We start from the raw sequence: 57,671 nt of genomic DNA, 5'->3' as shown, positions 1-57,671 counted from the left end.
GCGCGCCGAGGGAACCGAATTGCGCACGACTCTGGATCATCTGCGGAATGCCCATCTGTGGGCCTTGCGCCGAGTGCAGCGCCATAAGCACACCGCCGACCAGATGGCCGACCAGAATGGCGACGATGCCCCACACCAGATTCAGGTGAAACAGCTGCACGCCGAGTGCGCCGGTGACGATGGGCAGCGGCGCGATGTTGCCGCCGAACCAGAGGGTGAACAGATCCCGAACCTTTCCGTGGCGATCTTCGGGCGGCACATAGCCGATCGTGTGTTTTTCAATGAGCGGTGCGGACGTTGTTGCAGAGGTGGCCATGACGAACTCCAAGGCAAGGACGAGTACGTGGACGTACTTCAGTGAGCGCCGGCACGGACGGCGCATTTCTTGTTGGGGTCGATCATGGGCAAGGAAAGGGGAGAGATAAATTAGTAGTTTTGTTGCTTCAGGCGTTAAAAAAACGAGGTTCTCCGGTCAGCTGAAAGCGCTCTGTTTCGGGTGTTTCAGCGCCATGAGCGACAACGCAGCTGACCTCCATCGGAGCAGCTGTCTGTCGGTGAACCTGCGGCTTGGCTGCGGACTTGAATCCAGCAGCCAGACCGTTTTTTCAAAGGCGAATCGAAGCCAGCATCCGTTGCAGCATCTCATCGCAGGCCTTGAGCTGATCGCGGCTGACAAACTCGTCCGGCTTGTGACCCTGGTCCATGCTGCCGGGCCCGCACACCACCGTGGGAATCCCCACCGCGTCGAACAAGCCGCCTTCGGTCCCAAACGCAACAGTGCCGAAATCGTCCGAGCCACAGAACGTGGCGATCAATTCGGCAGCCTGGCTCCGGGCATCCGTCGCCAGTCCCGGATACGCCGACAGTTCGCTGAACCGGATATCGCTCTGCTCGCTGACGGCCCGCATGCGCGGCAGCATTTGCTGTTCGGCATAGGTCTTGAGTTGCTGCGCGACGATAACCGGATCCAGCGAGGGCAGGGCGCGGATTTCGAAATCAAAACGGCAATCGGCAGGGACGATGTTCAACGCCTTGCCGCCGCTGATCACGCCGGTTTGCACCGTTGAATACGGCGGGTCAAAGCGCGGGTCGAGGTGTTCATCCTTGAGCTGGCGGCCGATGCGTCCCAACTCGCCGATCAACTCGGCGGCGCATTCGATGGCATTGACCCCGAGTGGCGCGTAGGCCGAATGACAGGCGTGACCCTGGACATCGCAGCGCATCGCCAGTTTGCCCTTGTGCCCGAGCACCGGTTTGAGTTCGGTCGGCTCGCCGATGATGCACAGCAACGGTTTGACCGGACGTTGCTCCAGCACCTTGAGCAGCGAACGCACACCGAGGCAACCGACCTCTTCGTCGTAGGACAGCGCAATGTGTACCGGCATGCGCAGCGGTACTTTGACCAACGACGGCACCAACGCCAGCACGCAGGCGATGTAGCCCTTCATGTCCGCCGTGCCGCGACCGTACAACTTGCCGTCGCGCTCGCTGAGTTCGAACGGTGGCACGGTCCATGGCTGACCATCAGCAGGCACCACATCGGTGTGCCCCGACAACACAATCCCCGGCCGATCTGCCGGGCCAATGGTGGCGAACAGGTTGGCCTTGCTGCGGTCTTCGTTGTAGATCAGCTCGCATGGCACATCGAAACTTTCGAGGTAGCTACGCACGAAGTCGATCAATTGCAGGTTGGACTCACGGCTGGTGGTGTCGAACCCCACCAGCGTCTTGAGCAACGCGACGCTGTCGCTCATCGGTTGTCTCCGGCAACCCCATAGCCCGGCGCCTTGGCCGGATCCAGGGCACGGTCGATATAGTCCTGAAGCTGCGGGCAATAGGCGTCCCAGAGCTTTTGCAATTGACCGATCGGGTCTTCATCGGCCCAGTCCACCCGAAGGTTGACGATGGGCCAGGTCAACTCGCCGACCACGACCACGGCTGCCGAATGCACCGGACCTGCTTCACCGCCCAGGGCCTGGGCGGCGTGCAGGGCCTTGATCAGACGGTCGGCCAATTGGCCTTCGCCTTCTTCGAACGCGCTGACCATGGCTTCGATCACCGAGCGCCCGGCGAGCATGTTGCCCGCCGCTACGCACTGTTCGCCCGACACGGCGTTGTGCACGCCCAGGGTTTGTGCGCCGCTGAAATGCGCGGTCTGCCCGAGGTGGTTGATTGCCGTGATCTGCCGGTACTGACTGTAGCCGTTGCGGGTGAGCACCTTGTCCAGCGCTGCCTCGGGCGCCAGGCCTTGCTCCATCAAGGCGAGCACTTCCGGGCCGAGGGACGGCAGGGTGATGTTCTGGCTCGACACCGCGCCGACACCCGGCAACAGCCATGGACAACGGGCGCCGACGGCAATGCTGGAGGAACTGATGGCGATGCCGAACTGGCCGGTTTCGGGGCAGCGGGCGACGATGGAAAATGTCATGTGTGGCCTCCTTTCGCTAAGGTCGAATTACTCGGGAATCACCGCAACCACATCAATCTCCATCAGCCACTGCGGCTGGCCCAGCGCCGACACCACCAGCCCGGTGGAGATCGGGAAAACACCCTTCAGCCATTTGCCGACTTCCTGATACACCGGCTCGCGGTAGCGCGGGTCGATCAGGTAAGTGGTGGTCTTGACGATATGGCTCAGGTCGCTGCCGGCCTCTTCCAGCAGTTGCTTGACGTTGCGCATCGCCTGTTCGGTCTGCGCGCGCGGGTCGCCGAGGCCGATCAACTCGCCATCAAAATTGGTGCCGACCTGACCACGGACATACACGGTATTGCCGGCGCGCACGGCCTGGCACAGGTCGTTGTCCAGCGTCTGGTTCGGGTAAGTGTCCTTGGTGTTGAACATGCGAATGCGGGTGTGGGTTGGCTGACTCATGTGAAACTCCTGACGAATTCGGGCCCGGCGCGATGGGCGCCGGAGCGGTAATGGGGGATCAAGCGTCGACGGTGTCGACAGCGTTGCTATGCAGCACGGCTTCGCGTTGTTCGGCATCGCGATAGGCCAGGTATTTGCGCTGGGTGGCGATGTGATCGGCCACGTGCTTGGCGTCGTGCCACACGCCCCAGATGAACGACGAACCGCGTCGTGACTGCCATGGCAGCCCAAGGAAATACACACCCGATTCGCTGGACACACCGCGCTGATGTTGCGGCTTGCCGTTGTCGTCGAACGCCGCGACTTTCAGCCAGGAATAGTCCACGGCAAACCCGGTGGCCCAGATGATCGACGTGATGCCGGCGGCGGCGAGATCGAGATCGGCCAGCGGGTTCTTCACGCATTCAGGGTCTGGGTACGTCTCACGGGCCTCCGGTTCCAGCGGCAGATCGAGGCCGTTGCGTTCGATGTAGGCGTCGGCGGCATCCAGCAGCGCAAGGTAGTTCTCGTCGCCACGCTTGAGGTTGTCGCGCAGGTCCTGTTTGAAGGTCACCACGCCGTCGTTGAACGATTCGGTGACGCCGACCAGGGTCATACCGCGATGGGCCAGGCCACGGAAGTCGATGGTGCGGCCACCGTGGGCGCCGCTGACTGCGATGGTCACGTGCTCGCGGCCAGGTTTCATGGCGGCCTGATCCCACTCGCCGAGTACGCCGAGCCACCAGCAAAAATCGCGGTTGCGATAAGCGCGAGGAGGGCGGTCATGGGCGCCGACCGAGAGGAACACCTGCTTGCCCGAACGCTGCAATTCATCGGCGATCTGCACGCCCGACGAACCGGCACCGACCACCAGCACCGCACCGGCCGGCAGTTGTTGCGGGTTGCGATAGTCGGCCGAGTGAATCTGCAGCAGACGCTCATCCTTCGGCGCAATGGCCGGGATCACCGGACGCTGGAACGGGCCGGTGGCGGCGACGACGCGGGCCGCTTCGATCACACCCTCGGAAGTCTCGACGGTGAAGCCCGGGCGACCGACATTGCGCACCACGCTCTTCACATCGACGCCGGTGCGGATCGGCGCGTTGAATTTCTTCGCATAGGCCTCGAAGTAGTCGGCGACGCGTTCTTTGTGGGCGAAACCATCCGGATCGACGTCGTCGAATTCCATCCCTGGAAACCGGTCGTGCCACGCCGGACCGTTGGCCACCAGCGAGTCCCAGCGCCCGGTGCGCCAGCGTTCGGCAACCCGATTGCGCTCCAGCACCAGGTGCGGCACACCGAGTTTGCTCAGGTGTTCACTCATGGCCACACCCGCTTGACCGGCGCCGACAACAAGCGTGTCTGTTTTTATTATTTCAGTGGTCATCTCTGATCCCTTCTCACGAGGCCGTTGGATTCAGGCCGCTGTCGACCTGTTCTCTGTGCTTGGGATCAGACTAGGGAGGGGGTGGATATCGGTAAAATATTATTAAGCTGGGATGTGAAGATAAAAACGTGATGCAGAGGCCTGAAGCGCCCGTAAATGCTGGGCCTCGCCACGGCACCGGAATCCGGGACAACGAAAAAAAGGGCCGCCGACAGGGTAGTCGACGGCCCTTTGCAAGGCTTCAGTTGACTGCGGACTCAGCGGTCGAGAAACGCCAGCAGGTCTTCATTCAATTGCTGCGCATGGGTGACCGCAAAGCCGTGTGGCGCGCCTGCGTAGACTTTCAGCTCAGCGCCCTTGATCTGTGCAGCGGCCCGTTTGCCGGTGGTTTCGAATGGCACGATCTGATCACCGTCGCCGTGAATCACCAGCGTCGGCACATCGATTTTCGCCATGTCCGGGCGGAAGTCGGTTTCCGAGAACGCCGTGACGCAATCCACGGTGCCTTTGAGCGAGGCGAGCAGGGCGATGTTCAGGGTTTGCGTCAGCACGCCCTCGGAGACTTTCTGGCCCTGGTTCGTGCCGTAGAACGGGGCGTTGAAGTCAGCAATGAACTGCGCGCGGTCCTTCAGCAGGCCGGCCTTGATCCCGTCGAACACCGACGTGTCGACACCTTCGGCGAAGTCCGGTTTCTTGCCGAACAGCGGCGTCACCGCGCCCAGCAGCACCAGCCCGGCGACGCGCTCGCTGCCGTGGCGCGCAATGTAGCGGCTGACATCGCCGCCGCCCATGGAAAAACCGACCAGGGTCACGTCACGCAAGTCGAGGTGTTCGATCAACTGCGCGATGTCGTCGGCGAAGGTGTCGTAGTCATAGCCGGTCCATGGCTGCTCGGAACGACCGAAACCACGACGGTCGAACGCGATGGTGCGGTAGCCGCGGCTGCTCAGGTATTCCATCTGGTATTCCCACATGTCGGCGTCCAGCGGCCAACCGTGGCTGAACAGCACGGGCTTGCCGCTGCCCCAGTCCTTGAAATAGATTTCGGTGCCGTCTTGAGTCGTGAACGTGCTCATGGAAACTCCTTGGGTGTGGGCCTGCGTGGATGCCGTGATGGCAGCGTTCACTATCGCGGCAAAGTGCATCGGCCACTTGTACGCAGGTGCTAAGTTCGAGGCGCACGGCGTTATCGGTTTTGCAGCGCGGGTTGTAAGATGCAACCGCATTGAACCTGCCGATTTGCTGGAGACACCCGAAATGAAGCGCAAAAGCCTTGCCGGTAATGCCTGCCCGATCGCCCGGACACTGGACCTGATCGGCGACTGGTGGTCGTTGCTGATCATCCGCGATGCGCTGGAAGGCATTTGTCGTTTCGGCGATTTCGAGAAGAGCCTGGAGATTGCCAAGAACATGTTGAGTGTCCGGCTCAAAGGGCTGGTGGAGCGCGACATCCTGCGCTTGGTGCCGGCGTCCGATGGCAGCGCCTACAAGGAGTACGTGCTGACGGAAAAGGGTCGTGCGCTGCAAACCGTGATCGTTGCGCTGTCGCAGTGGGGCGGGGAACACCTGTACGCGCCTGGCGAACCGGGGTCGGTGATGGTCGATGCGCAGAAAGGGCAGCCGATCCGCAAGCTTGAGTTGCTGTCAGCCGATGGTCGGGTGCTGTCGCCGGAGGATGTGGCGACGAAACTGGCAGTTGAGCACTGAGGTGAAGTGAGTGGGGTCTGTCGGACGTTTCGTTTTTCGGAACGTTCTCTGATGCGGCGACCGGTTTTCCTTGGTTGATCTGCGAAACATCCTGCATCTCTGTCGGAGTCGGACGATTTCACAGATACCGTTCGTCGGCAACAATGGTTCGGTGAGTCCATAAATTGACGTCAGAATAGTGGCTCATTAACATCGCGCCACTATTTTGATATCAATTCCGTCTCGAGGGATCGAACATGTACTCACCCGCCCTTGGGGCGAGGTTGTGCCTGGCTTTGCTGTGCCTGTCTCCGCTTAACGCTGTACTCGCTGCACCCACCCCTGGTGAAACCGACCTGATCCGCGAACGCCAGGATCGCCTGCTCGACGAGCAGCGCCGTCGCCTCGAAGAACTCAAGGACCTGCCGGGCAAGGATGCCAAGCCAGTTCAACCGGCGGCGCCGACCGACACTCGCTGCTTCCCGATCAAAGACATCGAACTCAAAGGCGCCGACAGCCTGTCAGAGAGCGACAAGACGCGCCTGCTCAAGCCGTACATCGGCCAGTGCCTGGGTGTGCCACAGCTCAATGAGCTGCTCAAAGTCATCACCGAGCATTACATCGAGAAGGGGCTGGTTACCAGTCGCGCCTACTTGCCGCAGCAGGATTTGTCCGCCGGGCACCTGAAAGTGCTGGTGGTCGAGGGCAAGCTCGAAAGCCTGAAAGGTGCCGAGAACAGCAAGCTGTCGGAACGTGAACTGGCCATGGCTTTTCCCGGCAAGGCCGGCGAACTGATCAACCTGCGCGAGATCGAGCAGATGGTCGATCAGCTCAATCGTCTGCCGTCCAATCAGGCCAAGATGGAGCTCTCGCCGGGCAAGAATGTCGGTGGCAGTGACGTGCTGGTCAATAACACTGCGCAAAAGCCTTGGCGTGCCGGGCTGTCGCGCAGCAACAGCGGCCAGCGCAGTACCGGTGAGCAACAGTGGGGGACTACTTTCGACTGGGACAGCCCGCTGGGCCTGGCCGATCAGTTGAGCCTGCGCGGCGGTCACGATGCGATGAGCGATCATCAGCACACCTCCAACAACGCGATGCTCAACTACAACCTGCCGTGGGGCTGGTGGAACTTCAGCTACAGCTACAGCCAGAGCGAGTACCGCTCGCAAATCGCCGCCAACGGTTACAACTTCAAGCAGACCGGCGACAGTGAAAACCATCAGTTTCGCGCTGAGCGGGTGATCCACCGTGACTCGGTCAGCAAGACCTCTCTCAGCACCGGCCTGTCGTACCTGCGCAGCAACAACTTCATCGAAGACAGCAAGCTGCGCCTGAGCAGCAACCGCATCAGCGAAGCGCAGTTCGGCATCAACCACGGGCGGCGGATCGGCAGCGCGTTCGTCAACATCGACGCCGGGATGCAGCAAGGCATCGGTGCGTTCGATGCCCAGGGCAGCCACGACCCGGGCCCCGGCGAACCGGACGCGCGCTACCGCAAATACACCGCGACCCTGAGCTACCTGCAGCCGTTCAAGCTGTGGGGCGAATCGCTCAGTTTCAGCAGCCTGATGACCGGCCAGCGCAGCGAAGACGTGCTGTTCAGTTCGCAGCGCACCAGCCTCGGCGGGTTGTCGTCGATCCGTGGCTACAAGGATCAGTCGCTGTCCGGCGACAGCGGTGGCTACTGGCGCAACGATCTGCGTTGGGCGCGCCCGGTGACTGCCGAATGGCTGCGCCCGGTATTCGCCGAATACGGCACCAGCCTGGGCTACGACCAGGGCGTCATTCGCAATGATCGTTACAACGGTGACCAGCACGGGCGCATGTCGAGCAACTCGCTGGAGCTGTTCGCTCGTGGCGAGCACGTCGCGGCCAGCGTGACCTTCGCCCATTCCCTGGAACGACCGGCCGCGCTGACCGAGCGCGAAGCGCCGATCTATTTCCGCCTGGACTTCTTCATTTAATTTCCGCCTGCCCCGAGATACTGATATGGACATTCGCCACCTGACCTTTCTGGCCGGCCAACCTGCTGCGGCCGTAAAAAGCCGCGAACACTTCTGGGGCATGCCCAAACGCGGACTGGCATTCCTGCTGGCCAACGTCATGTTCTGGCAACCGATGTGGGCGCAGGCGGACGGGATTGTGGTGGCCAATCCCGGTACGAGTCTGGGGCAGGCAGGCAACGGCGTGCCGATCGTCAACATCGCCACGCCTGACGGCTCGGGGCTTTCACACAACCAGTTTCACGACTACAACGTCGGGGCACAGGGCGTCATCCTCAACAACGTGGCAGCTCAGACCGGGCAGACGCAACTGGGCGGGATCATCGTCGGCAACCCTCACCTGACCAATCGTGTGGCGGCGCAAACCATCCTTAACGAAGTGGTGGGCGGCAACCCGAGCCAGTTGCGCGGCTATACCGAAGTGGCGGGGCAGTCGGCGCGAGTCATAGTTGCCAACCCTTATGGCATCAGTTGCAACGGTTGCGGTTTCATCAACACCCCACGAGTGACCCTGACTACCGGTAAACCGGTGCTTGATGGTGCGGGTCGTCTGGATCGCTTTCAGGTTGATCAGGGCAGCGTCGCCATCGAAGGTACGGGGCTCAACGCCAGCAACGTCGACCGTTTCGAAATCATCACCCGCAGCGCAAAAATCAATGCCGAAATCCGGGCGCAGAACCTGACCATTGTTGCCGGTCGCAACGACGTCAACGCGCAAACTCTCAATGCCACGGCCCGTGCCGATGACGGCAGCACCAAACCGCAATTGGCCATCGACTCTTCGGCGCTTGGCGGGATGTATGCGGGGGCGATCAAACTGGTGGGCACGGAAGCCGGCGTGGGGGTGAAGCTGGCAGGCAACGTGGCGGCCAGCGGCGGTGATATCCAGATCGACAGCAACGGTCAACTGACCCTGGCGCAGGCCTCGGCCGCGAACATCATCAACATCACGGCGACCAGCCTCGACGCCCAGGGACCGGTTTATGCCGGCACGAACGTCAACGCTCAGACCCAGGGCAACCTGACCAACCGGCAGACTCTCGCAGCACGGGACAATATCAACCTCAATGCCGGCGGGCAGTTGACCAACAACGGCATCATCGAAGCCGGAGTCAACGCGGACAACACTCGCAATGCAGCAGGCAATGTCGCCATCAGCGCGCGCAGCATCGATAACGCCGGCAAAAGCGTGATTGCGAACCGCGATTTGACGGTCGCGGCGGCACAGACCCTGAACAATCAGGGCGGTACCTTGAGCGCGCAAAACACGCGCGTGACCGCAGGCATTCTTGATAACCAGAACAAAGGTCGCGTACTGAGCACGGGGGATCTGAGTCTCAACGCCAGCCAGGTACTCAACACCAACGGTCTGATCAAGAGTTCCGGGCGTCTGGATGCCAGCATCGGTCACCTGAATAACCGCAGCGGCGAACTGTCGAGCCTGCAAAGTGCGACATTGCGCATGGCAACGCTGGACAACGTTGCAGGGCTGGTAAATGCCGGAAAAGCCTTGAGCATTACCGCCACCGGCCAGATCAACAACCAGAGTGGCAAGTTGACCTCCCTCGACAACCTGACGCTCAAGGCTGGCCACATCGTCAACAGCGACAAGGGGCGGATCGCCAGCAATGGTGCGTTGTCGGTCAATGCAGCAAGCCTCGATCAACACGAAGGTGGACAACTCACCAGCGATACGTCGCTGGCGCTTGATCTCAACAACGGCGTCTTGAACAACCAGAAGGGTCTGATCAATGCACCGCTGCTGGTTCTGAAAAACCTGCAACAGGTCGACAACCGTGGCGGTGAAATCTCCAGCGCCCAGGCGTTTACGTTTGCTGCCGACAGCCTGGACAACAGCGATGGCAAACTGCTGAGCAATCAAACCCTGACCCTGCGCGTGCAGCAGGCATTGACCAATATCAAGGGGCTTATCGCTGCAGCCAGCATCGACGCCCGCGCGGGTAGCCTGAACAACAATGGCGCTACCTTCACCAGTCGTGCCGGCCTGGATCTGCGCGTTGACGGTCAGCTCGACAATCAGGACAAGGGGCTGATCAGCGCCACACAAACTCTCGCCATCAGCGCTGCCAACATCAACAACCAGAATGGCGGCTCGCTGCTCGGGAGTGCCATCGCCATCGATTTCAGCGGTGCGATGGGCGACCTCAACAACAGCAAAGGTCTGATTACGACCAAAGGCCGGTTGAGCATCAATCGTCTGCGGGACCTGAACAACCAGGGCGGCGAACTCTCCAGCGACCTGAGCTATACGCTTGCCGCACGCAATCTGGACAATAGTGATGGCAAGCTTTTCAGTCGTCAGCGACTGGATCTGAGCGCTGACAACACGCGCAATCTGAATGGTCTGATTTCCGGCTGGCAAAACCTGAGCCTGCTCGGTGGCAGTCTCGACAATCGCAATCACGGTACGTTGTCCAGTCGTGATGGCGATCTATTGGTCGATCTCACTGGCGATATCCGCAACAGCAACACCGGTGCACTGGCCAGCAAAGGCATCTTGAAGATCACCGCGGCCAACATCGATAACTCGGACAAAGGCGCGCTCTCGAGCGAGGGCGCGCAGTCTCTGACCGTCACCGGCACATTGAACAACGGGCAGGGTGGCCAGATCGACAGCGGCGCGGTTCTGGATATCAGCGCCAAACGTCTCGACAACACCCATGCGACCATCAACGCCAAGCAGGACATCCGTTTCACCGGCACAGACCTGGATAACACAGAAGGGGTTCTAGCCAGTGAAGCGGCTGTCAATCTCGACTTGCTGGGCGCTCTGACAAATATCAAAGGTCAATTGGCCGGCGCTGGTCCATTAGTGATCACACGTGCCGCGCAAATCAATAACCAGGGCGGCAAACTGGTCAGCCAGAAACTGCTCAGCCTGTTGACCGGCGACCTCGACAATCGCAATGGCGGCACCGTAGCTGCCAACGACAACCTGGTGCTCACCGCGCGCGGTGCTGTGCAAAACAGTGGTGGTCTGATTTACAGCGATGCCGCTGATCTGCAATTGACCGCTGCCAGCCTCGACAACGCCAAGGGCACCCTGCAAAGCGAAGGCTTACTCACCGCCAAGGTCGATGGCGCCATCGATAACCAGAGCGGTCGCTTCGTAGCCAAATCCGGCGATCTCGACGTCACCGCTGCCAGCCTCGACAGCCGGGGCGGTGTGCTGTCCAGCCTCAAAAGCGCCTTCACTGCGCAGGTCGGCGGCTTGTTGCGCAACGGACAGGGTGGGGTGATCCAGGCTCAGCGACTGACGCTCAAGGCCTTGGCCGGTCTCGACAACGAGGCTGGACGGATCGCTGCACAGAGCGGTGACGCGACTATCGATCTGGGCAACAACGGTAATTTCAATAACCGCAACGGCGTACTGGTTGCCAAGCAACGCGCCAGCGTCACCGGTAGGGATTTTGACAACAGCGGCAGTACCGGCGGCCAGGTGGCTGGACAACAAATCGATTTCAGCTTGAGCGGTGCCCTGAACAACCGCACAGGTATCATCGAAAGCGCCAGCACGCTGAGCGTGGGTGCTGCCAGTATCGATAACCAGACGGGCCAGCTGCGTGCACTCGGCAGCACCGGGAAAACCGCGTTCACCCTCGGCGGTCTGTTCGATAACCGCAACGGTACCGTAGAAAGCGCCAACAATGACCTCAGCCTCGGCGCGGGTGGATTGCTGAACGGTGGCGGTAACGTGTTGCATGTCGGTACCGGAATCTTCGACATTGCCACCGGACAGCTCGGCAGTGCTGGCGGCAGCTTCGTAACCCGCGGCGGACTGACACTGACAGCCGATGGCTGGACCAACAGCAGTCTGATCCAGGCCGATCGTCTGACGGTCAACATCAACAACCTCAACCAGACGGCGAGCGGGCAGTTGCTGGCGGTCAGCAAACTGACCGGGAGCGGTGGCAGCTGGAATAACGATGGGTTGATTGCCAGTGACGGCGCGCTGGACCTGACCTTGTGGGGCAATTATTCCGGGAGTGGTCGCACCAGCAGTCTGGGTGACTTGGCGCTCAAGGCCAATCAGCTGGATCTCAACGCCGGGACCAGCATTGCCGGTGGCGGCAACACCACCATCAATATCAATGGCGTGTTGAACAACCAAGGGCGTCTGACATCCAGCGGTGATCTGACCCTGGGCGCCGCCAACATCAATAACTACGGCACCATCGGTTCCGGCAAAGAGCTCACCCTGACCACCAGTGCCCTCCTGAACAGCGGGGGCCTGATCACCAGTGGCGGCGACATGCGTCTGCTGTTGGCCAGTTTCACCAACGCCTACGGTAATGTGTATGGCTTGAACAATGTGCATATCGGCCGTGATCGCGACAGTGGCAAGGCTGACTTGCTGGACAATCGTTCCGGCGAGATCTACGGCGCGCGAGACCTGACCATCAATGCCCTGACCGTGAATAACGTCAGGGACATTCTCGAATACACAGCGCATGAAAAAAACTCGGTGGTCATCACCCAGCTCGATTGCAATCTGATCCCGATTGCCGGGTGTGATTTTCGCAGTGGCGGTCGACGCAACGGGCATTGGGAGATTGCCGAGACCGATCGCCTGAAAGTCAGCAACAGCAGCGCGGCCGCGAGCCTGACCAGCGGTGGCAACATGTCGCTCAACGTCCAGGCTCTGAACAACAGCAGCAGTACCATTGCCGCCACCGGCAACATTTCGGTCAATGCCGGCACTATCACCAACAAGGGCGTGCAAGAGCAGGAGATCATCACCAAGCGTACCTACTGGAACTACGTTGACCAGATCTACGCCACCGAGCCCGCAGCCAAAGCATTCAACGAAAAGAACGGAGACACGCCGTCGCCTACTGTTGAGGCGGATCTGAGTCGCTTCATAAGCATGCTTGGCGGTGGCAAGCTCACCGAAAGCATCGTTACCGTCCCCGGATCCGGCAGTTCCTATGACGCTGTGATCCAGGCTGGTGGCAACATCACATTGAATGCGGCCCAGACCATCGACAACAGTGTGGTGCGTCCTTATTACAGCTACGTCGCGGCAGGCAAAACCAACACCGATACGGGCGCTGGCAGCGGCTACTCCACGGTGGTCAAGATCAACCCGCAACTGCCGCCGGATCTCGCCCAGCAGCAGGTCAGCTCGATCGACCTGCCAGGTTTCAGCTTGCCGACAGGCCAGAACGGCCTGTTCCGTCTGAGCACGGAAGGCAGCAGCAATCCGACCGCCACTGGCCCGCAGAGCTGGACGTTGAGCGGCGGCAAGGTCACCGCCGATCCATCGCCGACCCCGGTGACCATCAACCGGGTGCAAGGCCTGCCGAGCAACGCCGGCAAGTCTCAGCCGCACAAATACCTGATCGAAACCAACCCAGTGCTCACTGACCTCAAGCAGTTCATGAGCTCGGATTATCTGCTGAAGGGACTGGGCTACAGCGCAGACCAGAGTGCCAAGCGTCTGGGCGACGGCCTCTTTGAACAGAAACTGATTCAGCAAGCCGTGGTGGCCCGGACGGGGCAGCGTTTCATCGATGGGCAGAATTCCGATGAGGCGGTCTACAAGTACCTGATGGACAACGCCATCGCCAGCAAGAACACCTTGAACCTTAGCGTGGGCGTTACCCTCAGTGCACAGCAGGTCGCTGCGCTGACCCACGACATCGTCTGGCTCGAAGAGCGTGTAGTAAACGGCGAAAAAGTCCTGGTGCCGGTGCTGTACCTGGCCAACGCCAACAACCGCCTCGCGGCCAATGGTGCGTTGATCCAAGGCAACGATGTCACGTTGATCGCCGGTGAGAACCTGGAGAACTCCGGTACGTTGCGCGCGAGCCAGAACCTCGATGCAACCGCCAAAAAAGACCTGGTGAGCAGTGGTCTGGTCGAGGCCGGAAATGTCCTGAAGTTGACGGCCACCAATAATCTGACCAACAAGGCCGGGGGCATTATTGCCGGGCGCGACGTCACTCTGACCGCCGAACATGGCGATGTGATCAACGAGCGCACGGTTACCACCCACAAGAGCACTGACGGTCGCCTGAGCGAAGAAACCGACTTCGTCGACAACGCCTCGCGCATCGAAGCGGCGAATGCACTGGTGATCAGCGCAGGTCGTGACATCAACAACAGCGGCAGCGTATTGAAGAGTGGTGGCGATACCACGCTGACGGCCAGCCGCGATGTACACATCGACTCGACCGAACAGACCACTGACCGCAGCAATACCAACTATCAGTATTCGACGGTCAAGCAGCATGGCTCGGACGTCAACGTCGGCGGCACACTCAAGGTTACGGCCCAGCGTGACGTCAGCGTGGTGGCGAGTAATGTCGAGGCCAAAGGCAACGTTGACATCAATGCCAAAGGTGACCTGACGATCAGCTCAGCGGCTGACGAGTCCCATGCCACCGGCTGGAACAAGAAGTTCCGTGCGGAGGAGGATCACGTCGCCCAGCAATCGAGCGTGATCAAGGCTGGTGGAAGCCTGACGCTCAATGCCGACAAGGATCTCAACCTGATCGCCAGCCATGTCAAGTCGGGTGGCGAGGCCTTTGTCTATGCCGGCGACGACCTGAACCTGCTGACCGCTGATAACCTTGATCATTCGTTCTATACCAAGACGAAGAAGGGCGACTTCGGCAAGAAAAAATCCGTGATGACCGAGAGCGAACGCATTACATCGGTCAGCTCGAGTATCGAGTCGGGAAGCAAGCTGGTGATGTCTGCAGGTCAAGACATCAATGCACAAGGGGCAAAAGTCAAAGCCGATGGATCGTTGCTGGCCACTGCCGGCCATGACATCAATCTCGACGCAGCCGAGGACTATGCCAGCCAGGCCAGTGCCTCTTCGAAGAAGAACTGGAAATCCAGCAAATCCAATAGTGCCGAGGCCACTCAAACCCGCTTGAACAGCACCGAGTGGGTTGCCAAGAGCATGGAGCTCAAAGCCGACAACGACATTACGTTGAAGGCGGCCTCGTTGCGTGCAACGGATGAGATCAAGCTGACCGCCGCCAATGACGTGTTCATCGGCGCCGCCCAGGAAACACAAACCTCCAGCCAGTCGCAGAGCTCCAGCAAGACGGGGGCGACGATTACCGGGCTGCTGTCCAACACGCAGAAGTCGCAACAGGGTCAACAGACTTCCACCGAGAGCATCGGCAGCGATATCAGCGCCGGCAGCCTGCAGATCAAGAGCGGTCGGGACACGGTCGTTGAAGGCAGTACGCTGGTGGCCGACAAGAACATCGGTATCAACGCCGGACGCAATCTGGAAGTCATCAGCGCTGAAAACACCACGACCGCCAGTTCCTCTTCAGGCAGCAAGAAGGTGGGCGAGATCGGTTCCTGGTGGCAGGGCGCGACGGGGATCGTCAAGACCAAGGAATCGGATCAGAGCACCACGACTCGCCAGTCGGGCAGTCAGATCGCATCGCTTGGCGGCAACATCCTGCTGACGGCCGGGGATCATTACACCCAGACGGCCAGTCAACTGGTCGCGCCGGTGGGTGACATCGGGATCACGGCCAAGCACGTGGATATCGGCGAGGGCTATGACACGCTGAGTTCCACCAAAACCGCCAGCACCAATCGCACCGCCGTCGGTGGCACGGTGAGCATTCCGCTGGTGGATGCACTGCGTGGCATCCAGCAGATGGGCGAGGCCGCCGGGAAAACCACAGACGGGCGGATGCTTGCACTCGCTGCCGTGAATGCGGCCATGAGTGGCGACCAGGCGGTGGACGCGGCCAAGGCCCTGAAAGAAGACCCTCGGGTCGGAGTGAAGGTCAGCGTCAACCTCAGCAATAGCCAAAGCAAGATGAACAGCAGCCAGAGCGGCAGCAATGTCGTCGGCAGCGGTGTGATTGCGGGTGGCAACATCAACATCGTCGCCAAGGGCGCCGGTGCCGACAGCAACATCAATGTGGTCGGTAGTCGCATTGAAGGCGGTGGCGATGTTTCGCTGAACGCCGATGGCGCGATCAATCTTTTGTCCGCACAGAACACTGCTCATCAGGAAAGCACCAACAGCAACAGCGGCTGGAGCGCCGGTATCGGTTTCGGCTTCGGCGAGCAAAACGGTATTACCTTTGAACTGGCCGCCAACAAGGGCCGTGGCAGCAGCGACGGTGACGACGTCACGCACACCAACACCTCGGTCAAATCCGGCGGCACGCTGAACCTGAAAAGTGGTGGCGACACCAACATCAAGGGTGCTACCGCCAGCGGTGAAACGGTCAAGGTCAACGTGGGCGGCGATCTCAATATCGAGAGCCTGCAAGACACCAGTACCTACACCTCCAAGCAGTCAAGCGCCAACGTCGGCCTGAGTGTCTGCGTGCCTCCGTTCTGCGTCGGCAACAGCAGCGTCAGCGGCGGCATCTCCCAGCAGCACATGCACAGTGAATACGCCAGCGTCTCCGAGCAGTCGGGCATCAAGGCGGGCAATGGTGGTTTCCAGGTCGAGGTCAAGGGCAACACTGACCTCGTCGGGGCGATCATTGCCAGTACCGACAAAGCGGTGGCTGACGGCAAAAACACATTAAGCACCGGCACGCTGACCACGTCGGACGTCAAGAACAAGGCTGAGTACGATGCCAGCAGCATTAACCTGAGTGGCGGATATGGCAGCGACATGGGGCGTGACGCCAATGGCAATGCCAGCGCGACGGCCAACAGAGGCGGGCCAGTCGTCGCGAGCAAGGATGGCGTCAGCGCAACGACTCCTATTGCTCTGTTTGCCAGCGGAAACTCCAGCAGCACCACTTACAGTGGTATCAGCGGCGCTGCCGTCACCATCACTAACAGCACAAAGCAACAGGAGCTGACCGGGCAAACGGCCGAACAGGCCATCGCTGCGATCAACACCGATGTTTCCAGCGAGCGTGACGGCAGCAACAAGCTAAAGCCGATTTTCGATGCCAAGGAAATTGGTGTTGATTTCGAGATTGTCGGCAAATTCGTGCAGAACGTTTCGCAGTTCATCGAGAGCCGCGCGCGTGAAATTGATGACAAGAAGAAACAGGCTGAAGTCGAGTATGCGCTTTCCAAAAGCGAAACCGATCCAGCCAAGAAGCTGGAACATCACGAGAAATACCTGGTGCTCCAGAAGCAGGTACAAGAAATCGGCGACAACTGGGGCGCTGGTGGTACCTACCGACAGATTGCAACAGCTCTGGTCGCCGGGATCAGCGGTGGCGTCACCGGTAGCAGCTCGCAATTCGCACAAAACATGGTGGTCAACTACGTCCAGCAGCAGGGTTCGTCGTACATCGGCGACCTGGTGAAAAAAGGTCTGAAAGAGGGCAGTCCGGAACACGCCGCCTTGCATGCGATTCTCGGTTGCGCAGGCGCTGCCGCCAGCAATCAAAGCTGTTCGGCGGGTGCCTTGGGTGGTTCGGCGTCCAGTGTGCTGGCCGGCCTGTTTGCAGACTCCGACCCGAATGAAACCGCAATAGAACGTGAAGCCAAACGCAACATCATCACCAGTCTGGTGACCGGTATTGCGGCCATGAGCAATCCAAATGGCGCGGCGACCGCGAATAATGCAGCGACAGCCAACATCGACAACAACTGGCTGGCAACGCAGCAGTATGTCCAGGCCAAAAAGGAAATCGATGCAGAGCCCAACTTGGCCCTTAAGCTGGCGATCATCGCGAAGTGGGGACTCATTTCAGCACGACAGGATCTGCTGACAGCTTCCGGAGTCATGAAAGGCTTCACGGACGGCATGGCAGGCGCTGGACTGGGCGCTCTGGACAGTGCAGTGAATCTGCTGCGTGATCCGGTGGAAAGCTTCCACGCCATGAACGAGTTCCTCGCTTCTGATGAGGCGGTGAACATCCTTGGTAAAAGCGTCGCTGATGCCTTCAAATCGCAACTTTCGCAAATCCTTGAAGCAGCCACCGTGGGCGGCGACGAGAACGCGGAGAACGTTGGCCGGCAAATGGGTCAGGCCGTAGCGCTTATCGTCCAGCTCATGGCCGGTGGCGGCACCAGCTCCGCGAATGCGTCGCTGCAACTGTCGCGTATGGGTATCGACGTCTCGGTCAAGACCATCAAAGAAGTGGGATCGACGGTCAAGATTGACCATCTCAAGACGCAGATCACGAAGTTTTCGGAGAAGCTGCCGGATACGGATGTGCCGGTGTTGGATCCGCAGAAGCCGGTGGTGCCACCTAAGCCTGATGTCCTACCGAAGCCGGACGTTGAACCTCCGAAAACTGGCACCACGCCGCCGAAAGTGGACAATCCGATTACTCCGGAAAATCCGATCGACTCGGGGAAACTGGTTGTAGTCGACGATGGAATTCCGGCAACATCGTCGATTGCGAGAGAGGAACTCAGGCTCAAGCTTGCAATTGAAGAAGGTATTCCACGAACCTTGGATCAAGTGTGGGGTGCGTCACTGGATGATCTCGCTAAGGCGTATAGGATGGATGGCGCTAAAATAACGCCTAAGCCTCCAAGTTCCAATAGCTCGGGAAATGCTCAAATATTTATCGTTGAGGGGCATTCGTTAATAAAGGAAGTACAATTTAGTCCTGTTAGTTCTGAGTCGATACATAGTGGTCAGTACTATAAGTTTACTTTTGTGGATGGGAGCAAGGTTAAGGTTATTGACCCTGCTACCTATAAGGTTAAATATAAACTCAACTCTGAGGGGGTTTATCAGGCGGATCTTGAAAAAAAGACAGCGTTTTATAATTCATCTGGTCAAAGGTTGGTTTATAAGAACGACATATGGGTCTTGAAATGATTAAAGTGAACTGGTTTGCCCCCGTCGTCCCAGGTGTAGAACTGGCTGGTATTGAGTTGGGGGCAACGCGTGAGGAGTTTGAATCCATGCTCCTTGAGTGTTGTGTAGATCCGAAAGCGAGAGTGTATAAGTTTTCTGATACTCCATTGTTGGTTTTGGATGTTACAGAAAGTTCAGGTAAGACATTTTTTCGGTTTGATATTTTTGATTTGAATCTTACGGGCTGGAATTTGCAGTTTCCAGGTTCAGAGAAAGTGTTATCCGAGACTAGGGCGCTTGTGGTCGGTTTTTTGAATGGTAGGGTTTCCAGTGTCTCCGTATGGATGTTCGATTATTTCGGCTCGCTGGGAGACAAAAGACTAACTTACTCCTATCAGGGGAAAGTGGAGGGTAGGGGGCTTGGTTCGCGAGTTGATTGTGCAGCTACTTGTTTTGAGCTGGTTTATGATGAGGCTGAAGAATGGTTTTACGCTCGTACCGATAGAATAATTTTTGGTGGTGGAGGGGGAGGCAGTCTGGAAGATTCTGAAGATCAATTGATTCATATGATTATGATTTTTTAGAAAGTGATTTGGAGTGGGCGTCGGTTGTTTTGAAATGAAAAGCGGGCTGGGCGGAAATGACACATTTAATTAATTAAATGTGTCTCCTTTTGAGTTTTGGTTTTTTGACTGTTCTAATAATTCGGCGATCTACAGGTAATAAAATTGCCCCTTTTTTTAATCGAATGATTGACGCCAAAATAGTGGCCATCTAATATCGCGCCGATGTTTGATATCACCTCCGTCTCGTTGCGCTCATTAGGGAAGATTCACACGTGAACAAACCTGCACTCGTCACTTTGACCTTGGCGTTCGCGCTTTCAGGTTGCCATTCCAACGTTCGGGATTCTTCTCCCAGTCTGCTGAAGGACGGTGTCCAGCTGCACCAGAATACGGTGGCGGTCGATGCACAGCACGCCAAGGTTGTGATGAAAGCGTCGGGCTCGACGATTCCGGTTGAGTTTTCGATCCGTCGTGCAGACGATCCCGACCGCCGCATGGAAGAACTGGGAACCGTGGTGGATTCGGGGCGAGGCCAGGTGTTCGGCTGGATTGCCAAGCTCAACGAAGTGGGCAACAGCGCGGTAGCCAAACGCTTCCCGCAACTGGAAACCCAGGTCGATGCCGATAAGGGAATTGAAGTGTCGGGCTACGCAAATGGCCCTCGTACCGGGGTTCTCCATACCTGCGGGCCAGTGAGCAATTCGTTTACGCCAGAGCGTGGCAAAGCCTATCTGGTGGAGTTTGAGTTTGTGGGCGGCAGTTGCGAGCAGCACGTCTACGACGTTACTCAGCCCGAGCAGCGCATTCCTGTAAAGAGCTGACCTGCTGAATTCAGAGAGCCCATCAATGCGTGAGGAAGAATTTGCCTGTGAGTGATGTGAGTTATCCGCGTCTGAAGGTTTTCCTGGCTTTTCTTCTTTGCCCGTTGGCGCCGGGTTTTATCGCCGGCTTCTTCAAGACGATTGCGACCGTCGCCCATTTGGCCATGAACCCACGGTTGATGGGGGAGGTCGCAGGGGCGGAATTGATGTTGATGCCATTCCTCGGACCTGTTCTGGCTCAAGTGGTGTTTCTCGTGCCATTTCTGCTGTTTTCATTGGTGATCGCATCGATGAAAGTCAAAAGGACAAGTCGAGCCTGTTCCGTTATAGCGCTGTCGGGCGCGGTGCTGGCCACTTTATGGGTTACTCCGTTTATTGTCGCCGTTGTACGGGATGTAGAGAGTGCGAAGTTTTCCGATGAGATTTTCGGAATGGTCGTACTCTTTGTCACTTCAATGGCGACATGCTGGTTGACTGCCCGTTTCTTCCTGCCTGATCCGACAGAGCTGGAGACTGATATCCGCCAGGGCGGTTAGTGCTTCTTAAAGGAGTCCAAGGAATGAAGGTCAATCAAACAATTTTTGATGAGCTCTGGAACGGTGATAAAAACATTTGCTTCTTTGTTTGCTCAGGCAAGAGCTTTTGGGTCGTAGACGAAAAATACAACTTCACCCTTGATGCGGAAAAAGACTACCGTGCTTACCTGGACGCCGGGAGTATAAGCCGGGAGCAATATGAACTCGCTTGCAAGGCGTTCAGAGGGGGTATCCTTAAAATGACCGCGGATAACTTTCCCAAGCACCTCCACGACTCAAGCGAAAAAATTCTGTCTTCCCACGATCTGCAGGATTTTATCGGGGCAGATGCAGAGGTTTTTCAAAGGGTTGAGCATTACTACCAGACAGGCGAGGGCTTGACGCCTGATGTGTACAAGCGTGCCAATGTTATTAGCTCGCGCTTCCCAAGTTTTTATATCAATTTTGATCGGAAAATATTCATGCACATGGATGATGTGCGTGTTCATGAGGATCTGGTCGAGCCGGGCTGGACTGCAGAGAATGCTGATTTCAGCTTTCTGATTCCGGCGAGTGAGCGGTACTGGGTAGTAGCAGGGAACGATTACTGGAAACTCAGATTTGTATGAAAGGGTCCCTGTCACGCCCTCGCTGATATGTACATTTCTTGCCAAACGCAAAATTGAACGCCAGAAAAAAGAATGGGTTTTGGAAGCGTGGGCACAAAAACGCCCTGGATTATCAGGGCGTTTTTATTGGGCAGATACAATCAGCACAGTCGTTAACGAAACGCCGGCACCACATGCTTGATAAACAGCTCCAGCGACTTTTTCTTCTCCGCGTGCGGCAAGCTGTTATCACACCAGAAGCTGAACTCATCCACCCCCAGTTCCTGGTAGTACTTGATTCGCGGAATGATTTCCTCAGGCGTGCCGATCATCGCCGTCTTGTGCAGGCTCTCCAGTTCAAACTCTGGCCGTCCGGCGAACTTCTCTTCCGGGCTCGGGGCGAGGAATCCGTTGACCGGCACTTCCTTGTTGCCGAACCACGCATCGAAGGTGCGGTAGAAACGTGAAATAGCCTTCGCGCCAACTTTCCAGCCTTCCGGGTCATCCACTGAGTGCACGTGGGTGTGACGCAGCACCATCAATTGCGGACGCGGCACATCAGGGTTGTTGTCCAGCGCCGTCTGGAATTTGTTTTTCAGGTCGAGGACTTCTTCATCGCCCTTCATCAATGGCGTGACCATCACGTTACAACCGTTGGCCACAGCGAAGTTGTGCGAGTCCGGGTCGCGGGCGGCGATCCACATCGGCGGGTTGGGCTTCTGGATCGGTTTCGGCACGCTGGTGGAGGTGGGGAATTTCCAGATGTCGCCGTCGTGGGCGTAGTCGCCTTGCCACAGGGCACGGACCACCGGGACCATTTCCCGTAGAGCCTGGCCGCCACTGGAAGCAGGCATGCCGCCGGCCATACGATCGAACTCCACCTGATAAGCACCACGGGCCAGGCCGACTTCCATCCGGCCGTTGCTGATCACGTCGAGCAACGCGCATTCCCCGGCGACCCGCAGCGGGTGCCAGAACGGCGCGATGATGGTGCCGGCGCCCAGGTGAATCGTGGTGGTTTTGGCAGCGAGGTAGGCCAGCAGCGGCATCGGGCTCGGCGAGATGGTGTATTCCATGGCGTGGTGTTCGCCGATCCACACGGTGCTGAAACCGCCGGCCTCGGCCATCAACGTCAGTTCGGTCAGGTCTTCGAACAGTTGACGGTGGCTGACGCTTTCGTCCCAGCGCTCCATGTGTACGAACAGGGAAAATTTCATGACGCTACCTCGAATCTCTTGTGGTCGGCCGGTCGCTTGCAGGCCTGTTTAAGTGCAATCGTGCGGGTCAGGCAAAGGCGGGCAGAGCGCCCATCTTGCCGTGGCAATACACCAACGGGCCGGCGTCCTGCTGGGGGGCGATGAGGTTTTTCACCGCGCCGACCATGATCGCGTGATCGCCGCCTTCGTATTCGCGCCACAACTCACATTCGATGATAGCTGTCGCGTTGGCCAGAATCGGGTTGCCCAGTTCGCTCAGCGTCCACTCGATGCCCTGCGCCTTGTCCTTGCCTTTGCGGGCGAACGCGTAGGCTTCGCTCTGCTGGCCGCCAGACAGGACGTGAATGGCAAAGCGTTTGTTCTTGATCAGGACGGGGTAGGAATCGGAGCTGTAGTTGGGGCAGAACAGCACCAGGGCCGGGTCCATCGACAGCGAGCTGAAGGCGCTGGCGGTCAGGCCGACGATCTGGCCGTCGTCATCAAGCGTGGTGATGACGGTGACGCCGGACGGGAACGAGCCCATGACTTGTTTGTAGACGGCAGCATCGATCATTGGTCAATCCTCGAGTGCGGTGAAGCGTGTTTTTATGTGTTTGTGGGTCTGATGGTATACCGTAATACATCGATTGCAAGTGCTTTTTTGGTGAAACGATAAACGTGGTTCATCCGTCGGAAAGTCAGCATTTACGGGGCTTTTGTCTAGCTGTAAAGCCTGGCGATCAGGGAGGATGCCGGATCAGATGCTGTCGCAAACAGCGGATCAGTCTTGTGAAAATGTTGGAATACCATAATATGGTCTGCATCAGAGGGGCGGCCATGAAGCGCCCCCGGTTTGGCTTCATACAACGATAAGAACAGACCCAATCGAGTTCATGTATATGTCCCAGATGTCCCGGCAAGATCCGTTGATCGAGAATCACACGGTCGACTACGTTCCACTCGCGGAACGCCACGGGAAGGCCCGCGACCTTTTTACTCTTTGGTTCAGCACCAACATTGCACCACTGCCCATCGTCACCGGCGCCATGGTGGTTCAGGTGTTTCATCTCGACCTGTTCTGGGGGCTGCTGGCGATTGTGTCGGGGCACATGATTGGCGGGGTGGTGATCGCCCTTGCTTCGGCGCAAGGCCCTCGCATGGGCATTCCGCAGATGGTGCAGAGTCGTGGTCAGTTCGGGCGTTACGGTGCACTGCTGATCGTGTTCTTCGCGGCGATCATCTACATCGGTTTTTTCATTTCCAACATCGTGCTGGCCGGTAAGTCCATCGTCGGCATTGCGCCGTCGGTGCCGGCGCCGTTGAGCATCCTGATCGGCGCCCTCAGCGCCACGGCGATCGGCGTGATCGGCTACAACTTCATCCATACGCTCAATCGCATCGGCACCTGGGTGATGGGCAGCGCGCTGCTGGCCGGATTCATCTACATCTTTGCCCATGACTTGCCGGCAGACTTCTTCACCCGCGGCAGCTTCAACCTGTCCGGGTGGCTGGCGACGGTGTCTCTGGGGATCATCTGGCAGATCAGCTTCTCGCCGTACGTTTCTGACTATTCGCGTTACCTGCCGGCGGACATCGGCATCGCCAAGCCATTTATCGCAACTTATCTGGGCGCCACGCTGGGCACGATTCTGTCGTTCACATTCGGCGCGGTGGCAGTGTTGGCGACGCCGGAAGGCACCGAAGCGATGGCGGCGGTCAAGCAGTCCACGGGTTGGCTGGGGCCGATTCTGATGGTGCTGTTCCTGCTCAACATCATCAGCCACAACGCGCTGAATCTGTACGGCGCGGTGTTGTCGATCATCACCTCGATCCAGACCTTTGCCAGCCAATGGACGCCGAGTATCAAAGTGAGAGTGATGTTGTCGAGCGTGGTGCTGGCGGGCTGCTGCGTGGTGGCGTTGGGCGCGTCGGCGGATTTCATTTCCGAGTTCATCGGGCTGATTCTGGCGTTGCTGCTGGTGCTGGTGCCGTGGGCGTCGATCAACTTGATCGATTTCTATCTGATCAAGCGCGGCAGCTATGACATCGCCTCGATCTTCCGCGCCGATGGCGGTATCTACGGGCGCTTCAATCTGCACGCGATCATTGCCTATTTCATCGGCATCATCGTGCAGTTGCCGTTTGCCAATACCTCACTTTATGTCGGCCCTTACGCCAATCTGGTGGACGGCGCAGACCTGTCATGGTTGGTCGGCCTGATCGTGACCTGCCCGTTGTATTACTGTCTGGCGACGCGTGGACAGGCGCAGGAGAGCAGGGCGACGCGGTTGGGCTTTACCGACTGATCCTGTGAACGCTACTCAAACAATGCCCGGCCAATCGCCGGGCATTGTCGTTTCAGTATTCTGGCGGTCACGCAAATTGGCCATATCGATCCCCTTTTGGCCAACCGGCCACTGTGCTCCGACTACGCTGTCGGCAAGAATCGAAGCCATAACTAAACGCTGCACCTTCCTTGCCCTTGGCTGATCTGACAGCCGCTGCCGTGTACAGAACATAAAAACCATCGACTCACGCTGCATTCGGGGAAACACAATATGGTCACGATGAAACGCATTCTGGGCGCCACTGTGTGCGGGCTGACGCTGCTGGCAAGCGCCGTGCAAGCCGAACAGCGCGAACTGCGGGTGTACAACTGGGCGGATTACATTCTGCCAGCGGTGCCCAAGGATTTCGCCGCCAAAAGCAACATCAAAGTGACCTGGGACACCTTCGACACCAACGAATCCCTCGAAGCCAAGTTGCTGACCGGCAACTCCGGTTACGACCTGGTAGTGCCGTCGAACCAGTTCCTCGATACCCAGATCAAGGCCGGCGTGTTCCAGAAACTCGACAAGTCCAAGCTGCCGAACTGGAGTCACCAGGACCCGGCGCTGCTCAAGTTGCTCGACTCCAACGACCCCGGCAATCAGTACGGCGTGCCGTACATGGTCGGCACGGTGCTAATCGGTTTCAACCCGGCCAAGGTCAAGGCTGCACTTGGCGAGAATGCGCCCGTGGACAGTTGGGACCTGGTGTTCAAGCCCGAGAACATGGAAAAACTGAAATCCTGCGGCGTGGCGATGCTTGATTCGCCGTCGGAAATCCTGCCGCTGGCCCTGCATTACCTGGGCCTGGACCCGAACAGCCAGAACCCGGCCGACTATGAGAAAGCCAAGGACCTGATGCTCAAGGTTCGCCCTTACGTCACCTACTTCAACTCGGCCAAGTACATGACCGACATCGCCAACGGCGACATCTGCGTGGCCATCGGTTACTCCGGCAGCTTCTACCAGTTCGGCAACCGTGCCAAAGAGGCGGGTAACGGCGTGGTGGTCGACTGGCGCTTGCCGAAGGAAGGCGCGCCGATCTGGTTCGACACCTTCGCCATTCCGAAGAGCGCCAAAAACGTTGAAGAGGCCCACGAGTTCCTCAACACTTTGCTTGAACCGAAAGTCATCGCCTCGATCAGTGACTTCCTCGGCTATCCGAATGCCAACAAGGATTCGCTGCCGCTGATCAACAAGGAAATCACCGGCAACCCGAACCTGACGCCGACCAGCGAAGCGCTCAAGACGTTGTACGTGGTGCAGCCATTGCCGCAGAAGCTGGAGCGGGTGCGGACGCGGGTCTGGACCAGCATCAAGTCCGATAAGTGAATTCAAAGCCGAGGGAGCGAATCCTGTTCGCTCCCTCGGCTTTTATTTTGCCCGACTTTCCTCGGGCGGCTTGCCCTTCGTCAGGACCAGACTGAGCAACACCGACGCCAGAATCAGTCCGCCGACAATCGCCAGCGACCACTCCACCGGCATGTGAAACCACGGCATCGCCGTCATCTTCCCGCCGATGAACACCAGCACCAGTGCCAGTCCGTATTTGAGCAGATGAAAGCGGTCCGCCATGTCCGCCAGCAGAAAATACAGCGCCCGCAGGCCCATGATCGCGAAGATGTTCGACGTGAAAATGATGAACGGATCGGTCGTCACCGCGAAAATCGCCGGGATGCTGTCGACCGCGAACATCAAGTCGCTGGCCTCGATCAGCACCAGCACCAGAAACATCGGTGTGGCCCAGCGCACGCCGTTCTGCAACACGAAAAAACGTTCGCCGTGAAAGCCATTGGTGATCCGCAGATGCCCGCGTACCCAGCGCAGAAGCGGATTGTTATCGAGGTCCGGTTGCTGCTCGGCAAACACCAGCATCTTGATCCCGGTGATGATCAGGAACACGCCGAACACATACAGCAGCCACGTGAACTGAGAGACCAGCCACACCCCGGCAAAGATCATCGCCGCCCGCATCACGATCGCGCCGAGCACGCCGTACAACAGCACCCGCCGCTGCAACTCCGGCGGCACGGCGAAGTAGCCGAAGATCATCACGAAGACAAACATGTTATCGATCGACAGCGACTGCTCGATCAGATAGCCGGTGAGGAATTCCAGGGTCTTGCGCTGGGCGATTTCGGGCCCGAACTCGCCGTTCAGATACCACCAGAGCAATCCGGCGAAGGCCAGCGCCAGCATGCACCAGGCAATTACCCAGGATGAGGCTTCGCGCACCGAGACCCGATGCGCCTTGCGCCCGCCGAAGACAAACAGGTCAACAGCCAGCATGGCGAGGACAAAAACGATAAAGGCGACCCACATCCAGGGTTCGCCGATATTGATGGGGTGCATGTCGTTCTCCCTGTCTTTGTGTTTTTCGGGGTAGACGGGGCCATGCTAGTAGGAGAATTCCGACGAAGAAAAATCGTTTATTTCGTGGGCATTGTTCGTTAAAAGCGAAGTGTCGGACGACACGGGCAGCGCACGGGTAATACTTCATTCAACACTTCTTTGCTAACCTCGCTGTCGAGCCAGTCCATCACGCCAGGAGCGACGATCATCGACACGCCAGATCCTCAAGCCGTCTGCAGCCCGATCACCAGCGCTGCGATATTCATCGTGGCGACCCTCAACGCCGAAGCCGAGGCGGCCGAAAAAGTCCGCGGCTGGTGCGCCGATATCGCGGGTTTGACGCGCTCGGTCGGCAAGCGCGTTCCCTCGGGAAGCCTGTCCTGCGTCTGTGGTTTTTCTTCCAGCGCCTGGGATCGCCTGTTCGGCAGCCCACGACCGGCGTCCTTGCATGACTTTCGCGAATTCGGTGTAGAAGGGCGGCGCGCCGTCTCCACGCCTGGCGACTTGCTGCTGCATATTCGCGCCGATCAGATGGACCTGTGTTTTGAACTGGCGACGCAGCTGATGTCGGCGCTGGACGGTGCCGTGACGGTCACCGACGAGGTACAGGGATTCCGCTATTTCGACATGCGCAGCATCATCGGATTTGTCGACGGCACGGAAAATCCGGTCGGGCGCAAGGCCGAGCATTTCACCCTCGTAGGCGATGAAGATCAGGCGTTCAGCGGCGGCAGTTATGTGCTGGTGCAGAAGTATCTGCACAACATGAAGGCATGGAACGAATTGCCGGTCGAGGCGCAGGAACGGGTGATCGGGCGAACCAAACTGTCCGATATCGAGCTGGATGATTCGGTCAAGCCGAGCAACTCCCACAGCGCTTTGACGACCATCACCAAGGACGGCGAGGAAGTGAAGATCCTGCGTGACAACATGCCGTTCGGCCGGCCCGGCGCAGGTGAGTTCGGCACTTATTTCATTGGTTATGCGCGTTCGCCGGAACCGCTGGAGCAGATGCTGGAGAACATGTTTGTCGGCAAGCCACCCGGCAATTACGACCGGTTGCTGGACTTCAGCACGGCGGTCACGGGCAGTCTGTTCTTTGTGCCTTCGGCGGATTTGCTGGAAGAACTGGCAGAGCGTTAAAAAAAACGGCGGGATCAAATGATCCCGCCGTTTTGCATTTACTTGCCTGCCGCCAGGGCCGGCGTACGTGGCGGCACCAAGCGTTTCGAACCGGTCGCCTCGAACGCCGCTGCCAAGCGCAGCAGAGTCGAATCGTCATAGGCGCGACCAGCGAAGGTCAGCCCCACCGGCATGCCAATGTCAGCCATCACGCCCATCGGCACGGTGACGGTCGGTACGCCGAGGTGACGGATTGCGAGGTTGCCGTTGGCGACCCAGATGCCGTTGCTCCAGGCGATATCCGCCGAGGCCGGGTTGACGTCGGCGTCGGCCGGGCCCACGTCAGCGTTGGTCGGGAACAGCACCGCGTCTAGGCCGAGGCGATCCATCCAGTCTTCGAGGTCGAGCTTGCGGGTCTTCTCCAGACCGCACAGGCCGTCCGGCAGGGTTGGAATCTGATCCCACGGCGTGATGCCGCGCTCGGCCATGCGCACGTATTCGTCCATCCCGGCGGCGAGGTCGCCTTCACGGTTGGGCAGGGTACCCGGGTCGTGCGGGAAGATTTTCGGCCCGTCGACGTCCGCCAGTCGGTTGAGTTTCGGATCACCGTTGGCGCGCAGGAAATCATCGAACGCCCAGGCCGACAGGTCCCACAGTTCGTGGTGCATGAACTCTTTGGAGACGATGCCGCGATTGAACACGGTTGGCGCGCCCGGACGATCGCCTTCGCAGTTGGAGACCAGCGGGAAATCCACTTCGATCACTTCGGCGCCGGCCGCTTCGAGGGCCTGGCGTGCCTGTTTCCACAGATCGATCACCGAGGCGCGGGTGTTGATGCGTTGCCCGGTCGGCCCGCCGATGCCCGGTGCTTCGCTGGTGCCGGCTTCGGGGTCGGCGTTGATGTACATGCGCGGCACGCCCAAGCGTTTGCCGGCCAGCGCATCACTTTTCACTGCCAATTCCAGATAGGAAGCCGGGCGCACCGAGGCGACGCTCGGGATCGGCACCCAGGGTTGCAGACGCCACAGGTCGCCGCGGGTGTCGGTGTCTTCGGCGACAACTACGTCGAGGACTTCCAGCAGATCGGCCATGGTGCGGGCGTACGGCACCACCACGTCCATGGTCGGCGTCAGCGGCCAGTTGCCGCGCACCGAGATCACCCCGCGCGACGGCGTGTAGGCGCACAGGCCATTGTTCGAAGCAGGTCCGCGACCGCTCGACCAGGTTTCTTCGGCCAGGCCGAATGCCGAGAAGCTTGCAGCGGTGGCGGTGCCGGCACCGTTTGACGAGCCGGAAGCAAACGGCGCGGTCAGATAAGCGGCGTTATAAGGGCTTTCAGCGCGTCCATAGACGCCGCGTTGCATCCCGCCATTGGCCATCGGCGGCATGTTGGTCTTGCCCAGGCAGATCGCGCCGCCCGCACGCAGGCGCTCGATGGTGAACGCATCGCGCAGGGCCACCAGATCGGCGAACGCCGGGCTGCCGGACGCAGCGGTCAGGCCTTTGACCAGATAGCTGTCCTTGGCGGTGTAGGGGATGCCGTCCAGCGGACCAAGGGTTTCGCCTTTGGCACGACGGGCATCGGAGGCCTGCGCCTCTTTCAAGGCCTCGGGGTTACGCACAATCACTGCATTCAAGGCAGTGGCGGTGTCCGGGCCGTCAAAGGCGTCGATGCGCGCCAGATACGCCTGCACCAGTTCAACTGCGGTGGTCTGACCGGATTCGAGCGCCGCGCGCAGTTGGGCAATGGAGACTTCAGTGACTTCGATCATGCTGTTACCGCCGACAGGTTCGCTAAAGGGTTGTTGATCATTGTTATCGTTGAAAGATGTCAAAGATTCTTGATGGGCGAAACTCTACCCTGAAGTTAGCCGAATGGCATGTCTTAATTCGATAAATATCGACAAAAATCATCGAAAAAATTCTCCGGGCGTTTCGCCAAACTGTTGGCGAAAGGCTGCGATGAAGGCCGACGTCGAATCATAACCGCAAGCTAGAGCCACTTCCGTGACGCGTTCGCCACGTTCCAGCGGCGTCAGCGCGCCCAGCAGACGCAAGCGCTGGCGCCAGGCGCGAAAAGTCAGGCCGGTATCGCGCAGGAACAGCCGGCTCAGGGTTTTCTCGGTCACGCCGAACTTTTCGCTCCAGTGACTGAGTGTGGTCTGCTGTTCCGGATGTTGCTCGAGACTTTGATAGATCTGTCGCAAACGAAGGTCCTGGGGCAGTGGCAGCATCAGGTCGATTTGCGGGGCTTCGGCCAGTTGATCGAGGATCACCTGCGCCAAACGTCCGTGAGGGCCGCTCTGGTCATACTCGACAGGAATCTGACTGAAGGCCCGAATCAGCTCGCGCAAGAGATCACTGACGCCGAGCACATGACAACGCTCCAGCGCCCAGCTCGCCACGCTGCAATCGATGTACAGACTGCGCATTTCCGTGTGCGGCGAACTGAATACCCGATGCGGCACACCCGCCGGAATCCACACAGCGCGTTCCGGCGGCGCAACGAAACGGCCGGCGGCAGTCTGTACTTCGAGCACACCCTGAATCGCGTAAGACAACTGCACCCACGGATGACTGTGGCGGCGGGTCAGGGCACGATTGGGCAGCGATTCGGTGCGCCCGTACAACGGGCGCGGAAGGCTCTGTAGCCCGGGAATGCTGCGTCTGACGCTCTTGTCGTGTCCTTTTGGCGGCATCTTGAGGCTCTTCGGCGTTAGTCGGTAATTTCCAGTCACGTTAGAGTCGCTTCCACGTACTGGCAACCCCCGGATGAGCAAACCATGACGCGCCCACGATTCTTGCCCGACAACTTCACCCTGACCCTGATCGGCGTGGTGCTGCTCGCCAGCTTCCTGCCCGCCAGTGGTCAGGTCGCGGTCGGCTTCGGCTGGCTGACCAACATCGCGATTGCGCTGCTGTTTTTCCTGCACGGCGCCAAGCTTTCGCGCGAATCGATCATTGCCGGCGCCGGCCACTGGCGCCTGCATCTGTTGGTGTTCGGTCTGACCTTTGTCCTGTTTCCGCTGTTGGGGCTGGCGCTCAAACCGCTGCTGTCGCCGCTGGTGGGCGACAACCTGTACATGGGCATGCTCTACCTCTGCGCTCTGCCGGCCACGGTGCAGTCGGCGATTGCCTTCACGTCGCTGGCCCGGGGGAATATTCCGGCGGCGATCTGCAGTGCGGCGGCGTCCAGCCTGTTCGGGATCTTTCTTACGCCGTTGCTGGTGACGCTGTTGCTGAATGTGCATGGTGACGGCGGTTCGACCGTCGACGCGATCCTGAAAATCAGTGTGCAACTGCTGCTGCCGTTCATCGCCGGTCAGATCGCCCGCCGCTGGATCGGCGCCTGGGTCGGTCGCAACAAGAACTGGCTGAAATTCGTCGATCAGGGTTCGATTCTGCTGGTGGTCTACGGCGCGTTCAGCGAGGCGGTGAACGAAGGCATCTGGCATCAGATTCCGGTGATCGATCTGTTCGGTCTGGTGGTGGCCTGCTGCATTCTGCTGGGGCTGGTACTGCTGGCGTCGACGGTGCTGGGCAAACTGTTCGGGTTCAACCTGGAAGACCGCATCACCATCCTGTTCTGTGGTTCGAAGAAGAGCCTGGCCACTGGGGTGCCGATGGCGCAGGTGTTGTTCGCCGGCAGCACCATTGGTGTGTTGATCCTGCCGCTGATGCTGTTTCACCAGATTCAATTGATGGTCTGTGCGGTGTTGGCGCAGCGTTATGCTAAGCGGCAGGAGTCGGTGCAGGAGCTGATGGCGCAGGTCGATCCATGATTGGCGTCCCTCCACGAGAAACCGACCACCTGATACTCAGGCCCCCCCGATCCGATGATCTGCAAAGTCTGTACGCCATCTATGGCGATCCGCAGACAAACCAGTTCAACCCCGCCGGCCTTTGCGCGAAATCGGGCAGACACAAACGATGCTGGAAAAATGGCTGCTCCACTGGGAGCAGAAGGGCTACGGCCAATGGGCGATCGCGACTCTAGAGGTACCAAAGGATGTGATTGGTTTTGGAGGGCTGATTCGCGCCTTTATCCAGAACGCCCCTGCCACTGGAATGATGCTTCTAGTGGCGGGTGCGTTCTGTGTGTTTTTTCAGAAACTGAATTCGAAAGAGTCAGGGGTTTCTGGATTGTTGTCACGCTTCTTTTTTGCTTCCCAGGCGGCCAAGGTATTTTTTAGTTTTTCGGCGCAGGACTTGAATTCGTTGGTGAGTTCAGCGCGGGTTGCTTTTTCCAAGTCTATTCCTTTGCCAAGCGAAACATTTTTTGAGTAGCACTCGTAAATGTCGTAAATGTCTTCTTCACTGTAAAGTGTCAAATCTCCCGCATGTGCGGAAAAGAAAAGTGCCTTGATGTTCAGATCTCTCATTCGCAAAATGAGACCGTTGCTAAATAAGGCTCCTATCGTGCCCGCGTTTGAGTTGTCTGAGCTGATTAATTTGTCGACAAGCTTTTTCAAGTCGATATGTTGCTCCTGCTTTGTGATTTTTCCTTTTTCGTCACACACCAGCAAAGGATGCGAAGTCATTGTTTTAAGGAGTGTATATTCGGCGTCGTTGACTTCGTGATAGTCATCTTTATTGTTGTAGCAGTACTCTAGCGGTATGCCGATGTCTCTCAGTGCGCAGTCTATGATTCTTTGTTGTTCATTGAAGCTGTGCAGTTTTATTCCGTTGTGAGTTACTTTAACTTCGAGGATCAGAAGCGATGATTCAGATATTCTTTGAATGAGGTCGAAGCAGCTTGATTTATCCAGGTTCTTATATGATTGTCGTTTCGAGTGTGGTGTTGAAGGCGCTGGGAAGTTGTGATCTGTCTTGCTTTTTGTATAGCTGTTTAAGTGGCCAGCGAGGATGGTGGTGTAGTCCGTTTCGTCCAATGTTAGTTGTTCCATGATTCTCTCTGGTAGGCTTATTTAAGATGAGGTAATTGAGAGGCGGGATTTTATACAAGTTGTGGAGTCAATTACATCAAAAAGAGTTGGCGACGCACTTTTGGGCACCGCGGCACTATCGAAGAGGTCTTGAAAGAGTGTTGCGAGCGTAAGCAGAGTGATGTGCTAGTGCGGCGCAACCAGTGGTTGGCTGGTTGCGCCGATAGCGGTCATTGAGGACTGTTGAACTGATCTGAATAACTGCCGTTCATGAGGGCGGAAGCGACCTGGTCAGAGCCTACGCCAACGCGAGTGGACGCGAATCGACTGGCCCCCACTTTATCGCCGCCATCGGAGGCGAGGGCGCCCGCGCGGACGTGGTCGGAGCCGTCAGAGGCTACAGCGCCGGCACCGACATGGTCGGAACCGTCAGAAGCCACCGCGCCAGCGCCAACGTGATCGGAACCGTCAGAAGCCACCGCGCCAGCACCGACATGGTCGGAGCCGTCAGAGGCTACAGCGCCGGCACCGACATGGTCGGAACCGTCAGAAGCCACCGCGCCAGCGCCAACGTGATCGGAACCGTCAGAAGCCACCGCGCCAGCACCGACGTGATCGGAACCGTCGGAGGCCACAGCCCCAGCGCCAACGTGATCCGAACCATCTGAAGCTACTGCACCCGCGCCGACATGATCCGAACCATCCGAAGCAACCGCCCCGGCCTTGACATGATCCGCCCCATCAGACGCCAGCGCCTGAGCCTGCGCAGCCCAGACACTGGGCATCACCACAACCGATGCAGCGACCGCCAGGACGACGCCTGACCAAAGCTTGTGTTTCATGATTTTCTCCACGACCCATCAGCCACAAAGCATCCGAGCATTGCCCGTCATTGGATCCTCGACGGAAGGCTCGTTGGCCCGGGGTTAACCAGATTGGCGATTGGCACGGGCGCACCCCAGGGCGCACAGGTGTCGACGGTTTACATGAAATCCGGACAGCGAACTGAAAAGTATAGTTCGCGCTTGGTGGATGGCGGGGGGAAGGGGCGCGAAGGCGATAGTCGGTTACCTTCCTTGCAGGCCAGCGCTAGAAAACAATCAATCTAAAAACCGCGTAGCGCAAAGCAGCGTGTTTGCTAGGCTCAAGAATGTAGGCGAAGACGCAGACTGATGCGCAAGCGGATAGCGAGGAAGCGTTGGGCGCGTTCCGAAGGGTACACGGTTAGAAAGAACCCCGCGCTGGGTTCCAGCCCTTATGCCGTGTGAAGCAGCAGAGCACATTGCCTGTACTGTGAGAGTCCTGATAAACCTCGTAAGCCAGAGACCAGCACTGGCCGCCTACTCAAACACCAAAGCCCGCATCGTGCGGGCTTTGACGTTTTTGCGAGTTAGATACTGGCCAGCGCCTGCGCCAGATCCGCCCGCAGGTCTTCGATGTCCTCGACGCCCACCGACAGACGCACCAGGCTGTCACCGATGCCGAGCTTGGCACGGGTTTCGGCCGGGATGGTCGCGTGGGTCATGATCGCCGGGTGCTCGATCAGGCTTTCCACACCGCCGAGGCTTTCGGCCAGGGCGAAGATCTGCACGTTCTCCAGGAAGCGGCGTGCGCCTGCCAGATCACTGTTCAGATCCAGGGAAATCATCCCGCCGAAACCACGCATCTGACGCTTGGCCAGTTCGTGCTGGGGATGGGATTCCAGGCCCGGGTAGTAGACGCGTTTGACCTGCGGCTGTTGTTCCAGCCAGCGCGCCAGCTCCAGCGCGTTACTGCAATGACGCTCCATACGCAGCGCCAGCGTCTTCACACCGCGCAGGGTGAGGAACGCGTCGAACGGGCCGGAGATGGCACCGACGGCGTTCTGCAGAAAGCCCAGGCGCTCGGCCAGTGCTGGGTTGTCGCTCACCACCGCGATGCCGCCGATCACGTCGGAGTGACCGTTCAGGTATTTGGTGGTCGAGTGCAGCACGATGTCGAAACCCAGTTCCAGCGGACGCTGGATCCATGGGCTGGCGAAGGTGTTGTCGGCCACGCAGATGATGCCGCGGGCCTTGCAGATGCGCGCAATGGCGGCGAGGTCGGACAGGCTCAGCAGCGGGTTGGTTGGCGTCTCCACCATGACCATGCGCGTGTCGTCCTGCAGCGACGCTTCGAACGCCGACAGGTCGGCCAGGTCAACGTAGCTGAAACGATGCCCGGCACTGCGCTGGCGCACCTTGTCGAACAGGCGGAACGTGCCGCCGTACAGGTCATTGCCGGAGACGATGTGCGAGCCGGCGTCGATCAGTTCGAGCACGGTGGAAATCGTCGCCAGCCCGGAAGCGAAGGCGAAGGCCTGGGTGCCGCCTTCCAGATCCGCCACGCAACGCTCCAGCGCAAAACGCGTCGGGTTGTGCGAGCGGCCGTAGTCGAAACCCTTGTGCACGCCAGGGCTGTCTTGCAGGTACGTCGAGTTGGCGTAGATCGGCGGCATCAGCGCGCCGGTGGTTGGGTCCGGCGTTTGCCCTGCGTGGATCACGCGGGTGGCGAAGCCCTGAGGGCGGGCGTTCTTGTCGTGCTGACTCATGCGAGGGATCTCCGTAACTGATTGAGCATGTCGACGCGGGTGATCAGGCCGTGGAAGCCGGAAGCGTCGGCAATGATCGCCACCAGGCCGCTGCTGAGCACGGCTTCCAGTTCAGCCAGCGTGGCGCCGGGGGCGAGGGTTTGCAACTTGTCTGTCATCGCATGGGCGACGGGTTTGCTGAAGAGCGAGGCGTCTTCGTGTACGCGCACCAGAATGTCCGATTCGTCGATCACGCCGACCAATTGTTTGCCATCCACCAGCACCGGCAACTGCGAGACATCGGCCAGGCGCATGCGCTGGAACGCGGTCATCAGCGTGTCGTCCGGGCCGACGCTGACGACTTTGCCGTCTTCGAAACGTCGGGCAATCAGGTCGCGCAGATCGCCGTAGCGTTTGCGCTGCAACAGGCCCTGATCGGTCATCCATTGGTCGTTGTAGACCTTCGACAGGTAGCGAGTACCGGTGTCGCAGACGAAGCTGACCACACGTTTCGGCACGGTCTGCTCACGGCAGTAACGCAGCGCGGCGGCGAGCAGGGTGCCGGTGGACGAACCGCCGAGAATGCCTTCGGCTTTCAGCAACTGGCGGGCGTGATCGAAGCTTTCTTCGTCGCTGATCGAGTAGGCGCTACGCACGCTCGACAGGTCGGTGATCGACGGAATGAAGTCTTCGCCGATGCCTTCCACCGCCCACGAACCGGCGGTGCCGAGATGTTTGCTGCGGCTGTATTCAGCCATCACCGAACCGACCGGGTCGGCCAGGACCATTTCAAGATCCGGCTGCACGCGCTTGAAGAAGCGGGTCAGGCCGGTCAGCGTGCCGGCCGAGCCGACGCCGACCACGATGGCGTCCAGGTCATGCTCGGTCTGCGCCCAGATTTCCGGTGCAGTGCTGCATTCGTGGGCCAGCGGGTTGGCCGGGTTGTTGAACTGGTCGGCGAAGAAGGCGCCGGGAATGTCTTTCGCCAGACGGGCGGCGACGTCCTGGTAGTACTCGGGGTGACCCTTGCCGACATCGGAACGGGTGATGTGCACTTCGGCGCCCATGGCCTTGAGGTGCAGGACTTTCTCCGTGGACATCTTGTCCGGCACGACCAGCACGACGCGGTAGCCCTTGGCGCGGCCAACCAGTGCCAGGCCCAGGCCGGTGTTGCCGGCGGTGGCTTCAACGATCGTGCCACCGGGTTGCAGGCGACCGTCGCGTTCGGCGGCGTCAATCATCGCCAGGCCGATACGATCCTTGATCGATCCGCCGGGGTTCTGGGATTCAAGTTTGAGAAACAGGGTGCACAGGCCGGTATCGAAGCGGGTGACTTGTACCAGCGGAGTATTGCCGATCAGCCCAAGTACGGCAGGGCGTGATTCCTTTGACATTTCTTCACCTCTTTGTGGTGTTGATCGCGTTCCATTCGCGGGGGAAAAGCTCGCGTGCAACATAGGCGCAGACATCAACTGTCGCAACCTTTAGTCAGCGTGCAATTCAGCCATTTCGATCTAACGATAGAACGAAATCAGAGAGGGGAAGGGAGCGATTTACAGAGGTTTACACAGAGGCGTCATTGAGTATTCAAAGGGCGTCTTCAGCGTCACGGATGGCTTGATTCTGCAATGAAAATCCTGCAGCGAAAATCGTTCAGTGATTGCTCATCAGGCCGTGCAGAACGCCCAGTCGCAATCCCGGTTCGGACGGCACCATTTGCGCGATCCCGAACACCTTGAATGCCGCCAGCATGACCACCAGGCCGCCGGGCAGAATGCTCTGGCGATGGGGTTGCAGGCCGGCCAGTTTCAGCTGTTGAACATTGCTGACTTCCAGCAGGCGCAACGACAGCCGCAGCAGGCCGCCGTAGGTGATGCCGCTTTGGCCGTAATCGTTCAGGCGATTGGCCTTGAGCACCTTGGCGAGCATCCGCGCGGTGCCCGAAGAGCCGATCGTCTGCTGCCAGCCTTGGGCGCGATAGCGCCGGGCGACTTTTTCGAATTGCAGGATGGCCACCCGTTCGGCTTCTTGCAGGGCGCCGGCGGAAATCTCGCCATTGCGAAAGTAGCGCGCGCTCAAGGTGCCGCTGCCGATGGCAATGCTTTCGGTCAGCAGCGGCTGCGAGCCCTGGCCGAGAATCAGTTCGGTGGAGCCGCCGCCAATGTCGACCACCAGTCGCATGTCATCGGCGACCGGCAGGGTGTGGGCCACACCGGCGTAGACCAGGCGCGCTTCTTCATGCCCGGAAATCACATCGATGCGAAACCCCAGGTGCCGTTCCGCGCTGGCCAGGAACAACTGCGCGTTGTCTGCCTCGCGCACGGCGCTCGTAGCGACTGCTCGCACACGACCGGGCTCGAAACCGCGCAGCTTCTTGCCGAACCGCGCCAAGGCCTGCCAACCGCGATCCAGCGCCATTTCGTCCAATGCCCGGCCGTCGAAACCTTCGGCCAGCCGCACTGGCTCGCGCAAGGTTTTGACCTCCTGAATCATGAAGCCCTTTCTGCTGCGTACCGACTGGCCAATCATCATGCGAAACGCATTCGAGCCCAGGTCGATGGCAGCAAACAGCGAGGTGTCTTCTTTCATGGGAGTCCTTGCAAATCTTCCGTCGGGAGGCTCGGGACGGTTTGCGAGGATTCTGCCGTGGGTTCGATGACAACCTGATGACGCGGGCGGGGCGGTTCAATGAATTCATCGCTGTCATGACACTGTCATTATCGGCCGCCTATTCTTGCCCCCAATACATCGCGTGCTTTTCATGATTTTGGCTGCCAACTTTGGCAGCTTTTTTTTGCCTGCGATTTACTGGGCCAGCAAAGTTTGCAATCCGTGGCGGCGTACGATTAATATACGAACCATATACACTTCGTATCGGAAATTGCCATGGGCATTGTGAAGATTTCAGAGGACATGCACGAGAATCTGCGCATCTCCAGCAACGCACTCAGCCGCTCGATCAACGCGCAGGCCGAGCACTGGATGCGCATCGGCATGCTCGCCGAGCTCTATCCCGACCTTGATCACCACGCCATCTGCCGGTTGCTGATTCGCGCCGAGCAGGCGGGTGGTCTGGATCTGCAACAAATCTGTGCCCTGGCCGATGCCGCGCAGAACGTCCCGGTTCAAGAGGCAGCCAAGGCATGAGAAACCCGATCAAGATCAACACCCCGGCCGAAATCGCCCAGTCGCGCGAGGCCGGCAAACTGGCCGCCGAGGTTCTGGCGATGCTGGTGCCGCACGTCAAGGCTGGCGTCACCACCGATCAGCTCGACCGCTTGTGCAACGACTACATCGTCAACGTGCAGAAAGCGATTCCGGCCAATGTCGGTTATCACGGCTTCCCGAAAACCGTCTGCGCGTCGGTCAACGACGTGGTCTGCCATGGCATTCCATCGGGTCGGGTGCTGAAGGATGGCGATATCGTCAACCTCGACATCGCCGTCATCAAGGATGGCTGGTTCGGCGACACCAGCCGCATGTACGTGGTCGGCGAACCAACACCCAAGGCGCGGCACCTGATCAAGACCACTTACGACGCCATGTGCGCCGGCATCCGCATGGTGCGGCCGGGCGCGACGCTGGGCGACATCGGCCATGCGATTCAAAGCCTGGCGGAAAAGGAAGGGTTCAGCGTGGTGCGCGAGTATTGCGGGCACGGGATCGGCAAGGTCTATCACGATGAGCCGCAAGTGCTGCATTACGGTTATCCGGAGCAGGGCCTGAAGCTGAAGGCGGGCATGATCTTCACCATCGAGCCGATGCTCAATGCCGGCAAGCGCCATGTGAAGAGCCTGGCGGATGGCTGGACGGTGGTGACCAAGGATCAGTCATTGTCGGCGCAGTGGGAGCACATGGTGGCGGTGACGGAGGATGGGTTTGAGGTGTTGACGGTTTGGCCGGACCAGATCGAAGGCTACACGGCCATCGTTTAAAAAAATGGCCACCACAACCCGACGTTGTGGTGGCCAGCGAGTGACACGCAAATATCTGTTGAATCAGTGTGCGCCTGCGGCTTTGTTCAGATCGCTTTCGGCCCACTCGGTGTAGACGCATGCATCCGCCGTCGCCCAACGCACCTGCACCGGATCCCCGGCCTTCAACGGCATCCCTGCCGCCGACAATGCTTTCACGGTCATGGACGTGCCACCCGACGTGACCACACTGCACGTCTGGCTCTCACCCAGAAACAGCACTTCAACCACCTTCGCCGACACCTCATTCCAGCCAGCTACCAACGGCTCACTCGCCGCCTGCTGCACACTCAACGCCAAAGCCTTTTCCGGGCGCACCATCAGCAGCACATCCTGCCCGGTCTGCAATCCAGCGGTCAGTCGAATCGACAGCGACTGCCCTTCAAAACCTGCCACCCCGTTGCCCTGAGCCTTGAGCTTGAGGAAGTTCGAGTTGCCGAGGAACGACGCCACAAACGCATTCGGCGGATTCTGGTACAGGTCATAACCGCTGCCGAGCCCGACAATCTTGCCGTGACTGAAAATCGCGATGCGCTGGGACAGGCGCATGGCTTCTTCCTGGTCGTGGGTCACGTAGACGATGGTGATGCCGAGACGACGGTGCAACTGGCGCAGTTCATCCTGCAAGTCTTCGCGCAGTTTCTTGTCCAGCGCACCAAGAGGTTCGTCCATCAACAGAATGCGTGGCTCATAGACCAGAGCGCGAGCGATGGCGACCCGTTGCTGCTGGCCGCCGGACAATTGTGAAGGGCGGCGATGGGCGAACTGTTCGAGTTGCACCAGTTTCAGCATCGCATCGACACGTTTGTCGCGTTCGGCAGCCGCGAGTTTGCGGATCGCCAGCGGGAACGCGATGTTGTCGCGCACTGACAGATGCGGGAACAGCGAATAACGCTGGAACACCATGCCGATGTCGCGCTTGTGCGGCGGCACGTTGACCAGCGACTGGCCGTTGACCAGGATCTCGCCGCTGCTCGGGGTTTCGAAGCCGGCGAGCATCGACAGCGTGGTGCTTTTGCCCGAGCCGCTGGAGCCGAGGAAGGTCAGGAATTCGCCGTCCTTGATGTCCAGCGAGATGTTGTCCACGGCGGCGAAATCGCCGTAGTGCTTGTTCAGGTTGCGCAGGCTGACCAGGGGTTTGTCGTTCTGCTGGGATGCGTCTTTGATCACGGCACTCATGTCGTACTCCTGGCGCTCAGGCGCTGATTTCGTTGCGCCGACGCAGGGCGGCGGCGATCACCATGACCAATACCGACAGGCCGATCAGCAGCGTCGAGGCGACGGCGATCACGGGCGTCAGGTCCTGGCGCAGGGTGGTCCACATTTTCACGGGAAGGGTTTGCAGGGTCGGGCTGGCCATCATCACGCTGAGCACCACTTCGTCCCACGAAACCAGAAAGGCGAAGAGCGCGCCGGCCACCATCCCCGGACGAATCGCCGGAAAGGTCACCTTGAACACCGCTTGCAAGCGTGACGCACCGCAGATCACTGCCGCGTCCTCAATCGACTGATCGAACAGCTTCAGCGAGTTGATGATCGAGATGATGGTGAACGGCAGCGCGACGATCACATGGCTGACGACGAAGGCGAACATCGTCCCGGTATAACCGAGCTTGAGGAACAGCGCGTACACCGCCACGGCGATGATCACCAGCGGCACAATCATCGGCAGGGTGAACAGGCCGTAGAGCATTTCCCGACCGGGAAAGCGCCCGCGAACCAGCGCAAAGGCAGTCGGCAAACCGAGGGCGACGGCGCAGATCGTGGTCAGTACTGCAACCTTGAGGCTGGCCAGTGCTGCGCTCATCCAGTCGGCATTGGAGAAGAACTGGCCGTACCATTTCAGCGTCCAGCCCGGCGGCGGGAACACCAGCCACTGGGACGAGCCGAACGACAGCAGGACAATGAAGACGATCGGCAGCAGCAGAAACAGCGCGATCAGCCCGGTGGTGGCGTACAGGCCGAAGCGCATCCGGCGGCTCATGGCGTTGGGAGTCAGGAGCATGTCGGCTTACCTCGCGTTACTGGCGCCAACCGGGGATTCCGGCTGGAGCTTCAGGTAGAAGTAGAACAGCACCAGGGTGATGACGATCAGCAACGCGGCGCCGGCGCTGGCCAGACCCCAGTTGAGGAACGACTGCACCTGCTGAATGATGAACTCCGGCAGCATCATGTTCTGCGCCCCGCCCAGCAGCGCCGGGGTGACGTAGTAACCGAGCGACATCACGAACACCATCAACCCGCCGGACGCCAGGCCCGGCCGGCACAGCGGCAGGAACACCCGGAAGAAGTTGGTCCACGGGCTGGCGCCACAGATCGAACCGGCCTGCAGGATCATCGGGTCGATGGCCTGCATGGTCGCCTGCAACGGCAGCACGATGAACGGGATCATGATGTAGCTCATGCCGATCACCACGCCGGTCAGGTTGTGCACCATTTCCAGCGGCTGATCGATGATGCCCATGGCCATCAGGGCTTTATTGATGACGCCCGAGGCCTGCAACAGCACCAGCCACGAATAGGTGCGGGCAAGGAGGCTGGTCCACATCGACAACAGCACGATGTTGAGGATCCAGCGGCCCCAGCCCCGTGGCACCAGGGTGATTGCCCACGCCAGCGGGAAGCCCAGCAGCAGGCTGAACACGGTTACCAGTCCGGCCACCGAAAAGGTGTTGAACAGCACCCGGGCGTACGCCGAATTGGCGAACAGTTGCTCATAGTTGCCGAGGCCCGGCACGGGTTCCAGCACGCCGCGCAACAGCAGGCCAATCAACGGCGCGAGAAAGAACAGGCCGAGGAACAGCAGCGCCGGCGCGAGGTTGCCGGCGCCGCGCCAGCGTTGCTTGAGGGACGGGGCTGGCGCCATGGCACTCGCCTTTTTTCCGGCGGCCGACCCGGCAGCGCTGGCGGCGCTCCCGGTGGCAGTGGAGGGACGGGACGCGGTGGCCGCCATTTTCATTTGACCAGCCATTCGTTCCACCGTGTCGCGATGGCCTGGCCGTTTTTGGCCCAGTACGCGAAATCAAGAGTGATCTGATCCTTAGCGTAGGCAGTCGGCAGGTTCGGGGCCAGCGTCGAGTCCAGACGCGCCACGCTGTCGACGTTGACCGGGGCGTAGGCGGTCAGGTTGGAGAAGTCCGCTTGACCCTTCGCGCTGCTGGCGCTGGCCAGGAACTTCATCGCCGCGTCCTTGTTTTTCGAACCCTTTGGTACGACCAGGATGTCGGCCATGACCAGGTTCTGCTTCCAGCTCACGCCGACCGGTGCGCCGTCTTCTTGCAGGGCGTGAATCCGGCCGTTCCAGAACTGGCCCATGCTCGCTTCACCGGAGGCCAGCAGTTGCTGCGACTGCGCGCCGCCGCCCCACCAGACGATGTCTTTCTTGATGGTGTCGAGTTTCTTGAAGGCGCGATCCAGGTCCAGCGGGTAAAGCTTGTCGGACGGCACGCCGTCGGCGAGCAACGCCAGTTCAAGCACGCCGGGGCTTGGCCATTTGTACAGGGCGCGTTTGCCGGGGAAGGTCTTGGTGTCGAACAGCGCGCTCCAGTCCTGAGGCTTGTTGGCGCCGAGCTTGCCCTCGTTATAACCGAGGACGAAGGAGAAGAAGAACGAACCGACGCCGTAGTCGCTGACAAAACGCGGGTCGATCTTGTCGCGCTGGATCTGTTTGAAGTCGAGGGGTTCAAGCAGGCCTTCGGAGGCGGCGCGCAGGGCAAAGTCGGCTTCGACATCAACGACGTCCCATTGCACGTTGCCGCTCTCGACCATGGCTTTGAGTTTGCCGTAGTCGGTCGGACCGTCCTGCACAACGGTGATGCCGCTGGCCTTGCTGAATGGATCGGCCCAGGCCTGTTTCTGCGCATCCTGGGTGCTACCGCCCCAGCTGACAAAGTTCACACTCTCGGCGGCCATCGCGGCCTGACCGGTCACGCTCAGCAGTCCCGCAAGAAAAATCGCGGTTGCAGCTTTGTTCAACACCATTTTTACGCCCTCATTGTTGTGTTTTTGAGCGGGCTTGCGTTGTTGCCCGCCTGTCGGGAGCAGTAGCTGGACGGTTTTTCAGGTCGTCCGGTCTATGGAATATCATATTATGGTATTCCAAACATTGTGCAAGCACTTTGCCTTACCGGCTATCTGGCAAACGGGGTTATTCGGTGAACGGAATGCTCTCGACTACCTCAAGATCGTAGCCGGTCAAACCGGCGTATTTGAGCGGCGGGCCCAGGTGACGCAGCTTACCGACGCCCAGGTTCTGCAGAATCTGCGCCCCGGTTCCCACCTCGGAATAGATCCGCGATTGCGAACGACTGAACTGCCGTGGCGGCTGAGTCAGCTGCGGCACTCGCTCCAGCAACGCCTGCGACGACTCATGATTGGCCAGCACCACGACCACGCCATGCCCTTCGGCGGCGACACGTTGCAACGCTGCCCATAGCGTCCAGTTCGTTGGCCCGCTGTACTCGGCGCCGACCAGATCCCGTAGCGGATCGATCACATGCACGCGCACCAGCGTCGGTTCTTCGCGACGCAATTCGCCCATGACCATCGCCATGTGCACACCACCCTCGATGCGATCTTCGAAAGTGATCAAACGGAAGGTGCCATGCACCGTCGGCAACTCCCGCTCGCCGATGCGCTCGATGGTGTGTTCGGTGCTCAGGCGATAGTGGATCAGGTCGGCGATGGTGCCGATCTTGATCCCGTGCTTGCGCGCAAAAACTTCCAGATCCGGGCGGCGGGCCATGGTGCCGTCGTCGTTCATCACTTCGACGATTACCGACGCTGGCGTGAAACCGGCGAGGCGCGCCAGATCACAACCGGCCTCGGTATGGCCGGCACGGGTCAGCACGCCACCTTCCTTGGCGCGCAGCGGGAAGATATGGCCGGGCTGCACCAGGTCTTCTGCGCGAGCATTCGGCGCCACCGCAGCGGCCACCGTACAAGCGCGGTCGGCAGCGGAAATCCCGGTAGTCACGCCGACCGCCGCTTCGATGGAAACCGTGAACGCCGTGCTGAACACGCTGCCATTGCTCGGCACCATTTGCTCAAGTCCCAGGCGCTGGCAATGATCGTCGGTCAACGTCAGGCAAATCAGCCCCCGAGCCTCACGGGCCATGAAACTGATCGCCTCGGGCGTGCAACGATTAGCGGCCAGCAGCAGGTCGCCTTCGTTTTCCCGGTCTTCGTCATCGACCAGCAACACCATTTTGCCGAGGCGATAATCTTCGATGATTTCTTCGATGCTGTTGAAGGCCATGCTGGACTCTCGATGTGGATGAAATTCGTGGTATACCATAATACAAATTCAACTGAGAGGTCACTATGAAGGCGTACTGGATTGCTCACGTGGACATCACCGATCCCGATCACTACAGCCAATACACCCAGCGCGCGCCAAAAGCGTTCGCCGAGTTCGGCGCGAAGTTTTTAGCCAGAGGCGGGCGCAGCGAAGCGATGGAAGGGCGGACGACGCCTCAGCGCAGCGTGGTGATCGAGTTCGACAGCTACGAGCAGGCGGTGGCGTGCTATCGCTCGGCGGCGTATCAGGAAGCGAAAGGTTATCGCGAGGAATGGGCGAAGGCGGAAATCATCATCGTAGAAGGAATGGCGCCGTAAGCAGCACGATCAGCGCATGAAATGAATCTTGCCGCTGTCGTCATTGCCCATGTACATGCCATACACCCCGGCCTGGCGTTCCTCGATGTAGCGTTCGAGGATCTGCCGGATCGCCGGGTAGTAAATCTGGTCCCACGGAATGTCTTCGGGGGCGAAGAATTTGTAGTCGAGGGTTTCCGGGCCGTACTGGCCGGTGATCTCCAGCGCGAGGGCGCGGAAGATGATGTAGACCTCGCTGATCTTCGGCACGCTGAAGATCGAGTACGGCGAGACGATTTCCGCACGTACGCCGCTTTCTTCCCAGACTTCGCGCAGGGCTGCCTGTTCGGTGGTTTCGCCGCTTTCCATGAAACCGGCGGGCAAAGTCCAGGTGCCGGCGCGCGGGGGGATCGCCCGTTGGCACAAGAGGTATTTGCCGTCCTGCTCGATGATGCAGCCGGCGATGATCTTCGGGTTTACATAGTGGATGTAGCCGCAGCCGCGGCACATCAGGCGCTCGTGCGTATCGCCCGGCGGCACCTGCTGACCGAGGTCAGCGCCACCGCATTTCGGGCAAAAGCTCGGGCTGAACATGTCAGTGACCTATGCGCGGTTCTTTCAGCGGGATGGGCAGGGTGATCGGCGGCGTGCCTTTGAGTACGGTGCCGGTTTCTTCCTGTTTGCGCTTGAGATAATCGAGGGCCACCGCAGCGGCGGCGCGAACGTGATCGACGCACGCCTGATGCGCCGCCAGCGGATCGCCGCTCTTGATCGCCTCGACCATTTTTTCCATTTCCTGGTTGCTCGCGCCGCGACGGTTCTCCTGGGACACCGAGGTCGCCCGCAGGTAGCTGATGCGTGCCTGCAACTGGCGCAGCTGAGTGGCCGCGACATGGTTGCCGGAGCCTTCCAGCAGCACGTCGTAGAAACCCTGCACCGAGTCGATTACCTGTTGCAGTTCGCCGTCCTTGAGCGCCTTGCGGTTCTCGTCGAGGGCTTTTTCCAGGGCTTTGATGTCCTTGGCCTTGGCGCGCAGGGTGAACAACTGGACGATCAGGCCTTCGAGCACGCAGCGCAGTTCATAGATGTCGACCGCATCGGCGAGGGTGATGATTGCCACACGCGGGCCCTTGGCGTCGGCGAACTCCACCAGGCCCTCGGATTCCAGGTGACGCAAGGCTTCACGCACCGACGTACGGCTGACACCCAGGCGATCGCACAGATCGCGCTCCACCAGGCGATCGCCCGGCAGCAGCTGGAAGTTCATGATGGCGCTTCGCAGTTTATCCAGCACGATTTCGCGCAGGGTGACGGGGTTGCGATTGACCTTGAAGCTGTCGTCGAGTGGCAGGCGTTTCATGGGGTCCGCTCTTTAGTGTGGCTGTCCATGCCAGACGGGCATTCAAACAGCCGAGGGGTTAACTGGAGGCCTCGGCGTCGGCTTCGGCGAAGGCTTCACGGGCGAGCCGGAAACTGTCCACGGCTGCCGGGACGCCGCAATAAATACCGACCTGAAGCAGAATTTCGCGTATTTGCTCACGACTCAGGCCGTTACGCAAGGCGCCGCGCACATGCAGCTTGAGTTCATGCGGGCGGTTCAACGCGGAGATCATCGCCAGGTTGATCATGCTGCGCTCCTTGAGCGACAGACCCTCGCGTCCCCAGACATGGCCCCAGCAGTATTCGGTGACCATTTCCTGCAGCGGGCGGGTGAAGTCGTCGGCGTTCTCGATCGAGCGCTGCACGTAGGCTTCGCCGAGCACCTGGGTGCGGATCTTCAGGCCCTGCTCATATTTTTCGTGGCTCATGTGTCCTCCGCTCAACCCAGTGTCGGCAGGGCGCCGAGCTTGCCCTTGTGATAGATCATCGGCGTCACCGGTTGCGCCGGCAGGATCAGGTTCTTCACCGCGCCGACGATGATCGCGTGGTCGCCACCGTCGTATTCGCGCCACAACTCGCACTCGATGATCGCCGTGGCCTTGGCGAGGATCGGGTTACCGAGCTCGCTCAAATGCCAGTCGATGCCGTTGGCCTTGTCCTTGCCTTTGCCGGCGAAGGCGTAGGCCTCGGCGGTCTGGTCGGCGGACAGCAAATGGATCGCGAAACGCTTGCTGTCGCGCAGCACCGGGTAGGTGTCGGAAGCATAGTTGGGACAGAACAGCACCAGCGCCGGGTCAATCGACAGCGCACTGAAGGCGCTGGCGGTGATCCCGACGATGCCGCCATCCGGGTCGAGGGTGGTGACCACCGTGACCCCGGACGGAAACGAGCTCATGACGTCTTTGTAAATGCCGGGTTCGATCATGTCGCAGGACTCCTAGCGCATCACAAACGGATCAGGCATCGGTGCCTGAGAGAGGTTGATCCACACCGTTTTCAGTTCGGTGTAGGCCAGCACCGAATCGATGCCGCTTTCGCGTCCATAGCCACTGTTTTTGAAGCCGCCGATCGGTGCCATCGCCGACACCGCGCGGTAGGTGTTGACCCAGATGATCCCCGAGCGTACGTCCCGGGCGAGTCGATGGGCACGGCCCAGGTCGCGGGTCCATATGCCGGCGGCGAGGCCGAACTGCGAGTCGTTGGCAATCGCCAGCGCTTCGGCTTCGTCCTTGAAGCGGATGACCGAGGCCACCGGGCCGAACACTTCTTCCTGCATGATCTTCATCGAGTTACGGTCGCACTCGAACAGCGTCGGTTCGTAGAACCAGCCGTCGCCCACGCCACTCGGCCGCTTGCCGCCCAGTCGCAGACGCGCACCTTCGGCGATGGCGTCGGCCACCAGACCTTCCACCACGGCCAGTTGCTGCGCGGTGGCCATCGGGCCCATTTCGCTGCTGTCGTCCTGCGGGTTACCGATGCGGATGCGCCCGGCGCGTTCCACCAGTCGGCTGACGAACTCGTCGTAGATTTCGTCCTGTACCAGCAGTCGCGAACCGGATACACAGCTCTGGCCGGACGCCGCGTAGATCCCGGCAATCGCACCATTGATCGCACTGTCCAGATCAGCGTCGGCGAAGATGATGTTCGGTGACTTGCCGCCCAGTTCCAGCGACAGCTTGGCGAAGTTCTCGGCACTGCTGCGCACCACATGCCGGGCCGTGGCTGCGCCGCCGGTGAAGGCGATCTTGCGGATCAGCGGATGGCGGGTGAGGGCGGCGCCGGTGCTCGGGCCGTAACCGGTGACAACGTTGACCACGCCCGGTGGAATCCCGGCTTCGAGGGCCAGGCGCGCCAGTTCCAGAATGGTCGCCGAGGCATGCTCGGACGGTTTGATCACGATGGTGTTGCCCGCCGCCAGCGCCGGCGCCAGTTTGATCGCGGTCAGGTAAAGAGGGCTGTTCCACGGAATGATCGCGGCGACCACACCCATGGCTTCGTGCACGGTGTAGGCAAACAGGTCGGGCTTATCCAGCGGCAGGGTGCCGCCTTCAAGCTTGTCGGCAAGGCCCGCGGTGTAGTGGAAGAACTCCGGCAGATAACCGACCTGACCCCGGGTTTCGCGGATCAGTTTGCCGTTGTCGCGGCTTTCCAGCTGCGCCAGTTGTTCCTTGTTTTCAGCGATCAGGTCACCGAGACGACGCAACAGTTTGCCGCGCGCGGTGGCGGTCAGGCCACGCCACGCTGGGCTGTCGAAAGCGGTTTGCGCGGCTTGGACGGCGCGTTCGACGTCGGCTTCATCCGCGTCGGGCAGTTCGGCCCAGGGCTCGGCCAGCGCCGGGTTGAGGCTTTCGAAAGTCTTGCCGGAGAGGGCGTCGACCCATTCTCCTCCGATGCACATCTGGAAGCGTGCGAGTGTCATGCAACGATCCCCTTTATAGGGTTTTGTCGGGCGTGTGCGGTTTCGAGAAATTCCAGCAGCGTCTGGTTCACCAGCCGAGGCGACTCTACCGGCATCATATGCCGTTGCTCGGGCAGCACGGCAACCTTCGCGCCGGGAATGCGCGCGGCCAGTTGCTCGGCCATTTCCGGGGTCGATCCGGGGTCCAGCTCGCCGGTGGCGATCAGCGTCGGCGCCTGGATGCTGCCCAGGTCGTCGGCACGGTACATGTCCTGGGTGGCGAACAATTCGTAGGTGGTCAGGTAGCCCTGCGGGTCATTGCCGGCGAGGGTCTGGCGGATCGCGGCGATCTGCGCCGGATTGGCTGCCTGATATTCGCGGCTGAACCAGCGCGACAGCGCCGCTTCGGCATTCGCGTCCGGTCCATGTTCGGCGGCCTGCGCGGTGCGGGCGATGACCCCGGCGCGCTGCTCTTCGCTACGGTTGAACACACTGTTGAGCACCACCAGGCTTTTCAGGCGCTGCGGGTAATGCAGGGCAAAGGCCCGCGCCACCAGACCGCCCATGGAAAAGCCGATCACCGACGCCAGCGGCAATTGCAGGTGGTCGAGCAGCTCCAGCAACTGATCGGCATAACCGAGCAGGGCGGTGCCGCTGGCCGGTCGCGGGCTGGCGCCGTGCCCGAGCATGTCGTAGGCGATCACCCGGTATTGCGTGGCCAGGCCAACGATCTGGCCGCCCCACATTTCTTTGTTCAGGCCCACGCCGTGGATCAACACCACGGGGTGGCCCTGGCCGGTCGCCAGATAACTGGTGCCGGCCGGGGTGAGTTCAGCGGTATGCCGAATCATGGAGCGCTCCTGCAATGCCTTTTTATTGTGATTACTGGGCTTTTTCGGCGGCCAGTTCTTCCAGATCGATGTAGCGGTTGCCGATGCGCGGGTGCAGACGGCCACCGTCGGCGCAACCGAGTACCACGACGATTTCGTCGGTGCGCGGGGCATCTTCGATCTGCATTTCCAGGGTGATGTAGTGCGAGCGCAGGCCTTCGTCGTCCTTGTGCATCATCGGGATCTGGATCGAAGTGCCCGGACCGCCGCGCTTGTTGGTGAAGCTCAGGTAACTCTTGGCCTTGACCGCTTCGCGGTAGTGATTGCCGAAGCGCAGGGTGTGGATCACCGCCGAGGCGTGTTCGATCTCGCCGTCCGCACCGACCACTGCCGCTTTGCCGTAAGCCTCGATTTTCTCGGCGCCGCCGATGATGCCCACCAGACGCTCGACCATCATCGCGCCGAGGTCAGAGCAGTTTGCGCGGATCTGCGGCTTGAGGTCTTCGACAAAGCCATTGCCGACCCACGGGTTCTTCATCACGACGGCCAGGCCCACCATGGTCACCGGGGTGTCGGAAGCCTTGCCGCCTTCAATGAAGGTCTCTTCGACATAGCTGACGATCTTGCGAATTTCGAAACTCATGAGCTGCTCCGTAGGGGGATAAAGAGTGTCTGTGCGTCTGATGGTATACCATAATACCGATCGTGCAAGTCCCCCACGCAAGATTCCCGCCCATCAGTCGGACGAATGCCCGTGCATTCAGCCGCTGCTGTAATCCCTTTCGGTTAACAAAAGATAACGTTGCGCCGATTGTCAGACGTTTCGAATGCCCGATAGGATGAGCCAGCTTCCGAAGTGGCTCTGGATTGCGGGTTTCAGGACTATGCTTCTGACCAACCGTCGCTGGAGCACACTTGCGGCGCCCTTGAAGGCCGAATGGCCTAACAATAATAAATAGGGGAAGGTCTATGAGTCGTTGCCGCCCGCCGGCGTTTCGCAACACCGCGTTGCTGGCCACAGCACTCTCTCTGCTGGGCTTTGCCACCTTGTCGGCGCCCGTACTGGCCGCCGAAGCGCCAGCCGACGTGGTCTACGCCATCGAATCGGCCAAGGCCCCGAAAAGCCTGATGCTCGATGTCGTTCACGCCGGTTCACGGCTGGTGGCGGTCGGTGATCGCGGGCACATTCTCTACTCCGACGACCAGGGCAAGACCTGGACCCAGGCCAAGGTGCCAAGCCGCCAGTTGCTGACGGCCGTGTATTTCGTCGACGACAAACACGGCTGGGCCGTCGGCCATGACGCACAGATCCTCGCCAGCGAAGACGGCGGCCTGACCTGGACCAAACAGTTCGAAGACCTCAAGCGCGAATCGCCGCTGCTCGACCTCTGGTTCAAGGACGTCAACAACGGCCTGGCCGTGGGGGCCTACGGCGCATTGCTCGAGACCACCGACGGCGGCAAGAACTGGCAAGACGTCAGCGACCGCCTCGACAACCAGGATCAGTTTCACCTCAACGCCATCGCCGCCGTGAAAGACGCCGGGCTGTTCATCGTGGGTGAACAGGGCGCGATGTTCCGCTCCGCCGACTGGGGCCAGACCTGGGAAAAAATCGAAGGCCCGTATCAGGGCTCGCTGTTCGGTGTGATCGGCACCGCCCAGCCTTCCACGCTGCTGGCCTACGGGCTGCGCGGCAACCTCTACCGCTCCACTGATTTCGGCAGCACCTGGCAGCAAGTCGAACTCAAGGCGGCGCGCGGTGCGCTGGAATTCGGCCTGTCCGGCGCCACGCTCCTCGAAGACGGTTCGATCGTCATCGTCGGCAACGGCGGTACGGTGATCAGCAGCAGCGACAACGGCGAAACCTTCAGCGTGTTCAACCGCCCGGATCGCATCTCGCTGTCGTCGGTCACCGCCGCCGGCAACGGCAATCTGATCCTGAGCGGGCAGGGTGGCGTCCACACCACCACGCCCAACGGCACCGAGCTGGGCAAATGAGCCGAATCAATAATAAGAAGGCGGGGCTATGACTTCCTTGAGCACTCATCATCAGGACAAGGCGACCTTTCTCGAACGCCTGATCTTCAACAACCGCCCGGCAGTGATCGTGATCTGCCTGCTGGTCAGTATTTTCCTGTTCTGGCAGGCGACGCTGATCCGGCCGTCCACCAGTTTCGAAAAAATGATCCCGCTCAAGCATCCGTTCATCGAGAAGATGATGGAGCACCGCAACGATCTGACGAACCTGGGCAACACCGTGCGCATTTCGGTGGAGGCCAAGGACGGTGACATCTTCTCCAAGGAGTACATGGAGACCCTGCGCCAGATCAACGACGAGGTGTTCTACATCTCCGGCGTCGACCGTTCCGGCCTGAAGTCGCTGTGGAGCCCGAGCGTGCGCTGGACCGAGGTGACCGAGGAAGGCTTTGCCGGCGGTGAAGTGATCCCGCAGAGCTACGACGGTTCCCAGGACAGCCTCGACATGCTGCGCAACAACGTGCTCAAGTCGGGTCAGGTCGGGCGTCTGGTGGCCAACGACTTCAAGTCGAGCATCGTCGACATTCCGCTGCTGGAGTCCTACCCGGACCCGCAGGACCAGGGCAAGTTGCTGGCGCTGGACTACCGCCAGTTCTCCCATGAACTGGAAGACAAGATCCGCAACAAGTTCGAAGCGCAGAACCCCAACGTCAAGATCCACATCGTCGGTTTCGCCAAGAAGGTCGGTGACCTGATCGACGGTCTGGTGATGGTGGTGATGTTCTTCGGCGTCGCCTTCGTCATCACCCTGATTTTGCTGCTGTGGTTCACCAACTGCCTGCGCAGTACCGTGGCGGTGTTGAGCACCACGCTGGTGGCGGTGGTCTGGCAACTGGGGTTGATGCACTTCTTCGGTTTCGGCCTCGATCCGTATTCGATGCTGGTGCCGTTCCTGATCTTCGCCATCGGGATTTCCCACGGCGTGCAAAAGATCAACGGTATCGCCCTGCAATCGAGCGAGGCGGACAACGCCCTGACCGCCGCGCGGCGTACGTTCCGGCAACTGTTCCTGCCGGGGATGATCGCGATTCTCGCGGATGCGGTGGGCTTCATCACGCTGCTGATCATCGACATCGGCGTGATCCGTGAACTGGCCATCGGCGCGTCCATCGGCGTGGCGGTGATCGTGTTCACCAACCTGATTCTGCTACCGGTGGCGATTTCCTATGTCGGCATCAGCAAGCGTGCGGTGGCCAAGAGCAAGAAGGACGCTAACCGCGAACACCCGTTCTGGCGCCTGCTGTCGAACTTTGCCAGCCCGAAAGTCGCACCGGTGTCCATTGCGCTCGCTCTGATCGCCTTCGGTGGCGGCCTCTGGTACAGCCAGAACCTGAAGATCGGCGACCTCGACCAGGGCGCGCCGGAACTGCGTCCGGACTCGCGCTATAACAAGGACAACAACTTCATCATCAACAACTACTCCACCAGTTCCGACGTACTGGTGGTGATGGTCAAGACCAAGTCCGAAGGCTGTTCGCGCTACGAAGCCATGGCGCCGATCGATGAGCTGATGTGGAAAATGCAGAACACCGAGGGCGTGCAGTCGGCGATCTCGCTGGTGACCGTGTCCAAGCAGATGATCAAGGGCATGAACGAGGGCAACCTGAAATGGGAAACCCTGTCGCGCAACCCGGACGTGCTGAACAACTCCATCGCCCGTGCCGACGGCCTGTACAACAACAGTTGCTCGCTGGCGCCGGTGCTGGTGTTCCTCAACGATCACAAGGCTGAAACCCTGGATCGTGCGGTGCATGCGGTGCAGGAATTCGCCAAGGACAACAACAAAGAAGGTCTGGAATTCATCCTGGCGGCCGGTAACGCCGGGATTGAAGCGGCCACCAACGAAGTCATCAAACAGGCCGAACTGACCATCCTGGTGCTGGTGTACATCTGCGTGGCGGTGATGTGCATGATCACCTTCCGTTCTTGGGCGGCGACTCTGTGCATCGTGCTGCCGCTGGTATTGACCTCGGTACTTGGCAACGCGCTGATGGCGTTCATGGGCATCGGCGTGAAGGTTGCGACGCTGCCGGTGGTGGCGCTGGGCGTGGGAATCGGCGTGGACTACGGCATCTACATCTACAGCCGTCTGGAAAGTTTCCTGCGTGCCGGCCTGCCGTTGCAGGAAGCCTATTACCAGACCCTGAAATCCACCGGTAAAGCGGTGCTGTTCACCGGTCTGTGCCTGGCCATCGGTGTGTGCACCTGGATCTTCTCGGCGATCAAGTTCCAGGCCGACATGGGCCTGATGCTGACCTTCATGCTGCTGTGGAACATGTTCGGTGCGCTGTGGCTGTTGCCGGCACTGGCCAAGTTCCTGATCAAGCCGGAGAAACTGGCGGGGCAGAAGGGGAACTCGTTGTTTGCTCACTGATTGGGCCGCTGAAACGAAAAAGCCGCAACTTTAGGGTTGCGGCTTTTTTATGGGGCAAGCGGTCTCAAGTCTTAAGAAATTTCAGTACCAAGCACAACACTCAAAGCGCTCCGCGCATCATCCAGTTGCACCAACGTCGCATGCCGAGCCCCCAACGCATCCCGGTTCTCGATCGCCGTCAAAATCGCCTTATGCCGAGGCAACGCCAGTTCATGCAGATTCGGCCGCTGGTTCGAATGCTTCAACGCCTCGGCAATCGCCACCGACAGCATGTTGCACAGATTCGCCAGCAAGTCGTTATGGGTCGCATCGGCGATGCGGCTGTGGAAATCCAGATCCGGTTGCAGCAACGCTTCCGGCGTCGGCGCGGCTTCCATGCGCTGGTAGGCTTCGCCGATGGCGGCGATGTCGGCATCGGTGGCGTGTTGGGCGGCGAGGGCGGCAGCGGCCGGTTCAATGATGCTACGCACGCTGGTCAGCACATTGAAGAATTCATTTTGCGGGCTGCTTTGCATCAGCCAGTGCAATACGTCCGGGTCGAGCATGTGCCATTCGCGGCGCGGCTTGACCACGGTGCCGACGCGCGGCTTCGAGTACACCAGCCCTTTGGCCACCAACACCCGCGTGGCTTCGCGCAACACCGGCCGACTGACCGCGTACTCCTCGCAGAGCAAGGCTTCGGCGGGCAGTTTGTCGCAAGGCAAAAAGCGTCCGGAAACAATCTGCATGCCCAGTTCCTGGACGATGCGCGAGTGCATGCTTTTGCGGTCGGAAGGTTTGCGGTAATCCATGGGGCGCGGGGCGATCCTGAACGATGGAGATGCCGCGCATCATAGCAGGCACCACACAATCTTGAGGCAGATACAGCGCAAATGTGGGAGCGAGCTTGCTCCCACAGGAGGCATGGTGGTGTCAGTGCGAGTGGCGAGGGACCTCAGCACCTCGACAACCCACCAGGAAGTCAAAATCACACCCCTGATCCGCCTGCAGCACATGGTCGATGTACAACTGACGATAACCCCCCACCAACAACGGCTGCGGCGGTTGCAGATCCGCCATGCGTGCCGCCAGTTCAGCGTCCGGAATGTCCAAGTGCAAACGCCCGCTGGCGCAGTCCAGCTCGATCCAGTCGCCTTCTTTCACTGCCGCCAAAGGCCCGCCGGCCGCCGCTTCCGGGGCGACGTGCAACACGACGGTGCCGTACGCTGTGCCGCTCATGCGAGCGTCGGAGATGCGCACCATATCCGTCACGCCCTGGGCCAGCAGCTTGGCCGGCAAACCCATGTTGCCGACTTCGGCCATGCCCGGATAACCCTTCGGCCCGCAGTTTTTCATCACCAGAATCGAGTTCGCATCGACGTCCAGCTCCGGGTCGTTGATCCGTGCCTTGTACAGGTCGAAGTTCTCGAATACGACCGCGCGACCACGGTGTTGCATCAGTTCCGGTGTGGCGGCGGATGGCTTGAGCACTGCGCCCAGTGGCGCCAGATTGCCGCGCAACACACAGATGCCGCCGTCAGCGCGGATCGGATTGTCGAGGGTGCGGATCACTTCGTCTTCACCGTAGATCGGCGCGTCCTTGGTGTTCTCGCCGATGGATTTACCGTTGACGGTCAGCGCGTTCGGATTCGGAATCAGATTGGCTTCGCCGAGGCGGCGCAATACGGCCGGCAAACCCCCGGCGTAGTAGAACTCTTCCATCAGGAAACGCCCTGACGGTTGCAGGTCGACAATGGTCGGCATGCCGCGACCCATCCGGGTCCAGTCGTCCAGATCCAGCTCGACGCCAATGCGTCCGGCGATGGCTTTGAGGTGAATCACCGCGTTGGTCGAACCACCAATCGCCGCGTTGACCCGGATCGCGTTTTCGAAGGCTTCCTTGGTGAGGATCTTCGACAGCTTCAAGTCTTCACGAACCATCTCAACCGCGCGCATGCCGGACATGTGCGCCAGCACATAACGCCGCGCATCCACCGCCGGAATCGCCGCGTTGTGCGGCAGGGACGTGCCCAGTGCTTCGGCCATGCAGGCCATGGTCGAGGCTGTGCCCATGGTGTTGCAGGTGCCGGCCGAGCGGGACATGCCGCCCTCGGCCGCGAGGAAATCGTCAATCGTGATGGTGCCGGCCTTCACCTGTTCACTGAGCTGCCAGACCACCGTGCCGGAACCAATGTCCTTGCCCTTGTGCTTGCCATTGAGCATCGGCCCGCCGGTGACGACGATGGCCGGCACGTCGCAACTGGCCGCGCCCATCAGCAGGGCCGGGGTGGTCTTGTCGCAACCGGTCAGCAGCACCACGCCGTCAATCGGGTTGCCGCGAATCGCTTCCTCGACGTCCATGCTCGCCAGGTTGCGGGTGAGCATGGCGGTCGGGCGCAGGTTCGATTCGCCGTTGGAGAACACTGGGAATTCCACCGGGAATCCGCCGGCCTCGATCACACCGCGTTTGACGTGCTCCGCGATCTGGCGGAAGTGCGCGTTGCACGGGGTCAGTTCCGACCAGGTGTTGCAGATGCCGATGATCGGCTTGCCGTGGAACTGATGGTCGGCGATGCCCTGATTCTTCATCCAGCTGCGGTACATGAAGCCGTTCTTGTCGGCCGTGCCAAACCATTGGGCGGAGCGCAGGGTGGGTTGCTTATCAGACATGATCGATTCTCTTATTGTAAGACTATTTTTTGCAAGCTTCGGCTAAACATAAGCGCAAAATCGGCGCTTTGGAAGTGTTGTTGGGTAATTAGTATTACTATATAGTCGTTTTCGATGGAGGGATGGCCCTGGCGGTTTTCCGCGAGAGGCGTCCCCCGAGGTTCCATAAAAACAACAATCGGAGACCGATCTCATGAGCCAGGAACTGCGGCTTGTCCGGCGCATCACGCTGAAACTGATTCCCTTCCTGATCCTGCTGTACCTGATCGCCTATGTGGATCGCTCCGCCGTCGGCTTCGCCAAGCTGCACATGGGCGCCGACATCGGTATCGGCGATGCCGCCTACGGCCTCGGCGCCGGGCTGTTTTTCATTGGCTACTTTCTGTTGGAAATCCCCAGCAACCTGATGCTCGAACGCTTCGGTGCGCGGCGCTGGTTCGCGCGGATCATGATCACCTGGGGCGCGATCACCATCGGCATGGCGTTCGTTCAGGGCCCGCACAGTTTCTACGTGATGCGCTTTCTGCTCGGCGCGGCGGAGGCGGGGTTCTTTCCCGGCGTTCTGTACTACATCACCCAATGGTTCCCGGTGCGCCATCGCGGCAAGATCCTCGGGCTGTTCATCCTTTCCCAACCCATCGCGATGATGATCACCGGCCCCGTGTCCGGCGGCTTGCTGGGCATGGACGGCATTCTCGGTCTGCATGGCTGGCAGTGGCTGTTCATCGTCATCGGCACCCCGGCGATCCTGCTGACCTGGCCGGTGCTGCGCTGGCTGCCGGACGGCCCGCAGCAAGTGAAATGGATGGATCAGGCCGAGAAGGACTG

Annotated in this window: 47 protein-coding genes (2 of these 47 only partly in view); 17 read left to right on the top strand and 30 right to left on the bottom strand. The window is 59.7% G+C overall.

Features of this window, described 5'->3' with window-relative positions; translation table 11 throughout:
* The 6 genes from AC1RME_RS08325 to AC1RME_RS08300 form a co-directional block, all read right to left on the bottom strand.
* Positions 1–316 carry the 5' end (the start) of a purine-cytosine permease family protein gene (locus AC1RME_RS08325; protein ID WP_096820097.1) on the bottom strand. It extends 1,100 nt beyond the left edge of the window, so only the first 316 of its 1,416 coding nucleotides appear in the window; the start codon lies at positions 314–316; its stop codon lies beyond the left edge, outside the window.
* Between the two features lie 289 nt (positions 317–605).
* Entirely contained in the window at positions 606–1,754 is a 1,149-nt protein-coding gene (argE, locus tag AC1RME_RS08320) for an acetylornithine deacetylase (protein ID WP_096820096.1), read from the bottom strand.
* Complete coding sequence (locus AC1RME_RS08315; RefSeq protein WP_096820095.1) at positions 1,751–2,428, bottom strand: DUF1028 domain-containing protein; 678 nt, start codon at positions 2,426–2,428, stop codon at positions 1,751–1,753. The genes argE and AC1RME_RS08315 overlap by 4 nt, the downstream gene beginning before the upstream one ends.
* A gap of 27 nt (positions 2,429–2,455) precedes the next feature.
* Entirely contained in the window at positions 2,456–2,872 is a 417-nt protein-coding gene (locus AC1RME_RS08310; RefSeq protein WP_096820094.1) for a RidA family protein, read from the bottom strand.
* 58 nt (positions 2,873–2,930) lie between these two features.
* Positions 2,931–4,238 (bottom strand): flavin-containing monooxygenase, encoded by a 1,308-nt coding sequence (locus tag AC1RME_RS08305; RefSeq protein ID WP_096820093.1) that lies wholly within the window; start codon positions 4,236–4,238, stop codon positions 2,931–2,933.
* Between the two features lie 257 nt (positions 4,239–4,495).
* Complete coding sequence (locus tag AC1RME_RS08300; RefSeq protein WP_096820092.1) at positions 4,496–5,314, bottom strand: alpha/beta fold hydrolase; 819 nt, start codon at positions 5,312–5,314, stop codon at positions 4,496–4,498.
* A 181-nt stretch (positions 5,315–5,495) separates the two neighbouring features.
* Between AC1RME_RS08300 and AC1RME_RS08295 the strand changes: the two genes are divergently transcribed.
* The 7 genes from AC1RME_RS08295 to AC1RME_RS08265 all read left to right on the top strand — a co-directional run bounded on the left by AC1RME_RS08295 (position 5,496) and on the right by AC1RME_RS08265 (position 21,196).
* Positions 5,496–5,945, top strand: coding sequence for a winged helix-turn-helix transcriptional regulator (locus AC1RME_RS08295; protein WP_096820091.1), 450 nt, complete (start codon positions 5,496–5,498; stop codon positions 5,943–5,945).
* Between the two features lie 236 nt (positions 5,946–6,181).
* Positions 6,182–7,888, top strand: a complete 1,707-nt coding sequence (locus AC1RME_RS08290) for a ShlB/FhaC/HecB family hemolysin secretion/activation protein (RefSeq protein WP_096820090.1) — start codon at positions 6,182–6,184, stop codon at positions 7,886–7,888.
* 25 nt (positions 7,889–7,913) lie between these two features.
* Positions 7,914–18,686: a hemagglutinin repeat-containing protein gene (locus AC1RME_RS08285; RefSeq protein ID WP_096820089.1), complete on the top strand. Its 10,773-nt coding sequence runs from the start codon at positions 7,914–7,916 to the stop codon at positions 18,684–18,686.
* A complete protein-coding gene (locus tag AC1RME_RS08280; protein WP_096820088.1) occupies positions 18,671–19,249 on the top strand; it encodes a hypothetical protein in 579 nt (192 codons plus the stop codon). The genes AC1RME_RS08285 and AC1RME_RS08280 overlap by 16 nt, the downstream gene beginning before the upstream one ends.
* 254 nt (positions 19,250–19,503) lie before the next feature.
* The gene (locus tag AC1RME_RS08275) at positions 19,504–20,052 is read left to right on the top strand and encodes a hypothetical protein (protein WP_096820087.1); all 549 of its coding nucleotides are present in this window, start codon (positions 19,504–19,506) and stop codon (positions 20,050–20,052) included.
* Positions 20,053–20,099: 47 nt separating this feature from the next.
* On the top strand, positions 20,100–20,588 hold the full coding sequence (locus AC1RME_RS08270) for a hypothetical protein (protein ID WP_176504835.1): 489 nt from the start codon (positions 20,100–20,102) through the stop codon (positions 20,586–20,588).
* 23 nt (positions 20,589–20,611) lie between these two features.
* The gene (locus tag AC1RME_RS08265; protein WP_493090968.1) at positions 20,612–21,196 is read left to right on the top strand and encodes a hypothetical protein; all 585 of its coding nucleotides are present in this window, start codon (positions 20,612–20,614) and stop codon (positions 21,194–21,196) included.
* Positions 21,197–21,348: 152 nt separating this feature from the next.
* Here the strand turns inward: AC1RME_RS08265 and AC1RME_RS08260 are convergent, their stop codons facing one another.
* The gene (locus AC1RME_RS08260; RefSeq protein WP_457382219.1) at positions 21,349–22,392 is read right to left on the bottom strand and encodes an LLM class flavin-dependent oxidoreductase; all 1,044 of its coding nucleotides are present in this window, start codon (positions 22,390–22,392) and stop codon (positions 21,349–21,351) included.
* Between the two features lie 67 nt (positions 22,393–22,459).
* Positions 22,460–22,945 carry a flavin reductase family protein gene (locus tag AC1RME_RS08255; RefSeq protein ID WP_096820084.1) on the bottom strand — a complete coding sequence of 162 codons (486 nt, stop codon included), beginning with the start codon at positions 22,943–22,945 and terminating at the stop codon, positions 22,460–22,462.
* A gap of 325 nt (positions 22,946–23,270) precedes the next feature.
* Between AC1RME_RS08255 and AC1RME_RS08250 the strand changes: the two genes are divergently transcribed.
* Both AC1RME_RS08250 and AC1RME_RS08245 read left to right on the top strand, forming a co-directional pair.
* Positions 23,271–24,677: a purine-cytosine permease family protein gene (locus tag AC1RME_RS08250; RefSeq protein WP_096820083.1), complete on the top strand. Its 1,407-nt coding sequence runs from the start codon at positions 23,271–23,273 to the stop codon at positions 24,675–24,677.
* Between the two features lie 252 nt (positions 24,678–24,929).
* Entirely contained in the window at positions 24,930–26,030 is a 1,101-nt protein-coding gene (locus AC1RME_RS08245; RefSeq protein WP_096820082.1) for a polyamine ABC transporter substrate-binding protein, read from the top strand.
* 42 nt (positions 26,031–26,072) lie between these two features.
* On the opposite strand, the gene AC1RME_RS08240 is transcribed toward AC1RME_RS08245, so the two are convergent.
* On the bottom strand, positions 26,073–27,050 hold the full coding sequence (locus tag AC1RME_RS08240; RefSeq protein ID WP_096820081.1) for a TerC family protein: 978 nt from the start codon (positions 27,048–27,050) through the stop codon (positions 26,073–26,075).
* A 159-nt stretch (positions 27,051–27,209) separates the two neighbouring features.
* Here AC1RME_RS08240 and AC1RME_RS08235 point away from each other — a divergent pair, with 159 nt between their 5' ends.
* Entirely contained in the window at positions 27,210–28,193 is a 984-nt protein-coding gene (locus tag AC1RME_RS08235; protein ID WP_493072366.1) for a Dyp-type peroxidase, read from the top strand.
* A 38-nt stretch (positions 28,194–28,231) separates the two neighbouring features.
* Here AC1RME_RS08235 and AC1RME_RS08230 read toward each other — a convergent pair whose 3' ends face one another.
* Both AC1RME_RS08230 and AC1RME_RS08225 read right to left on the bottom strand, forming a co-directional pair.
* Entirely contained in the window at positions 28,232–29,944 is a 1,713-nt protein-coding gene (locus tag AC1RME_RS08230) for an amidase (RefSeq protein WP_096820080.1), read from the bottom strand.
* A gap of 138 nt (positions 29,945–30,082) precedes the next feature.
* Entirely contained in the window at positions 30,083–30,871 is a 789-nt protein-coding gene (locus AC1RME_RS08225) for an AraC family transcriptional regulator (RefSeq protein ID WP_493072368.1), read from the bottom strand.
* 84 nt (positions 30,872–30,955) lie between these two features.
* On the opposite strand from AC1RME_RS08225, the gene AC1RME_RS08220 reads away from it, so the two are divergent.
* A complete protein-coding gene (locus AC1RME_RS08220; RefSeq protein WP_493072370.1) occupies positions 30,956–31,954 on the top strand; it encodes a bile acid:sodium symporter family protein in 999 nt (332 codons plus the stop codon).
* 324 nt (positions 31,955–32,278) lie between these two features.
* On the opposite strand, the gene AC1RME_RS08215 is transcribed toward AC1RME_RS08220, so the two are convergent.
* The 5 genes from AC1RME_RS08215 to AC1RME_RS08195 form a co-directional block, all read right to left on the bottom strand.
* Entirely contained in the window at positions 32,279–33,079 is an 801-nt protein-coding gene (locus AC1RME_RS08215) for a hypothetical protein (RefSeq protein ID WP_493090965.1), read from the bottom strand.
* A 209-nt stretch (positions 33,080–33,288) separates the two neighbouring features.
* Entirely contained in the window at positions 33,289–33,900 is a 612-nt protein-coding gene (locus AC1RME_RS08210) for a phage infection protein (protein ID WP_493090963.1), read from the bottom strand.
* A gap of 548 nt (positions 33,901–34,448) precedes the next feature.
* Complete coding sequence (locus AC1RME_RS08205) at positions 34,449–35,627, bottom strand: cystathionine gamma-synthase (RefSeq protein WP_493090961.1); 1,179 nt, start codon at positions 35,625–35,627, stop codon at positions 34,449–34,451.
* Positions 35,624–37,000, bottom strand: coding sequence for a pyridoxal-phosphate dependent enzyme (locus tag AC1RME_RS08200; RefSeq protein ID WP_096820076.1), 1,377 nt, complete (start codon positions 36,998–37,000; stop codon positions 35,624–35,626). The genes AC1RME_RS08205 and AC1RME_RS08200 overlap by 4 nt, the downstream gene beginning before the upstream one ends.
* 259 nt (positions 37,001–37,259) lie before the next feature.
* Complete coding sequence (locus AC1RME_RS08195; RefSeq protein WP_096820075.1) at positions 37,260–38,195, bottom strand: Ppx/GppA family phosphatase; 936 nt, start codon at positions 38,193–38,195, stop codon at positions 37,260–37,262.
* A 297-nt stretch (positions 38,196–38,492) separates the two neighbouring features.
* Here AC1RME_RS08195 and AC1RME_RS08190 point away from each other — a divergent pair, with 297 nt between their 5' ends.
* Together AC1RME_RS08190 and map are read left to right on the top strand one after the other, a co-directional pair.
* Positions 38,493–38,753, top strand: a complete 261-nt coding sequence (locus AC1RME_RS08190; RefSeq protein WP_096820074.1) for a ParD-like family protein — start codon at positions 38,493–38,495, stop codon at positions 38,751–38,753.
* Complete coding sequence (gene map / locus AC1RME_RS08185; protein ID WP_096820073.1) at positions 38,750–39,541, top strand: type I methionyl aminopeptidase; 792 nt, start codon at positions 38,750–38,752, stop codon at positions 39,539–39,541. The genes AC1RME_RS08190 and map overlap by 4 nt, the downstream gene beginning before the upstream one ends.
* Before the next feature lie 63 nt (positions 39,542–39,604).
* Here map and AC1RME_RS08180 read toward each other — a convergent pair whose 3' ends face one another.
* The 5 genes from AC1RME_RS08180 to ribBA form a co-directional block, all read right to left on the bottom strand.
* Entirely contained in the window at positions 39,605–40,759 is a 1,155-nt protein-coding gene (locus AC1RME_RS08180; protein WP_096820072.1) for an ABC transporter ATP-binding protein, read from the bottom strand.
* 16 nt (positions 40,760–40,775) lie between these two features.
* Entirely contained in the window at positions 40,776–41,585 is an 810-nt protein-coding gene (locus tag AC1RME_RS08175) for an ABC transporter permease (protein WP_096820071.1), read from the bottom strand.
* Between the two features lie 6 nt (positions 41,586–41,591).
* The gene (locus tag AC1RME_RS08170) at positions 41,592–42,539 is read right to left on the bottom strand and encodes an ABC transporter permease (protein WP_176504839.1); all 948 of its coding nucleotides are present in this window, start codon (positions 42,537–42,539) and stop codon (positions 41,592–41,594) included.
* A complete protein-coding gene (locus AC1RME_RS08165) occupies positions 42,536–43,561 on the bottom strand; it encodes an ABC transporter substrate-binding protein (RefSeq protein WP_493090957.1) in 1,026 nt (341 codons plus the stop codon). The genes AC1RME_RS08170 and AC1RME_RS08165 overlap by 4 nt, the downstream gene beginning before the upstream one ends.
* A 166-nt stretch (positions 43,562–43,727) precedes the next feature.
* The gene (gene ribBA, locus AC1RME_RS08160) at positions 43,728–44,837 is read right to left on the bottom strand and encodes a bifunctional 3,4-dihydroxy-2-butanone-4-phosphate synthase/GTP cyclohydrolase II (protein ID WP_493090955.1); all 1,110 of its coding nucleotides are present in this window, start codon (positions 44,835–44,837) and stop codon (positions 43,728–43,730) included.
* 65 nt (positions 44,838–44,902) lie between these two features.
* Here ribBA and AC1RME_RS08155 point away from each other — a divergent pair, with 65 nt between their 5' ends.
* Positions 44,903–45,196 (top strand): DUF1330 domain-containing protein, encoded by a 294-nt coding sequence (locus AC1RME_RS08155; protein ID WP_493064987.1) that lies wholly within the window; start codon positions 44,903–44,905, stop codon positions 45,194–45,196.
* A gap of 9 nt (positions 45,197–45,205) precedes the next feature.
* Here the strand turns inward: AC1RME_RS08155 and AC1RME_RS08150 are convergent, their stop codons facing one another.
* From AC1RME_RS08150 to AC1RME_RS08120, 7 genes are read right to left on the bottom strand one after another with little or no spacing between them, the layout of a single operon-like run.
* A complete protein-coding gene (locus tag AC1RME_RS08150; RefSeq protein ID WP_096820067.1) occupies positions 45,206–45,769 on the bottom strand; it encodes an NUDIX hydrolase in 564 nt (187 codons plus the stop codon).
* 1 nt (position 45,770) lies between these two features.
* The gene (locus AC1RME_RS08145; RefSeq protein WP_096820066.1) at positions 45,771–46,535 is read right to left on the bottom strand and encodes a GntR family transcriptional regulator; all 765 of its coding nucleotides are present in this window, start codon (positions 46,533–46,535) and stop codon (positions 45,771–45,773) included.
* Between the two features lie 58 nt (positions 46,536–46,593).
* Positions 46,594–46,983, bottom strand: a complete 390-nt coding sequence (locus AC1RME_RS08140; protein WP_096820065.1) for a carboxymuconolactone decarboxylase family protein — start codon at positions 46,981–46,983, stop codon at positions 46,594–46,596.
* Between the two features lie 11 nt (positions 46,984–46,994).
* On the bottom strand, positions 46,995–47,480 hold the full coding sequence (locus AC1RME_RS08135; RefSeq protein ID WP_085711335.1) for a flavin reductase family protein: 486 nt from the start codon (positions 47,478–47,480) through the stop codon (positions 46,995–46,997).
* A 12-nt stretch (positions 47,481–47,492) separates the two neighbouring features.
* On the bottom strand, positions 47,493–48,974 hold the full coding sequence (locus tag AC1RME_RS08130) for an aldehyde dehydrogenase (protein ID WP_493090954.1): 1,482 nt from the start codon (positions 48,972–48,974) through the stop codon (positions 47,493–47,495).
* Positions 48,971–49,804, bottom strand: coding sequence for an alpha/beta fold hydrolase (locus AC1RME_RS08125; protein WP_493090952.1), 834 nt, complete (start codon positions 49,802–49,804; stop codon positions 48,971–48,973). The genes AC1RME_RS08130 and AC1RME_RS08125 overlap by 4 nt, the downstream gene beginning before the upstream one ends.
* A 31-nt stretch (positions 49,805–49,835) precedes the next feature.
* The gene (locus AC1RME_RS08120; protein WP_493090950.1) at positions 49,836–50,426 is read right to left on the bottom strand and encodes an amino acid synthesis family protein; all 591 of its coding nucleotides are present in this window, start codon (positions 50,424–50,426) and stop codon (positions 49,836–49,838) included.
* A 326-nt stretch (positions 50,427–50,752) separates the two neighbouring features.
* On the opposite strand from AC1RME_RS08120, the gene AC1RME_RS08115 reads away from it, so the two are divergent.
* Entirely contained in the window at positions 50,753–51,781 is a 1,029-nt protein-coding gene (locus tag AC1RME_RS08115; protein WP_096820061.1) for a WD40/YVTN/BNR-like repeat-containing protein, read from the top strand.
* A gap of 28 nt (positions 51,782–51,809) precedes the next feature.
* A complete protein-coding gene (locus AC1RME_RS08110; RefSeq protein ID WP_096820060.1) occupies positions 51,810–54,194 on the top strand; it encodes an efflux RND transporter permease subunit in 2,385 nt (794 codons plus the stop codon).
* Positions 54,195–54,265: 71 nt separating this feature from the next.
* Here AC1RME_RS08110 and AC1RME_RS08105 read toward each other — a convergent pair whose 3' ends face one another.
* Complete coding sequence (locus tag AC1RME_RS08105) at positions 54,266–54,985, bottom strand: FadR/GntR family transcriptional regulator (RefSeq protein WP_096820059.1); 720 nt, start codon at positions 54,983–54,985, stop codon at positions 54,266–54,268.
* A 121-nt stretch (positions 54,986–55,106) separates the two neighbouring features.
* Positions 55,107–56,843, bottom strand: a complete 1,737-nt coding sequence (locus AC1RME_RS08100; protein ID WP_096820058.1) for an IlvD/Edd family dehydratase — start codon at positions 56,841–56,843, stop codon at positions 55,107–55,109.
* A gap of 193 nt (positions 56,844–57,036) precedes the next feature.
* Here AC1RME_RS08100 and AC1RME_RS08095 point away from each other — a divergent pair, with 193 nt between their 5' ends.
* Positions 57,037–57,671 carry the beginning of an MFS transporter gene (locus AC1RME_RS08095; RefSeq protein WP_096820057.1) on the top strand. 688 nt of this gene lie beyond the right edge of the window, so the window shows 635 of its 1,323 coding nt (coding positions 1–635); its start codon is at positions 57,037–57,039; its stop codon lies off the right edge, out of view.

This window comes from Pseudomonas sp. GW822-FHT03F08, assembly GCF_058801265.1.
This window is presented reverse-complemented; position numbering and strand designations above follow the sequence as displayed.

What these genes read in the sequence shown, in the direction of transcription:
- argE (WP_096820096.1), bottom strand. Translation starts at nt 1,754, where the DNA reads ATGAGCGACAGCGTCGCGTTGCTCAAGACGCTGGTGGGGTTCGACACC.
- AC1RME_RS08315 (WP_096820095.1), bottom strand. Translation starts at nt 2,428, where the DNA reads ATGACATTTTCCATCGTCGCCCGCTGCCCCGAAACCGGCCAGTTCGGC.
- AC1RME_RS08310 (WP_096820094.1), bottom strand. Translation starts at nt 2,872, where the DNA reads ATGAGTCAGCCAACCCACACCCGCATTCGCATGTTCAACACCAAGGAC.
- AC1RME_RS08305 (WP_096820093.1), bottom strand. Translation starts at nt 4,238, where the DNA reads ATGACCACTGAAATAATAAAAACAGACACGCTTGTTGTCGGCGCCGGT.
- AC1RME_RS08300 (WP_096820092.1), bottom strand. Translation starts at nt 5,314, where the DNA reads ATGAGCACGTTCACGACTCAAGACGGCACCGAAATCTATTTCAAGGAC.
- AC1RME_RS08295 (WP_096820091.1), top strand. Translation starts at nt 5,496, where the DNA reads ATGAAGCGCAAAAGCCTTGCCGGTAATGCCTGCCCGATCGCCCGGACA.
- AC1RME_RS08290 (WP_096820090.1), top strand. Translation starts at nt 6,182, where the DNA reads ATGTACTCACCCGCCCTTGGGGCGAGGTTGTGCCTGGCTTTGCTGTGC.
- AC1RME_RS08285 (WP_096820089.1), top strand. Translation starts at nt 7,914, where the DNA reads ATGGACATTCGCCACCTGACCTTTCTGGCCGGCCAACCTGCTGCGGCC.
- AC1RME_RS08280 (WP_096820088.1), top strand. Translation starts at nt 18,671, where the DNA reads ATGGGTCTTGAAATGATTAAAGTGAACTGGTTTGCCCCCGTCGTCCCA.
- AC1RME_RS08265 (WP_493090968.1), top strand. Translation starts at nt 20,612, where the DNA reads ATGAAGGTCAATCAAACAATTTTTGATGAGCTCTGGAACGGTGATAAA.
- AC1RME_RS08260 (WP_457382219.1), bottom strand. Translation starts at nt 22,392, where the DNA reads ATGAAATTTTCCCTGTTCGTACACATGGAGCGCTGGGACGAAAGCGTC.
- AC1RME_RS08255 (WP_096820084.1), bottom strand. Translation starts at nt 22,945, where the DNA reads ATGATCGATGCTGCCGTCTACAAACAAGTCATGGGCTCGTTCCCGTCC.
- AC1RME_RS08250 (WP_096820083.1), top strand. Translation starts at nt 23,271, where the DNA reads ATGTCCCAGATGTCCCGGCAAGATCCGTTGATCGAGAATCACACGGTC.
- AC1RME_RS08245 (WP_096820082.1), top strand. Translation starts at nt 24,930, where the DNA reads ATGGTCACGATGAAACGCATTCTGGGCGCCACTGTGTGCGGGCTGACG.
- AC1RME_RS08240 (WP_096820081.1), bottom strand. Translation starts at nt 27,050, where the DNA reads ATGCACCCCATCAATATCGGCGAACCCTGGATGTGGGTCGCCTTTATC.
- AC1RME_RS08230 (WP_096820080.1), bottom strand. Translation starts at nt 29,944, where the DNA reads ATGATCGAAGTCACTGAAGTCTCCATTGCCCAACTGCGCGCGGCGCTC.
- AC1RME_RS08225 (WP_493072368.1), bottom strand. Translation starts at nt 30,871, where the DNA reads ATGCCGCCAAAAGGACACGACAAGAGCGTCAGACGCAGCATTCCCGGG.
- AC1RME_RS08220 (WP_493072370.1), top strand. Translation starts at nt 30,956, where the DNA reads ATGACGCGCCCACGATTCTTGCCCGACAACTTCACCCTGACCCTGATC.
- AC1RME_RS08215 (WP_493090965.1), bottom strand. Translation starts at nt 33,079, where the DNA reads ATGGAACAACTAACATTGGACGAAACGGACTACACCACCATCCTCGCT.
- AC1RME_RS08210 (WP_493090963.1), bottom strand. Translation starts at nt 33,900, where the DNA reads ATGAAACACAAGCTTTGGTCAGGCGTCGTCCTGGCGGTCGCTGCATCG.
- AC1RME_RS08205 (WP_493090961.1), bottom strand. Translation starts at nt 35,627, where the DNA reads ATGAGTCAGCACGACAAGAACGCCCGCCCTCAGGGCTTCGCCACCCGC.
- AC1RME_RS08200 (WP_096820076.1), bottom strand. Translation starts at nt 37,000, where the DNA reads ATGTCAAAGGAATCACGCCCTGCCGTACTTGGGCTGATCGGCAATACT.
- AC1RME_RS08195 (WP_096820075.1), bottom strand. Translation starts at nt 38,195, where the DNA reads ATGAAAGAAGACACCTCGCTGTTTGCTGCCATCGACCTGGGCTCGAAT.
- AC1RME_RS08190 (WP_096820074.1), top strand. Translation starts at nt 38,493, where the DNA reads ATGGGCATTGTGAAGATTTCAGAGGACATGCACGAGAATCTGCGCATC.
- map (WP_096820073.1), top strand. Translation starts at nt 38,750, where the DNA reads ATGAGAAACCCGATCAAGATCAACACCCCGGCCGAAATCGCCCAGTCG.
- AC1RME_RS08180 (WP_096820072.1), bottom strand. Translation starts at nt 40,759, where the DNA reads ATGAGTGCCGTGATCAAAGACGCATCCCAGCAGAACGACAAACCCCTG.
- AC1RME_RS08175 (WP_096820071.1), bottom strand. Translation starts at nt 41,585, where the DNA reads ATGCTCCTGACTCCCAACGCCATGAGCCGCCGGATGCGCTTCGGCCTG.
- AC1RME_RS08170 (WP_176504839.1), bottom strand. Translation starts at nt 42,539, where the DNA reads ATGAAAATGGCGGCCACCGCGTCCCGTCCCTCCACTGCCACCGGGAGC.
- AC1RME_RS08165 (WP_493090957.1), bottom strand. Translation starts at nt 43,561, where the DNA reads ATGGTGTTGAACAAAGCTGCAACCGCGATTTTTCTTGCGGGACTGCTG.
- ribBA (WP_493090955.1), bottom strand. Translation starts at nt 44,837, where the DNA reads ATGGCCTTCAACAGCATCGAAGAAATCATCGAAGATTATCGCCTCGGC.
- AC1RME_RS08155 (WP_493064987.1), top strand. Translation starts at nt 44,903, where the DNA reads ATGAAGGCGTACTGGATTGCTCACGTGGACATCACCGATCCCGATCAC.
- AC1RME_RS08150 (WP_096820067.1), bottom strand. Translation starts at nt 45,769, where the DNA reads ATGTTCAGCCCGAGCTTTTGCCCGAAATGCGGTGGCGCTGACCTCGGT.
- AC1RME_RS08145 (WP_096820066.1), bottom strand. Translation starts at nt 46,535, where the DNA reads ATGAAACGCCTGCCACTCGACGACAGCTTCAAGGTCAATCGCAACCCC.
- AC1RME_RS08140 (WP_096820065.1), bottom strand. Translation starts at nt 46,983, where the DNA reads ATGAGCCACGAAAAATATGAGCAGGGCCTGAAGATCCGCACCCAGGTG.
- AC1RME_RS08135 (WP_085711335.1), bottom strand. Translation starts at nt 47,480, where the DNA reads ATGATCGAACCCGGCATTTACAAAGACGTCATGAGCTCGTTTCCGTCC.
- AC1RME_RS08130 (WP_493090954.1), bottom strand. Translation starts at nt 48,974, where the DNA reads ATGACACTCGCACGCTTCCAGATGTGCATCGGAGGAGAATGGGTCGAC.
- AC1RME_RS08125 (WP_493090952.1), bottom strand. Translation starts at nt 49,804, where the DNA reads ATGATTCGGCATACCGCTGAACTCACCCCGGCCGGCACCAGTTATCTG.
- AC1RME_RS08120 (WP_493090950.1), bottom strand. Translation starts at nt 50,426, where the DNA reads ATGAGTTTCGAAATTCGCAAGATCGTCAGCTATGTCGAAGAGACCTTC.
- AC1RME_RS08115 (WP_096820061.1), top strand. Translation starts at nt 50,753, where the DNA reads ATGAGTCGTTGCCGCCCGCCGGCGTTTCGCAACACCGCGTTGCTGGCC.
- AC1RME_RS08110 (WP_096820060.1), top strand. Translation starts at nt 51,810, where the DNA reads ATGACTTCCTTGAGCACTCATCATCAGGACAAGGCGACCTTTCTCGAA.
- AC1RME_RS08105 (WP_096820059.1), bottom strand. Translation starts at nt 54,985, where the DNA reads ATGGATTACCGCAAACCTTCCGACCGCAAAAGCATGCACTCGCGCATC.
- AC1RME_RS08100 (WP_096820058.1), bottom strand. Translation starts at nt 56,843, where the DNA reads ATGTCTGATAAGCAACCCACCCTGCGCTCCGCCCAATGGTTTGGCACG.